The following is a 54,922-nucleotide window of genomic DNA, read 5'->3' as shown; positions in this document are numbered from 1 at the left end:
CTGGTCGTGCCGCTCGTCGCGGCGACGCTCACGCGCTGGCTGTCGGCCGGCGTGATTTCAGGGCTCGGCCTGCTGGTCGCGGCAGCCGGGCTCGTGTGGCTCGGGATCGCGTTGCGCGGCGGCGCGGGGTCGGCGGCGATCGCGCCGATGCTCGCGATCGGTGTCGGCGCCGGCATGCCGTGGGGGCTGATGGACGGGCTGTCGGTGAGCGTCGTGCCGAAGGAGCGCGCGGGGATGGCGACGGGCATTTTCAGCACGACGCGCGTGGCCGGCGAGGGGATCGCGCTGGCGATCGTCGGCGCGGTACTGGCCGCGCTCGCGCACGCGGGGCTCGCGCACGCGGCAGGGGCGGCTGGTGCTGCCGATGCGCCGGATGCGACGCTGCGGGCCGCCGCGCGGCTCGCGACCGGCGATCTCGCGGGCGCGGCGGCCGCGTTGCCGGGCGTCGGTCGGGCGGCGTTGATCGCGAGCTACACGCACGCGTTCGACCGGCTGCTGATGGGGCTGGCCGTCGTCACCGTGCTGTGCGCGGTGGTGGTGTTCGGGTTTCTCGGCCGGCGGCCGGCCGCCGATGAAACGGGCGACGATGCGGACGGCCGCGCGCTCGCCGATGCGTCGGCGCGCAGCCGGATCGAGCCGGCCCGCGCGGAGACGCACGGGCGGTGAGTGTTGCATCGCGACGCGTCGACGCGTCGGTACTTCGGCACATCGGCATTTCGGTCGATGCAGCCGCCGTGCCCGCATGGTCGGCTGGCCAGCGCGTCACCCGTCGCGCATCACGCCAGCACGAGCGGCGGCAGCGCCGCATCCGCGCGCGCCTGCGCGCGTTCCACATCGATCACCAGATAGCGCAACGCGTCCGGCCACAGGTGCGCGCGCGCTTGCGCATCCTCGTCGAGCGTCGCGCGGCCCTGCACGAGCCAGGTCGTCTGGCGCACGAAATCGACGAACAGCAGCGCGATGGCCGGATTCACGAGCAGGTTGCCGATCGTGTTGAGCAGGTTGTTGCCCGCGAAATCGGGCAGCACCAGCGTGCGGCGATCCGGGATATCGACGAGCGGCGTGAACGAGCCGTCGGCACGCGGCTGGCGGCCACGGTACGAACAGTCGCCGTTACCGGCCGCGTCGGCGGTCGCGACGATCAGGAAAGCCTGCTCGCGGATGAATGCGATGGCGTCGTCGGTCAGGGGGCCGAGATCGTTCATGGTGTCGGTCGGCGCGTGCGCCGTGGCGTGGGGATCGGTGATCCGCACGCAAGCGACATGCCACACGCGGCGGCGCGCCTCCACGGGCAGCGCCCCTGCGCGCACTGTGGAAATTCCGAACAGCGATCCCGTCGCTGCGCAATCGCGGTGTTCAGAATCGGTACACCCGCCGTGTTGCGTGCGTGAACACCGCACGGTGCGAACACGGGCCGGCCGCGATCGACATGCCCCCGGTCCGTTTGGCACGCATGTTGCGTAAACGGGACCAGCGCATTCCAACCGGCGCTGTACTCACACAAGCACGATGAACAGGAGACATGTATGAACCCGTTTGACCTGAAGCAACTGGGCCTCGACGTCGAATACCCGTACCGTCAGCAATACGACAACTACATCGGCGGCAAGTGGGTGGCGCCCGTGAAGGGCGAGTATTTCGAGAACGTGTCGCCGATCAACGGCCAGCCGTTTTGCCGCATCCCGCGGTCCGGCGCCGACGACATCGAGCTGGCGCTCGACGCCGCGCATGCCGCGCGCCGCAAGTGGGGCAAGACGTCCGTCGCCGAGCGCGCGAACCTGCTGCTCGCCGCCGCCGACCGGATGGAAAAGAACCTGAAGCTGCTGGCCGTGGCCGAGACGATCGACAACGGCAAGCCGCTGCGCGAGACGATGGCGGCCGACCTGCCGCTCGCGATCGACCACTTCCGCTACTTCGCGGGCTGCATCCGCGCGCAGGAAGGCGGCATCTCCGAAATCGACGACAACACCGTCGCGTATCACTTCCACGAGCCGCTCGGCGTGGTCGGCCAGATCATCCCGTGGAACTTCCCGCTGCTGATGGCCGCGTGGAAGCTCGCGCCGGCGCTCGCGGCCGGCTGCTGCGTGGTGATGAAGCCGGCCGAGCAGACGCCCGCGTCGGTGCTCGTGCTGATGGAGCTGATCGGCGACCTGTTCCCGGCCGGCACGATCAACATCGTGAACGGCTTCGGCAAGGAAGCGGGCGAAGCGCTCGCGACCAGCAAGCGGATCGCGAAGATCGCGTTCACGGGCTCGACCCCGGTCGGCAAGCACATCCTGCGCGCGGCGGCCGACAGCCTGATCCCGTCGACGGTCGAGCTGGGCGGCAAGAGCCCGAACATCTTCTTCGCCGACGTGCTCGACCAGGACGACGCGTTCCTCGACAAGGCGCTCGAAGGGCTCGCGATGTTCGCGCTGAACCAGGGCGAGGTGTGCACGTGCCCGTCGCGGATCCTGATCCAGGAATCGATCTACGAACGCTTCATCGAGAAGGCCGTCGCGCGCGTCGAGCGCATCAAGTCCGGCCACCCGCTCGACTTGCAGACGATGATCGGCGCGCAGGCGTCGCAGCAGCAGCTCGACAAGATCCTGTCATACATCGACATCGGCCGCGGCGAAGGCGCGCAATGCCTGACGGGCGGCGAGCGCGCGGCGCCGGCCGCCGACCTCGGCACGGGCTACTACGTGAAGCCGACGATGCTGCTCGGCAACAACAAGATGCGCGTGTTCCAGGAGGAGATCTTCGGGCCGGTCGCGTCGGTGATGACGTTCAAGGACGAGCAGGAAGCGATCGAACTCGCGAACGATACGTTCTACGGGCTCGGCGCCGGCGTGTGGACGCGCAACGGCACGCGTGCGTACCGGATGGGCCGCGAGGTCGAGGCCGGCCGCGTGTGGACCAACTGCTACCACCTGTACCCCGCGCATGCGGCGTTCGGCGGCTACAAGCAGTCGGGGATCGGCCGCGAGACGCACAAGATGGCGCTGTCGAACTATCAGCAGACGAAGTGCCTGCTGGTCAGCTACCAGGCCGAGGCGCTCGGGTTCTTCTGATCGCCGAAGCCGGCGCGACGTGTCGGGGGCCGGTTGGGCCCCGTACGTCGCCCGGTTCGATTTCCCTGTTCGACAGTCGGCGCGGGCTGCGTTGTTGGCGGCCGGCGCCGGCCACGCTGCCGACCGCCGCGCATGCGCGGCGGTACGGCGCGCCGATGCATACGACGACCCCCAGCATGGCAGAACCATCCCGATCCTTTCCCCGTCACCCGGTATTTCATCCGGGCGAACTCGACGCGCAACACCGCTTCGGCGTCGCCGACGAAGCGGAGCGGATGAGCGACGCCGTGACGACGCGGCTGAGCCTCGGCGTGCGGCAGTTCATCGAATCGCAGCCGTTCATGTTCGTCGGCATGGCATCCGGCGCGGGTGCGTCGATGACCTGCGACATCGTGCAGAGCCGACGCGACGCGAACGGCGATCTGCTGCCGGTGGTACGCGTGATCGATACGAAGACGCTGCGGTTCGCGTTGCCCGCCGCGCATGGCGGCGACGGCGGCCGGATCGACGCGGCCGCCTGCGACGGCAGCGGCGTCGGATTGCTGTTCGTCGATTTCGTGCGCGGCCTGCGCTACCGGATCAACGGTCGCGCCACGCTGCGCGCCGATCTGCCGGAAGCGGACGCGGCGCCGTGGGCGGCGGGCAGCGCGATCGTCGAGCTGGCGATCGCGCACGCATACGGCAATTGCGGCACGCGGGTCGTGCGGCTGAAGCCGGCCCGGTAGCCGGCATCCGGGCGCGGGCGGCGGCGCGCATGCGCGCTCGCCGCGCGGATCGCACCGGCGGCGTGCGCGGCATGCCGCCTTCGGGTGCGCCCGCATGGCGCGCGGCGGCCGGACAGCGTGGAATGGCGGGTTGCTCGCCGGGCCGTGCGGTTCGGCACGGGACTTGCGTGGCACGCAGGGTTCCGCGCAGGTGAGGGAGGACACGATGGATCAACACGTGGTGGGTACGGAAGAACCGACCGCCGAAGACACGCGGCGCAGCGCGCAGGGCGACGATGCGTTCGCCGGGCAGGCCGTCGTCAGCGTCGCGCACGATGCGGACGAGCAGGCGCGCAACCTGATCGGCTGGCGGCAGACCTACGACCAGCTCGCGGCCGGCCGCTTCGTCGGCACGCTGACCGAGCTGCCGCTCGACACGATGAAGCTGTTTCGCGAATCGACCAGCCATCTGCTGCGCCAGGCGTGCGAAGTGCGCGGCGATGCGTACTGGTTCGGCATTCCGCTCGTGTGCGACGGCTCGGCGCGCGTCGATGCGTGCCGCATCGGCCCCGGCGCGCTCGCATTCCGGCCCGGCAACGTCGAATTCGAACTGGTGACGCCCGCGCAGTTCTCGATCTACGGCGTCGTCGTGCGCGGCGACGTGCTGCGCCGCTATGCCGAGGACGTCGAGCGCCGCGCGCTCGACGAGCGGTTGTTCACGCAGCGCGTGATGCAGGTCGGCGATGCGCGGCTCGCGCGGCTGTGCGCGCTGCTCGGCCGCCGGCTCGACGGCGCGGTGGCGATGGCCGGCCCGCTGCCCGATGCGCAGCGCGACGACCTGCAGGCCGAAGTGCTGGCCGCACTGTTCGATGCCTGCGCGCAGCCGGCCGACGACGGCAGCGGCGGCGCGCCGTCGACGCGCCGCTGGCTCGTCGACCAGGCGCGCGACTACGTGCTCGCGCACCGCACGCGCCCGGTCGGCGTGCCCGAGCTGTGCGAGCAGCTGCACGTGAGCCGGCGCACGCTGCAGTACTGTTTCCAGGACGTGCTCGGCATGGCGCCCGCGACCTACCTGCGCACGCTGCGGCTGAACGGCGCGCGGCGCGACCTGTGCGGGCGCGCGGCGGGGTCGGTGCAGGACGTCGCGGAGGCGTGGGGTTTCTGGCATCTCAGCCAGTTCGCGACCGATTACCGGCGCCTGTTCGGCAAGCGGCCGTCGGAGACGCTGCGCGATCGCGCGTGAGGGGCTTGGCGGGAAGGCGGGCTGCAGTGGTGCTGACGCGGTGGGCGTGCCGCTACGGGCTTGATCGTTCCGCCCGCCGCTGCGCAGGCTTCGCTCAGATGGCGGCCTGTGCAGCCACGTCGCGCGGTGCGGGCCACGCGAGCGCGTCCCAGTCGATTGCGCGGTAAGCGGCTTCGACCGCCGCCAGATCGTCCGGCCGCTCGCTGTGATGCAGCCCGTGCAATGCGGCCGGCACGTCAAGCGTGACGGGCACGCAATGCGGATAGTCGCGCACGCGCAGCGCCGGGCCGATCGTCGTGAAGCATGCGAGCGTCGGCACGTCGAAACCGTCGGCGAGATGCAGGGCCGCCGTGTCCGGCGCGAACAGCAGGCTCGCGCCCTTGATCCAGGCGATGAAGCGCGCGGTGTCGGCCGCGTCGCTGCTCATATCCACGTAAGCCGGATGCGCGAGCGGACCGAAGCCGACTACCGGCAATCCGTAACGCTGCGCGAGCCGATCCACGAACGCGACGCGCAGCGCGGGCGGCACGCTGCGCACCGCGGTGCTCGCACTCGGGCAGAACAGCACGTACGGCCGCTGCCATTCGGCCGGCAGTGCGGGCAACGGCAGCCGCGCGAGCCAGCGGTTGCGCTTCGCGGCGGCCGGCACGGCGGCCGGATCGGCGCCGAGCGCGTCGAGGAAAAAGTCGATCATCGGCAGCCGCGCGAACGCGGGCCAGTACAGGTGATTGCCGACGTCGATGCAGTGCGGCTCCGTGGCCAGCGCTTCGGCGGGGTACGGCAGCGCGCGCGACGGCGCGACGACGTCGGCCGCGAGCGCGTACAGCGCATCGACATAGCGCGGCGCGCGCGCCGGCCGGTACAGCGTGAAGGGCAGGCCCGGATGGGCATCCCGCAACGCGGCGAGGGCCGTCATCCCGATCACCGAATCACCGAGCGTGACGCCCATGCCGTTGATCACGTGCACGTGCCGCGCCGCGCCGTAGTCGAGCCGGAACGGTCGGGACGCGGCGTGCCGCAGGCCGAGCGCGGGCGCGGCCGCTACATGGCCTTCGGTGCGCGCGTCGCCCTGCTCGAGGTCGTACGGTGCGACGAGCGTGCCGTCGGGCGCGAGCAGCGTGCCGGGGCAGGTCAGCGCGTCGTCGTGCGACAGCGCGGCGACGGGCGGCGTGGCGTGCATGTCGCCCGACGTCATGCGCCGCGCGCGCGGCGGCCCTGCTCGCGGATCTGCTCGAGCGTCGCGGCGGGTGTGCTGGCGTCCTGCGGGATGCGGATCTCGATCACCGCGGGCAGCCCGCAGGTCAACGCGCGTTCGAGCGCGGGCGCGAAATCGGCGGTGCGCTCGACCGTCTCGCCATGCGCGCCGAACGCACGCGCATACGCGGCGAAATCCGGATTCGTGAGCCCCGTGCCGTGCACGCGGCCCGGGTAGTTACGCTCCTGATGCATGCGGATCGTGCCGAAATGACCGTTGTTGACGACGATCGCGACGATGTTCAGCCCGTATTGCATCGCGGTCGCGAGCTCGTTGCCGGCCATCATGAAGCAGCCGTCGCCCGCGAGCGCGACGACGGCGCGCTGCGGATACAGCGACTTCGCGGCGAGCGCGGCCGGCAGCCCGTAGCCCATCGCGCCGCTCGTCGGCGCAAGCTGCGAACGGTAGTGCCGGTACGCGAAGTGGCGATGCAGCCAGATCGCATAGTTGCCCGCGCCGTTGGTCAGGATCGCGTCGTGCGGCAGGCGCTCGCGCAACTGCACCATCACGTCGCCGAGTTGCACGTCGCCGGGCATCGGCAGCGGCGCATGCCATTCGCGGTATGCGCGGTGCGCGTCGGCGGCCGCGCCGGCCCACGCGGGCCGCTCCGGCGGTTCGAGCGCGGCCAGCGGCGCGGCGATCTCGGGCATGCCCGACACGATCGGCAGGTCGGCGGCGTACACGCGGCCGAGTTCGTCCGCGCCCTGATGCACGTGGATCAGCGTCTGGCGCGTTTTCGGGATGTCGAGCAGCGTGTAGCCGCCGGTCGTCGCTTCGCCGAGGCGCGGCCCGATCACGAGCAGCAGGTCGGCGTCGCGGATGCGTTTCGCGAGCGCGGGGTTGATCCCGAGCCCGACGTCGCCCGCGTAGTTCGGGTGCGCGTTGTCGATCGTGTCCTGGAAGCGGAACGCGCACGCGACCGGCAATTGCCAGCGTTCGACGAAGGTGCGCAGGTTCGCGCACGCGTCCGGCGTCCAGCCGCTGCCGCCGACGATCGCGAACGGCCGCTCCGCGCGCGCGAGCCGCTCGCGCAGCTCGTCGAGCTGCGCGGCCGACGGCGCCGCCGCGATGCGTTTCGCGGCCGGTGCGACGGGCTGCGGCGCGCACGCGTCGGACAGCACGTCCTCCGGCAACGCGAGCACGACCGGGCCGGGCCGGCCGGACGTCGCGACGTGGAACGCATGGCTCAGGTATTCGGGGATGCGGCGCGGGTCGTCGATCTGCGCAACCCATTTCGCCATCTGGCCGAACATCCGGCGGTAGTCGATTTCCTGGAAGGCTTCGCGGTCGAGGTGTTCGCGTGCGCACTGGCCGACGAACAGGATCATCGGCGTCGAATCCTGGAACGCGGTGTGCACGCCGATCGACGCATGGGTCGCGCCGGGCCCGCGCGTGACGAACGCGATGCCCGGGCGGCCGGTCAGCTTGCCGACCGCTTCGGCCATGTTCGCGGCGGCCGCCTCGTGGCGACAGACGACCGTCTGGATGCGGGCGGTGTCGTCCGCGAGCGCATCGAGCACGGCGAGGAAACTTTCGCCCGGCACGCAGAACACGCGTTCGACGTGATTGGCGAGCAACGCATCGACGAGCAGTCGCGCACCGGTGGTGGTGCGCGGCTCGAGATCCTTGGAATGCGACATGGGCTGCCGTCTCCCTGGGTAGCGGGACGTACAGCTTACGCCGGATGGCCGGGCGCTGAAAAGTGTCGGAACGTCGGGTGATCGGTGCGGGTCCCGGCTTCGGCTGGCTGATCGGCCAGCTTGTGCGCGTGGGCGCGACGGCGGAAAGTCAGGGCTACGGACACTGAGCCGGACGCTGCTTCCAGCGTGAAAGCGGGTCGACCAAATAACAATAAATCAGGAGGCCATTCAATAGTAAAATTTCAACGGGTGAGTAAAAAATGGGGCAAGAATCGCCATGACGACCGAAACGATCGATCAAAAGACGCTGACGGAGCTGGTCGAAGCCGGCGCGGTGCGTGCGGCCCGCGTGGTCGGTTGCGGCAACGGCTGGGCGCTCTCGGCCCGCTGCGGCGTGCACGAGCGTTTCCTGTCGGCCAAGCGCGGCGACGTGCGGGTGTTTCGCCGATTTGAAACGCTGGTCGGCTTTCTGCGTGACATCGGTATCAGCCGGTTCGATGTGGATGCGTCGGCCTTCGATCCGGATGCGGCCGGCCGGGCGACGCGGCCCGATCGGGCGGTGGCGTTGAAGGCGGCACACGAGGCGGCGGCCCACGATCGCTGGTTTCGGGAGCAGGTGCAGCAGGCGCTGGACGACCCGCGTGCGTCGATTCCGGACGCCGAAGTCAGCGCCGACTTCGCGTCGCGCCGTGCGGCACTGCGTGATCGGCTCGCGGGCAGGCGTGGGGATGTTTCTTGACCCTGGCGCTGCACTGGAACCCGAAGGCGCTGGAGGATCGCGCCGCGATCATGGACTACATCGCCGAGGACGACCCGCTGGCTGCGGTCGAACTCGACGAACGGCTGGAAGAAAGGGCGGTGGCGCTACCGGCCCACGCCGAGTTGTATCGGCAAGGGCGGGTGGCCGGCACACGCGAGCTGGTGATCGCGCCGAACTATGTGCTCGTGTACCGAATCCGGCCGGCCGATGGCATCGTGGAGATTCTTCGCGTACTGCATGCGCGACGGCAATGGCCGTAATGCGCGATATTCGCCGTTCTGGTGACCAACAACGAGCGGGATCTCGCGAGTTACCCGGGATTGCGACTCGAGAACTGGTTGAACGATTGATGTGTGCACGCCGGGACCCGGCGGTCATGCAAGCGTTCATTCGTCTCGCATGACCGCCTGATCCAGCATCAGCACTCGACGATATTCACCGCCAGCCCGCCGCGCGACGTTTCCTTGTACTTGGTCTTCATGTCGGCGCCCGTCTCGCGCATCGTCTTGATCACGGAGTCGAGCGACACGTAGTGCGAGCCGTCGCCGCGCAGCGCCATGCGCGCCGCGTTGACGGCCTTCACCGACGCCATCGCGTTGCGTTCGATGCACGGGATCTGCACCATCCCGCCCACCGGGTCGCAGGTCAGGCCGAGGTTGTGCTCCATCCCGATCTCGGCCGCGTTCTCGACCTGCTGCGGCGAGCCGCCGAGCACGGCCGCGAGTGCGCCCGCGGCCATCGAGCACGCGACGCCCACTTCGCCCTGGCAACCGACTTCCGCGCCGGAGATCGACGCGTTGAGCTTGTACAGGATGCCGATCGCGGCGGCCGTCAGCAGGAAATCGATCACGCCCTGTTCGTTCGCGCCGGGCGTGAAGCGCGTGTAGTAGTGCAGCACCGCCGGGATGATGCCGGCCGCGCCGTTGGTCGGCGCGGTGACGACGCGGCCGCCGGCCGCGTTTTCCTCGTTGACCGCGATCGCGTACAGGTTGATCCAGTCGATCATCGACAGCGGGTCCTGCAGCGCGCGCTCAGGGCTGCCCGTCAGCGTGCGGTACAGCTGCGGCGCGCGGCGCTTGACCTGGAACGGGCCGGGCAGGTTGCCGTCGGCGTCCGGGTTGCCGATCCCGCAGCCGCGCGACACGCACGACTGCATCACGGCCCAGATCTTCAGCAGCCCGTCGCGCGTTTCTTCCTCGGTGTGCCACGCGCGCTCGTTTTCCCACATCAGTTGCGCGATCGACTTGCCGGTCGACGCGGTCAGCGCGAGCAGCTCCGCGCCGGTGCGGAACGGGTGCGTCATCTGCTCGGCCGCGCTCAGCACCTTGGTGTTCGGTGCGCCGGCCGTCACGACGAAGCCGCCGCCGACCGACAGATAAGTGCGCTCGACCAGCACCGCGCCGTTCGCGTCGCTCGCGCGCAGCTTCATCCCGTTCGGATGTTCGGGTAGCGCTTGGCGGTAGAACGCGATGTTGTCCTTCAGCACGAACGGCACCGGATGCGTGCCGAGCAGCGCGAGTTGCTTCGTCTTGCGGACGTCTTCGAGTCGCGCGTCGATCGTGTCGGGATCGACGGTGTCGGGCGCGTCGCCGAGCAGGCCGAGCATCACGCCGCGGTCGGTGCCGTGGCCCTTGCCGGTGGCGCCGAGCGAGCCGTACAGCTCGACCTTCACGTGGGCCGTCGCGTCGAGCAGCCCGTCGCGCTCGAGGCCCTGGACGAACATCAGCGCCGCGCGCATCGGTCCGACCGTGTGCGAACTGGACGGACCGATGCCGATCTTGAAGAGGTCAAACACGCTGACTGCCATTTCGATACCTGCCTTGCGATAAGAATGATGCTAGCGCGCCTGCAATGGCAGGCACGCGGCGAGCCATGCGGGCGGCGTTGGGGAAAGCTGCTGCGCGACGCGGGCATAGCGCCCGTCGAGCCGCGCGGCCAGATGAAAGAGTTCGGTGGCGTTTTTCGGGTCCCACTGCCCCGTGTAACCCGGCAAGCCGGCCTCGCGGCGCTTCGCGTCGAACGGCACCGGTGAATTCACGAATTCCTCGTGCGTCTTTTCGCCGAGCGCATACGGCACGAGCCAGTCGAGCGCGGCCGCGAGCGTCGCGCCATTCGCGCCGCGCTCGCGCAGCCAGTTGCGGTTGAAGCGGCGCGCGGCGAGCGCGGCCGTTACCAGCGGCTGCAGATCGTAGACCGCGTAATGCAGCGCGTCGCGTTCCTCGAAATCCCAGGTCTTGCCGTCGGGGCCGATGTTGTCGGCGAGATGCTCGACGAACAGCCGCTGCGCGGCGTTCATCATCTTGCGGTCGCCGAGCGTGAATGCGGACAGCGCGATCAGCTTGATCCGGTGGCTCTGCCAGTTGTTGCGCCAGGTGCCGGTGAGCGGGCGCTTCTGCGCGTCGACCTGCGCGACATAGCCGGCGCCGAGCTTCGCGATGAACGCGGCCGTCGCGTTGCGCGTTTTCACCGGCAACGCGCTCGCGGTCATGTCGTACGCAATGATCAGGCTCTCGAAGCGCGTCTCGTCGATCGGGTTGAAGCTCGGCTGGTAGGTCGAGACCCACGCGGACAGGAAGCGGTCGACGAGTTGCAGGTAGCGCGGCGCGTTCGTCACGCGCCACGCGAGCGCCGCGTCGCGCATCAGGTCCATGTCCTTGAGCGCGGCCGCGCTCTGGTCGTAGATGCCTTCGTGCGGCAGCGTGCCCTCGGTGTGCACGCGCGCCATCGCTTTCGGCTGCTCGCCGATGCGCGCGTCGACGCTGCGGATCAGCGCCTGCACGCCCGGCTCGGCCTGCGTCGTCTCGCTCGTCTGCAGCGCCGGCGCCGCGCAGAAATTCATCGCCGCGCGCGCACTGCCGGCGGCGCCGAGGCCGGCGGCGGCCAGCGACAGCGACGCGACGAGCATCGGCACGTAGCGGCCTGCGCGGATGCGCGGCCGCCGCTCGGTTGCACCATGGCCCGGAAACATCGGACGCACCATGCGGAACTCCTTCATTGGCTGGATCGCGTGTGATGTTAGCCGGATTGGCGGATGAACGTGAACCGGTCGGCCCGGCGAACGCAAAAACCGCACGCAACCCCGGGTTGCGTGCGGTGCGGTCACCATTGGTCGGCTCCGGGCCTGGCGCGCGTTATGCGTAGTCCGACATCGGCACGCACGAGCAGAACAGGTTGCGGTCGCCGTACGCGTTGTCCGCACGGCCGACCGGCGGCCAGTACTTGTTCGTGCCGAGCGATGCGACCGGGTACGCGGCCTGCTCGCGCGAGTACGCGTGCGGCCATTCGTTCGCGGTGACGACGGCCGCCGTGTGCGGTGCGTGACGCAGCGGGTTGTCCTCGCGATCGGCGCGGCCTTCCTCGACCGCGCGGATTTCCTCGCGGATCGCGATCATCGCGGCGATGAAGCGGTCGAGCTCTTCCTGCGATTCCGATTCGGTCGGCTCGACCATCAGCGTGCCCGGCACCGGGAAGCTCATCGTCGGCGCGTGGAAGCCGTAGTCCATCAGGCGCTTCGCGACGTCGTCGACGCTGATGCCGCTCGTTTCCTTGATCGGACGCAGGTCGAGAATGCACTCGTGCGCGACGAGCCCGCCCGGGCCCGAATACAGCACCGGGTAATGCGGCGCGAGGCGCTTCGCGATGTAGTTCGCATTGAGGATCGCGGTTTCCGTCGCGGCGGTCAGGTTCTTCGCGCCCATCATCGCGATGTACATCCACGAGATCGGCAGGATCGACGCCGAGCCGTACGGCGCGGCCGACACCGCGCCGATGCCGTCTTCCGTGCGTGCGTAGCCGGTCGAGCGCTGGTTCGGCAGGAACTTCGCGAGGTGCGCGCCGACCGCGACCGGGCCGACGCCCGGGCCGCCGCCGCCGTGCGGGATGCAGAAGGTCTTGTGCAGGTTCAGGTGCGACACGTCGCCGCCGAACTGGCCCGGCGCGGTCAGGCCGACCATCGCATTCATGTTCGCGCCGTCGACGTACACCTGGCCGCCGTGCGCATGGACGATTTCGCAGATCTCGCGGACGTTCTGCTCGAACACGCCGTGCGTCGACGGGTACGTGATCATGATCGCCGCGAGGTCCTTCGAGTGCTGTTCGGCCTTCGCCTTCAGGTCGGCGATGTCGACGTTGCCCTGCGCGTCGCAGGCGACGACCACGACCTTCATGCCGGCCATGTGCGCGGACGCCGGGTTCGTGCCGTGCGCGGACGCCGGGATCAGGCACACGTCGCGATGGCCTTCGCCGCGCGATGCGTGGTACGCGTGGATGATCAAGAGACCCGCGTACTCGCCCTGCGAGCCCGCGTTCGGCTGCAGCGACACGGCCGCGTAGCCGGTGGCCGCGACGAGCATCTGCTCGAGCTGGTCGATCATCTCGCGGTAGCCGACGGTCTGCTCGGCCGGGGCGAACGGGTGGATCCGGCCGAACTCGGGCCACGTGACGGGCAGCATTTCCGACGTCGCGTTCAGCTTCATCGTGCACGAGCCGAGCGGGATCATCGAGCGGTCGAGCGCGAGATCCTTGTCCGACAGGCTGCGCAGGTAGCGCAGCATTTCGGTTTCGGAATGGTGGCGGTTGAACACGTGGTGCGTCAGGTACGCGCTCGTGCGCTCGAGGCCGGCCGGCAGCGCGGCGACGCCGGCGAGGCCCGCGTCCAGCGCATCGACGGCCGGCGCGGTGCCGCCCGCGGCCTGCGCGAACACGTCGAGCAGGTCGGCGAGATCGTCGCGTGTCGTCGTTTCGTCGACCGATACGCCGACTTGCGTGGCGCTCACGCGGCGCAGGTTGATGCGCTTCGCCTTCGCGAATTCGTGGACCTGCGCGGTGCGCGCGCCGGTGTCGATCGTCAGCGTGTCGAAGAACGTGTCGTTGACGGTCGCGAAGCCGAGCTGTTTCACGCCGGCGGCGAACAGCGCCGCGATGCGGTTCACGCGCAGCGCGATCGTCTTCAGGCCGTGCGGGCCGTGGTAGACCGCGTACATGCTGGCCATGATCGCGAGCAGCGCCTGTGCGGTACACACGTTCGACGTCGCCTTTTCGCGGCGGATGTGCTGTTCGCGCGTCTGCAGCGCGAGGCGCAGCGCGGGCTTGCCCTGCGCGTCGACCGTCACGCCGACGAGGCGGCCCGGCATCTGGCGCTTGAATTCGTCGCGCACGGCCATGTAAGCGGCGTGCGGGCCGCCGAAGCCCATCGGCACGCCGAAGCGCTGCGTGTTGCCGACCGCGACGTCCGCGCCCCATTCGCCGGGCGGCGTCAGCACGGTGAGCGCGAGCAGGTCGGCCGCGACGACCACGTGGCCGCCGGCCGCGTGGATCGCCTCGGTGAGCGCGCGGTAGTCGCGCACGTCGCCGTTCACGCCCGGGTATTGCAGCAGCACGCCGAACGCGTTCGCCTGCGCGGCGTCGGCCGCTGGGCCCGTCTTGACTTCGATGCCGATCGGCAGCGCGCGCGTGCGGATCACTTCGAGCGTTTGCGGCAGCACGTCGTCGGCCACGTAGAACACGTTCGACTTCGGCTTGCCGGTACGCTGCAGCAGCGTCATCGCTTCGGCCGCGGCCGTCGCTTCATCCAGCAGCGACGCGTTCGAGATCGCGAGGCCCGTGAGGTCGGCCACCATCTGCTGGAAGTTCAGGAGTGCCTCGAGGCGGCCCTGGGAAATTTCGGGCTGGTACGGCGTGTAGGCCGTGTACCACGCCGGGTTTTCGAGCACGTTGCGCAGGATCACGGCCGGCGTGTGCGTGTCGTGATAACCCTGGCCGATATAGGAGCGGAACACCTGGTTCTTGTCCGCGAGCGCACGCAGCGCGGCGAGGGCTTCGGCCTCGCTCTTCGGCTGCGCGAACGGGCCGAGCGGCAGCGTTTCGGCGCGGCGGATCGAGGCCGGGATCACGGCGTCGATCAGGGCGGCGCGCGACGCGAAGCCGAGCGTGTCGAGCATGGCCTGCTGGCTGGCGGCGTCGGGGCCGATGTGGCGTTCGGCGAACGCGTCGTGCGTTTCGAGCGCGGCGAGCGAGAGGGGCGTGCGGTTCATCAGGCGGTCCGGGTGTTCGAGCTTCATGGCGTGACTCTGGTCCCGCGCGCGCCGAGGCCGGCGCCGCGCGGTTCGGGTAGGGAAATTAGTCGATCAGCTTGCTGTAGGCGTCGGCGTCGATCAGCTTGTCGGTCGACGCGCCGGCCGCGAGCTTGATCTTGAAGAGCCACACGCCGTACGCATCGCCGTTCACTTCTTCCGGCGCATCGGTGGCTGCTTCGTTGATGGCGACGATCTCGCCGGACACCGGCGAGTAGATGTCGGAGGCCGCCTTCACCGATTCGACGACGCCGACGGCGTCGCCCGCGTTCACCGACTTGCCGACTTCGGGCAGCTCGAGGAAGACGATGTCGCCGAGCGTGCTCTGCGCGTGATCGGTGATGCCGACCGTCAGCGTGCCGTCCGCCTCGGTGCGGATCCACTCGTGTTCGTCGGTGTATTTCAGCTCGGCCGGGACGTTGCTCATCGGATGCTCCTGGATAAAAGGGTGTGTTCGTTCTGCTGGCGCGCCGCCATGGCACGCCGGATAGGGTTGCGCCGGGCGCCATCTCCCGGCTTGCCGGGAGGCGGCCCCGCGGCCGCTTCTCGGTCGTTACGCAGCGAGGACCTTGCCGTTGCGCACGAACGGCAGTTTTACCACGCGCGCGGGAAGATTCTTGTCTCGAATTTGCACCTGGACGGTGTCGCCGATCTGGACGGCCGCCGGCACCCGCGCGAACGCGATCGATTCCTGCATCGACGGCGAGAACGTGCCGCTCGTGATCTCGCCTTCGCCGTGCGGCGTGACGACCTTCTGGTGCGCGCGCAGCACGCCGCCCGCCTTGCCGTTTTCCTTCTGCAGGATCAGGCCGACGAACGCGGCGCGCGTGCCGTTGGCTTCGAGTGCGGCGCGGCCGACGAAGTCGCGCGGCGCGGCGAGGTCGACGGTCCATGCGAGGCCCGCGTCGAGCGGGGAGACGGTGTCGTCCATGTCCTGGCCGTACAGGTTCATGCCGGCCTCGAGGCGCAGCGTGTCGCGCGCGCCGAGCCCGCACGGACGCACGCCGTGTTGCTGCAGCGCATTCCACAGCACTTCGACGTGCACGGCCGGGACGATCACTTCGAAGCCGTCTTCGCCGGTATAGCCGGTGCGGGCGATGGTGAGATCGCCGAACGGCGTGCCGGCGACCTGCGCGGCGTTGAACGGCTTGAGCTCGCTGGTGGCGGCGCGGGCGGAAGGCACCGTCGCCCAGACCTTTTCGCGGGCGTTCGGACCCTGGACGGCGACGATCGCGAAATCGCGGCGCGGCGCGATCGTCAGGCCGTAGCCGCCTTGCTCGTTCAGCTGGTTGAACCACGCGATGTCTTTGTCGGCGGTGCCGGCGTTGACGACCACGCGGAAGAATTCTTCGGTGAAGTAGTAGACGATCAGATCGTCGATGACGCCGCCTTGCGGGTTGAGCAGGCACGAGTAGAGTGCCTTGCCGGGCGTCTTGAGCTTGCCGACGTTGTTCGCGATCGCATGCTCGAAGAACGCGCGCACGCGGCTGCCGGTGAAATCGACGACGCACATGTGCGACACGTCGAACATGCCGGCGTCGGTGCGCACGGCAGCGTGTTCTTCGATCTGCGAGCCGTAGTTGACGGGCATGTCCCAGCCGCCGAAGTCGACCATGCGGGCATTGAGCGCGCGGTGCGCGGCGTTGAGCGGGGTGTGATTCAGTGCAGTCATCGAGGCCTCAGGCAAGGCGCTTGCGCGCGGATCAGAACGGCCATGTGCCGACCGCCGCGGCCGATGGCCTCACGCGATCCGGTACATGCCCCTCTGTCCTCGATACCTGAGAGATTGCGCTGCGGGCCAAGCCCGGCGAACGCGCGCCCCTTCGGTGGGCAGCCTGCCCGCGCAGCCAATGCGCTGCGGGCTACTGCCGCTCTCCAGAGTGCGGGAAACGTATTGCTCGCGCGGTGCGCGGATGCGGTTTCCCGACGCGGTCGGTCCTTTTGCCTGAGAGTTTGCGGGTGTGCCCCTTCGGCGGCGCAACCGGTGTCGGAACAACCCGGTCACACGCTCTCCCGACGCGTGCGGGCGACTGTACGCGAGCAGGTGGGCATTGTCAATTTGAGCAAAAGAATGTCGCTTCGCGACAAGCGGCGGCGGCCGGCGCCGCCGCTTCATCCGCGCCGGCAGGTGCCGGCGCGTTACTCGCCGATCGCGCGCGCGGCCGTGTCGAGTTCCTGGTTCAGCACGCGCTGCTCGTCGCCGGACAGGCCGCCGTTGTGCTGGGCCGACATGTCGTTCGCTTCCTGGCGGATCACGTCGAGGCGATGGTGCAGCTGCGCGCCGTAGGGCGGCGGGTAGTAGCCGCCGTTCACGCGCGCGTCGATCCGGCGATGCAGGTTGTCGATCCGTCCCTGGACCTCCTGCATGCGGTCGTTCGCGACGACCTGCGGATTCGGTCGCGGCGGGGGCGCCTGCCGGGCCGGCCGCTGCGGCTGCACGATACACGCCGCGAGCGAGGAAACCAGGACGCAGCATGCCGCTGCGCGAATCAACCGTTGCATCACATTCTCCTGACGGATGGGTGTCGGATCGACTTTTTGAGAAACGCGTCAGACCGAACGACCGCTGACTTTCGTTCCCGCACCATTTGTAACGGAATGTTCGGCGCCGAGCGGGCGGGGCGGCGCAGGGAGGAAGAGGCAGCGCTGCCGCGGGCGTGTGGCGCGGGAGGGCGGCCGGGTCGGCACCGACCCGGCCGGCGGCGTCAGACCGGGCGGCGCACGAACGGCACCCGGCGGCCGTCGTGTTCGCTCTGCGCGGCGAGCTCGATGATCGTCATCACGTCGACCGCGTCCTGCGCGGTGACGGGGAACGGCGCGCCGTCGCGGATCGACGCGGCGAGCGCGCGGTAGAACTCCGCGTACTGGCCGTCGAGCGTCGGCACCGGCCGCTCGACCTCGACGTCGCCGTCGAGCACGCGCAGCAGGCCGGGCGGGTTGCCGCCGCCGAATTCGACGTCGTCCGCGGTGAGGCCGGCCTTGAGCTGGTCTTCCTGCGTGTCGAGCCCGAACTTCTGGTAGCTGCCGCGCGTGCCGTGCAGCGTGAAGCGCGCGGGTTCGATCGCCGACAGCGCGCTCGCATGCAGCGCGACGTCCTTGTCCGGATAGCCGAGCAGCAGGTGCACGAAATCGGGCGCCGTACCGTGGTCGCGGCGCGTCTTGACGGTGGCGCTCACCGTTTCCGGCGTGCCGAACAGCGCGAGCGCCTGGTCGATCAGGTGCGGGCCGAGGTCGAGCAGCAGGCCGCCGCCGCGGGCCGGCTCCTCGCGCCAGCGCGTGCGCGGCGTCGGCCGGAAGCGGTCGAAGTGCGACGCGAAGTACGTGAGGCGGCCGAGCTCGCACGATTCGACGATGCGGCGCACGGTGAGGAAATCGCCGTCCCAGCGGCGGTTGTGGAACGGCGCGAACAGCCGGCTGCGCGCGTTCGCGAGCCGCGCGAGCGCGAGCGCCTCGTCGGCGGTGAGCGTGACGGGCTTGTCGACCACTACGTGGCGGCCGGCTTCGAGCACCTGGCGCGCGAGCGCGAAATGGGTGTCGTTCGGCGTGGCGATCACCACGCATTCGATATCGTCGAGGCCGAGCAGCGTGTCGAGGTCGGAAACGATGCGCGCGCCCGGATACGCGGCCTGCGCGCGCTCCCCCTGGCCCGTCGCGATCGCGGCGACTTCAGTGCGGCCGCTCGTGGCGATCACGGGCGCGTGAAACGTCGCGCCGGCGAAACCGAAACCCATCAAACCAATCCTGAGCAATGACGACATGGCAATTCCTGGCTGCGAAGGAAACTAAAGGATGGCGCGCCGGAGCGGCGCGAAGACGACCGGCTATTTTGGCATGGCGCTGCCGCTTGCACAGACGCGTCGGGCGAAATGCACGGAGCGATGCGACACTTGCGCAAGGAATGCCGGCATTTTGCGCAGGAGCGGGGGCGCGCGGTGCGACTGTCGAACTCGCGGCACCCGGCTCTTGGCTCTTGGCGCCCGGCACCCGGCACCCGGCACCCGGCGCACCGCCCGGTGAGCCGGGGCGGCCAGCCGGCCTCGGCATGTGCCGCATCATCCGTCCATCCGCTGCCGCACCGCAGCCGCAACCTGCGCGGCCCACACCGCGCAGGCGGCTGCGCCGGGGTGGAAGCCGTCGGCGGCCATCAGGTGCCGCTCGAGCGGCAGGTCGACCCGCAGGAACGTGCAGTGCGGCTGCGCGCCCGCCCAGCCGGCGAGCGCCGTGTTGAGCCGTTTCGCGCGCCGCCCCAGATACCACGCGAGCGGCTGCGGCAGCGCCGGGAAGCGCTCCATCGGCGGCACCGCCGACAGGATCGCGTGCCCGACCTGGAAACGCGCGGCGAGCAGCCGCACCAGCTCGGTCTGCTGCGCGAGCCAGCGTGCGGGCGGCACGCCGCCCGTCACGTCGTTGACGCCGAGCGACGTCACGGCCACGTCGAACGGCTCGGCCGGCTCGGCGGCGAGCCAGTCGACGAGCTCGCGCGTCGTCAGGCCGGTGCGCGCGAGCAGTTTCCAGCGCACGCGGTGCGTGGCCGCCAGCGCGCTCGCCAGTTGCCCGGCGAGCGCGTCGTGCTGCGTCGCGACGCCGACCCCCGCGGCGGCCGAATCGCCGACCACCAGCACGCGCAGCGGCGGGCCGTTGCCGACTGAGCCGTCGCGCGGCCCGGCCGCTTCGGGCAGCCGCGGCGTGACGCGGCGCACGTAGCGCCCTTGCGCGAACAGCAGCGGGCCGAGGGCGGCGGTGGCGAACGGGTATCCCATGAGGTCGATCCGGCGGTGGTTGAAACGCATTGAAGCGGCCGGCGCGGGTGGCGCCAGCGGAGTGCGTATTGTGTCCGATCACGGCGCGGACCGGGCCCGATTGGCCGAACGGACGGCCACGACAACGCCGAACGGACGGGGGGCGGCCGCCCGGCAAGCCTGCGCGCCCCGTCCGGCGGCGCGCCCGAAATACCCGCCGCCGACGTGTTAACATGCGCGTCCTGCCTGCGTGTCCGCCTGCTTCGCCAGCCTGCCGCGCACGGCATCCTCCCGGCGTTCCGCCGTCAACCCGCAACACCATCCGCCATCATGTCAGCAGGCCTCAATCCCGCTCAGAACGAAGCGGTGCGCTACCTCGACGGTCCCTGTCTCGTGCTCGCCGGCGCGGGCAGCGGCAAGACTCGCGTGATCACGCAGAAGATCGCGCACCTGATCGAAGCGAAAGGTTTCGAGCCGCGCCACATCGCTGCCGTCACGTTCACGAACAAGGCGGCGGCCGAAATGCGCGAGCGCGTGTCGAAGCTGCTGGAAGGCAAGACGCTGACCACGCCGGGCAAGGAAGGCCGCAAGGTGCCCGTCAACCAGCTCACCGTCTGCACGTTCCATTCGCTGGGTGTGCAGATCCTGCGCCAGGAGGCCGAGCACGTCGGCCTGAAGCCGCAGTTCTCGATCATGGATTCGGACGACTGCTTCGGGATGATCCAGGAGCAGCTCGGCACGACCGACAAAGGGCTGATCCGCAAGATCCAGAGCATCATCTCGCTGTGGAAGAACGGCCTGATCATGCCTGACGAGGCGATGGCGATCGCGGCGAACGAGGACGAACACCAGGCCGCGCTGGTCTACCGCAACTACGTGGCGACGCTGCACGCGTACCAGGCGGTCGACTTCGACGACCTGATCCGCCTGCCGGCCGAGCTGTTCGCGAAGAACGAGCAGGTGCGCGACCGCTGGCAGAACAAGCTGCGCTACCTGCTGATCGACGAATACCAGGACACCAACGCGTGCCAGTACGAGCTGCTGAAGCAGCTCGCGGGCCCGCGCGCCGCATTCACGGCGGTCGGCGACGACGACCAGGCGATCTACGGCTGGCGCGGCGCGACGCTCGAGAACCTCGCGCAGCTCGGCAAGGATTTCCCGAAGCTGCACGTGATCAAGCTCGAGCAGAACTACCGGTCGACGGTGCGGATCCTGACCGCCGCGAACAACGTGATCGCGAACAACCCGAAGCTGTTCGAGAAGAAGCTGTGGTCCGAGCACGGGATGGGCGATTCGATCACCGTCACGGCGTGCAACGACGAGGAACACGAGGCCGAATCGGTCGTGTTCCGGCTGTCCGCGCACAAGTTCGAGCGGCGCGCGCAGTTCCGCGACTACGCGATCCTGTACCGCGGCAACTTCCAGGCGCGCATCTTCGAGCAGGTGCTGCGGCGCGAGCGGATTCCGTACGTGCTGTCGGGCGGCCAGTCGTTCTTCGACAAGGCCGAGATCAAGGATCTGTGCGCGTACCTGCGGCTGATCGCGAACGCCGACGACGATCCCGCGTTCATCCGCGCGGTCACCACGCCGCGCCGCGGCATCGGCAACACGACGCTGGAAGCGCTCGGCTCGTTCGCGGGGCAGGCGAAGGTGTCGCTGTTCGAGGCCGTGTACATGGGCGGGATCGAGGCGCGGCTGTCGGCGCGCCAGGTCGAACCGCTGCGGATGTTCTGCGACTTCATCCAGCGCCTGACCGAGCGCGCGGACAAGGAGCCCGCGACCGTCGTGCTCGACGACATGATGGAGGCGATCCACTACGAGGCGTACCTGTACGACGCGTTCGACGAGCGGCAGGCGCAGTCGAAGTGGCAGAACGTGCTCGAATTCCTCGAATGGCTGAAGCGCAAGGGCACGAAGCCCGAGACGGAGGCCGTCGACGGCGAGGCCGACGGTTTCCACAATGCGGACGGGCTCGCCGACACGGGCAAGAACCTGCTCGGCCTGATCCAGACCGTCGCGCTGATGTCGATGCTCGAGGGCAAGGACGAGGACCCGGACGCCGTGCGGCTGTCGACCGTCCATGCGTCGAAGGGGCTCGAGTATCCGCACGTGTTCCTGGTCGGCGTCGAGGAAGGCATCATGCCGCACCGCGGCGGCAGCGAGGACGACGGCCCGATCGACAACGAGCGGATCGAGGAGGAGCGCCGGCTGATGTACGTCGCGATCACCCGTGCGCAGCGCAGCCTGCACCTGAACTGGTGCAAGAAGCGCAAGCGGGCGCGCGAGACGGTCGTGTGCGAACCGTCGCGCTTCATCCCGGAGATGGGGCTCGACGAAGCGCCGCCGCCGACGCCGGAAGAGGCGCCGATGTCGCCGAAGGACCGGCTCGCGAGCCTGAAGGCATTGCTGCAGAAGTGACGCGGCGCCGCGCGCACGATGGCGCGGCGAACCGGCAACCCAAAAAAGGAAACCCCCGCGATGCGCGTGCGTCGCGGGGGTTTTTGACGGATGGCCGGGCGACGTCGTTACTTCGCCGCGTTGACCATGTAGTCGACGGCCGCCTTCACGTCGGCATCCGACGCGTTCGACCCGCCCTTCGGCGGCATCGCGCCCTTGCCGTGCAGCGCGTAGTTGTAGACCGTATCCATCGAGTCCTTCAGGCGCGGCGCCCAGTCTTCCTTGCTGCCGAACTTCGGCGCACCGAGCACGCCGGCCGCGTGGCAGGCCTGGCAGGTCGACGCGTACAGCGCCTTGCCGGCCGTTGCCGCATCGGCGCCGGCCGGGGCGGCCGCGGGCTTTTCGCCGGCCTTCGGGATCGCGGCGATCGCGGCCATGGCGGCCGCGGCCTGCGCGTTCGACGCATCGGCGCCCGACGCGGGCGCGCCGCTCGCGGGCTGCGCCGCGTTGGCGGCCGGCGCTGCCGGTTCGGGGAAGTTCGCGCCGTCGTTGTTCGCCATGTAGACGATCGCGCGGGCGATTTCATAGTCGCTGACGTCGTCGGGGCTCGTGCCGCCGCGCGCCGGCATCGCGCCCTTGCCCGCGAGGGCCGTCTTCAGCAGCGTGTCGAAGCCTTGCGAGATGCGCGGCGCCCAGTCGTCCTTGTTGCCGAACTTCGGCGCGCCGGCGGCGCCGGTGCCGTGGCAGGTCACGCAGACGGCCTTGTAGACTTCCTCGCCGGTCTTGTACGTGCGGGGCGCGTTGGCGTCCTTCACGTCGACCTTCGCGATCGGGGCGATCCGTGCGGCGACCTGCTCGTCGGATAGCGCGTCCGTGCCGGCGCCGGAACGGAACGCATGGTTCGCATAATTGGCGAACAGGACGATCAGGATGATCGGAATCGCGAACGACGCGATGATGACGGCAATCAACTGCCCGGGGGTTTTGACGGGAGATTCGTGGGGTGCTTCGCTCATGCTTGCCTCGTCTCCATGAATAGGAATTGTGAGCGCGGTGCAACGGCAAAATGGCAGTCCAATGAAGCACGGACGATTATAGACGGAACGTTTACATCACGGCGAGCGGCGCGATGGCGCGTGTTTACCCGCACGCAGCACGGCCCGGCGGCGATTCGGCAGGCAAGGTGGACGCGTCATGGGAAACCGGGTATCCTTGCCGTCTTGCCAATCGTGGGCGGCCTGTATATGGGGTCGCTTCACTGTCACACGCGCCCGTAGCTCAATGGATAGAGTACTGCCCTCCGAAGGCAGGGGTTGCTGGTTCGATCCCAGCCGGGCGCGCCAAGCCTGATCAGGCTCTCAGCGGTTTCCTCCCATCGTCGTGCAGTACCGTTGCAGCTAAATTGCAGCCGGAATCGGCGCGGGCTCGGCCGTCAGCGGCGCGACCCATTGCGCCAGATGCGCGGCCGACAGATGCGCGTACCGCTGCACCATTTCCATCGTCTCCCAGCCGCCCAGCTCCTTCAGCACCTGCAGCGGCGTGCCGCGTTGCACGTGCCAGCTCGCCCAGGTGTGGCGCAGGTCGTGCCAGCGGAAATCGTGCAGGCCGGCGCGCCGCAGCGCCTTGGCCCAGGCGGCCGTGGCCGTCTGGTAGACCGGCTTGCCGCGATAGACGAACACGCTGTCCGCGCATGCCGGCGCCCGCGGGTTCGCGCGCTGGCGCTGCAGCACGGCGATCGCGGTATCCGACAGCGGCACCGTGATCGCCTTCCTGGCCTTGGCCTGGTCGGGGTGAATCCACGCGACGCGCCGCGCGAGGTCGACCTGCGACCACTGCAGCCCGGTCACGTTGGCGCGCCGCAAGCCGGTTTCGAGGCTGAAGCGCGCCATGTCCGCGAGGTGCGCGGGCAGCTCGGCGAGCAGCCGCTCCGCCTCGGCCGGCGTCAGCCAGCGGATGCGTTTCGAGACGACCTTCGCGCGCTTCGTGACCGGCGCGCGCGCCAGCCATTCCCATTCGACGGCCGCGTTCAACACGGCCTTCAGCACGCCGATCACGCGGCGCACCGTGGCGTCGCTGACGGGCCGGTCGGTCGCGACGACGCCGTGCCGCGTGCGCACCGTGCGCGGTTCCCGACGCTTGGCGAGCGCGATCGCGTCGATGCGGCTCCGGTCGATGTCGGCGAGCGCGACGCCGGACAGGTGCCGGTCGAGCCAGCGCAGATGGATCTTCGAAGTCTCCAGGCTCGCGAGACCCGCTCGTTCGCCGACATAGCGGACGACCGCGTCGTTCCACGAATGGCGCGGCTGGGTGCCGAGCCGCGCCTGGTTCCACAGGTCGACCTTCAGCCGGTCGTGGAATTCCTGGGCCTGCGCTTTGTCGCGGGTGCCAGTGCTTCCCTGTACCGGCGTTCCGCCGCCAGGGGGGTACAGCTTGTATTGCCAGTTCGGGCTGGTTTTTCGTTTGTAGAGCGACATGGGTGGGTTTCCTCGTGCTGATCGGCCTGCGCGGCTCGCGGGAGCCAGTCCCCGGCGAGGTAGCGCTGCAGGGCCATGATGGAAAAGATCCAGCGCTTGCCGACCTTGCGGCCGGGCAGCATGCCGGCGCGGGCCTTCAGGCGCACCGTTTCGGGGTGCGCGCCGAGCAGGGCCGCTGCGCCGGACAGGTCGACGGTCGCGGGGGGCGCGTCGTCGGCAGGCCGCGCGCCGGGCGGGCACGCAGCGCAACTGATGGCATGGTGGATCGCGTGTGAAGGGCGCATAACACGTTGATATTCAAGAGTTTTGTTTGCCATGGGTTGCCATCATTCAGACGTGGCGGCCGCGTGGAACCCATGGCGTGAAGTCGCGCTACCGCGCGCGACCGATGGCGGCGCGCGCCTGACTCGTGGTGCGCGACGGCGGCCGGCTGCTGCGGCTTCCCGGTACGCTTTCTTCTTTTCTTTCAATGCTTTGAAGAGAGAAGAAGAGAGGCGCATGGCGGCCTGCGGGCAAGCCGGACCCGTGGCAAAAGCGGCCCGACTCGTGGCGATCCTCGTGCAACGCGCGGCGGCACTTTCCTCAACAATCAAGGACTTGCGCATCTCGACCGGCGAAATCCACGACTCCCGCGTGTCGCCCGCCCGCTCCCCGCGACGTCCGGAACGCTCCAGCCGGTTGGCCCGATCGCGGCTCATGCGCGGCCTCCGTGCAGCGCGTCGGTCGCCAGGTCCTCGCGCACCGATACGTGCAGGCCGAAGGTGGCCAGGCGCTCGAGCGACACCGGCGTCAGGTACGGCACGCGGCGCATGTAGATGCGGCGCTCGACCTCCTTCTCGCCGACCACGACGCCGGCATGCTTCAACTGGGCCTTGAACACGCGGTCGGACTTCACGGGCAGGCCGTTCCACTTGTCGCGCAGCGCGCTCGTGTGGGCGAGGTGATCCATCACGTGCCCGGTGCGCAGCAGCAGGCAGAACTCGCCGTCGACGGTGTCGAACGTGTACGGATGCTTGTAGTTGCCGCCGTCGATTTCCGACAGCACCGTTTCCATGATCCAGACCCACGGTTCGCGGTCGGCGCTCGTTTCGGCGACGTGGCCGTTCATCTCGGCGAGCAGATCGCGCGGGAACTCGCCTTCGCCCGGATCCATTCCGGCGAATTCGCACAGGTAGCGCCACGCCAGCCCGAGCGCCGCGTAATTGGCGGCCATGCGCCGCGCGCCGTCGTCCTCGCCGCTTGCGCGGCAGCCGGCGAGCGCCTGGTCGCGCAGCGTCGCGTACTGATCCAGCGCCGTGCGCCGGTCGAGCCCGGTCAGGAATTCGAGCCATTGCCGGACCGGGAAGCGCGGCAGGTCGTCGGGCAGCAGCGGCCCGCGCTTGCCGGTCAGCGTCGTGCGCACCAGCTTGCCGAGCAGGCTGCGCACCGGCACGTCCTCGCCGGCGAGCATCACGGGCGCGCACAGCAGGTATTCGGTCATGTCGGTGCCGCGCCGCGTCACCGTGTATTGATAGTTCTCCTGCAGCAGCCCGACCGCCTTGTCGATCACGTCCTGCCGGCGTGCCGACAGTTCTTCCCAGCCGACCGGATGGCTCGTGTGACTGATGCTGGTCAGCAGCCGGAATTCGGTCTGCAGCGACTGCCCGGAGAACATCGTGAACGCGAGCGAGCGCTCGAGCCGCTTGATCAGCGTCGACTTGCCCGCGCCCTTGTTCGCCTGGATCGTCAGGTGCGGCCAGAAGCCGAGCAGCGCCTTCAGGTGGCCGCCGAGCGCCCAGACGAGCGGGATCGTCGCGGCGTTCTGCCGGAACGTCGTCTGGTAGGCCGCGATCACGCGGCGCGCGTCGCTCACCGGGCCGCCCGGGAACGTCAGGTTGTGATACGGACACTGCTTGTCCGCTTCGGTGAAATAGCAGTCGGGGCCTTCGTTGACGATCAGCCGGCCGTCGCGCCAGGCGAGCCCGACGAAGTTCGCCGCGCGGCGCGCGCCCAGGTCGGCGCCGCGCTCGAGGATGTTGACCATCCGCTTGAACGGCGCGGGCGCCCAGATCGGACCGAACTTGCCCCACTGATCGACGTTGTGCAGCTGATCGTCGAGCATCACGCGGCGGATCAGTTGTGCGCCGTGCCGCGGCGCCTGCACCGATACCGCGAAGTAGACGGTGGGCGCCTGGTCGGCGTCGCCCGTCATCGTCGAGGTCGCGCTCGCGACGGCCACGCGGCTGATGCCGGCGATGCGAAAGCCGCACAGGTCGGTCATCACCGGCGTGTCGACGCCCGATTCCTCGTTGCGGTCCATCCGGGTGATGTAGCTGGTGAAATCCGGCCGCACGCGAAACCGCCAGTATTGCGCGAAGTCGTGCGGCGGCAGGAACAGGCGCGGCCGGCCGCGCCGCGATGCGTCGCCCGGCAGGCCGGCGACCAGCCACGGCTCGAGCTGGTCGAGCGCACGCGCCAGATCGGCCGGGCCGCGCAGCTGCAGGTAGTCGTTCACGTCGTTGATCGGCTTGCGCGCGGTGTCGCCGTCCGCCAGATCCGCGAACCAGTCCGACTGGTCGACCAGCACGGCGCTGATGTCGAGCGCCGTCAGCCGTTCGTAGAGCGCCCACGCGGCCTCCGGGCCGGGCCGCTGGCCGGCGCGCGGATGGCCGTCGGCGAACGGTTCGTCGTTGTCCAGGCAGATCGTGACCTGCTTGCCGCGCAGGAACGCGAAGTCGATGCGCTCGACGTTCGCGAGGCCGCGCAGCGCGAGCGCGGCCGTGCCGGGCAGCGCGCAGGTGTCGATCGACAGCGCGTTGATCGCGCTCTCGACGATCACCACGCGTTTCGCGCGCTCGAGCCGGCGTGCGTCGGCGGTCCACGCATAACCGGCCTTGTCGCCCTGGGTCTGCGTCTTGACCCCGCCGTTGAGCGCGGGATCGACGTAGCGCATGTCGACCGCGACGACGCGCGCATCGCCCGGCGCGCGCACGACGAATGCGGCCGCGGGGCCGCCGTGGCCGACTTCGCCGGCGGCGACCTTCGGGCTCGTCCACGTATTGAAGCCGAGCGTGCGCGCGGCGAGCGCCGCGTCGATCGCGGCGGCGGCGATGCCGCGGCCGCCGAGGTAGTCGCGCACGCGCTCGCGCTCGGCCACGCAGCGATCGGCGATGTATTCGACGGTCGACTTCTCGCGGCGCTCGAGCGGCGCCGGCCGCTCGGACGGGAGACCGTATGCGTCGTGGAGATAGCGGACGGCGTCGGCGACGGTGCCGCCGCGCGCATGGATCACGAGATCGATGCAGGATCCCCCGGCATCGGCGCTGTGGTCGCGCCAGCCGGTGCCGTACTTCGGGTGGTTCGCATAGATCGACAATGACGGGCTGCGGTCCGCGTGCTGCGGCGAGTGATAGAGCGCACGGTCGCCGCCACGGCCGCGCTTCAGGCCGAGACGGCTCGCAAGATCGTGCAGGTCGATGTGTCGTTTCAGTTCGTCGATCGAAGCCATCTTCGTTATTGCTGTGGTTCAGGTTGGGCGTGCCGTGCGGGACCGCCGGCGCAGGCCGGCGGCGCGACGAGCGCGTGCAGCGCGGCGGCGGATTGCGGGAAGCCGAGCGCAAGGCGATCGGCGAGCGCCGACACGAAGGGGCCGAGCGCGGGCTGGCGTGCGGCGCTGCCGGATGCGGGGTCGCCGCGCAGCGTGTCGGCGGCGGCCGCGATGGCGGCGCGCAGCGCGACGTCGTGCGGTGCGGGTTCGGCGTAGCGGTTCATGTGAGCACCTCGGGGCCATGGCTCGCGCGGTTCGAGATCATGAGGAATCCTTTCAATGGCAAAAACGATCCCTCGCGCCGCTCGGGCACGATGCGAGGGAAACGGGAGAGGGTGACGGGTTAGGGCGTCAGACGGGCAGCTCGAGCTGCGCGGCGAGGCGTTCGCGCACGTGCAGCGAGAGCGGCAGCTGCAACGACAGGTTCGGGATCGCGGACGGCGACAGCGTGCGCGCGAATTCCATGTTGACGACGTACGTGTGGCCGCACTCGGGATTCGAGCACTGGAACGTGATCTCGCGGAAGGTCAGCGACATTTCACGGCTGCTGCGCGCGGTGGCGCGGGTGCGGCAGTGCGGGCAGCGGTTCAGGATGCGCATGAGGGCTCACTCCGGACGAAAGACTGCCGATGGCCGGGCCAGTCGCGGGTCGCGCCGGTGGCCAGCGTGCAGCCCTGGCCGATCGGCGAATGGTTGCGGGCGCACACACGGCTCACAATGGATGCTGCGGGCCCGGACGGTCGGGTGCGTTCGAAAGCGGCGGACATGAAGACGCTCCGGCTCACGGGCGCGCGCTGCGCGAGCGCGGCGCGGCGATCGCGCGCAGGTGGCTGGCGCCGAGGCGGATCAGTTCGCGCGCCATGCTCGAGATCGAGCGGTTGCGTTGCGCGGCAAGCTGCTCGAGCTCGCCGCGCTCGACAGGCGTGAGCCCCACGTAAACGGGCTTGTCCGACATCGTGCCGCGCGGCGAACGGCGTGGGCCTTTGGGAGTAGTCATGGTCGGTATACTTTGCGGAGATAGTCTTGCGTTACGGTGAGGCTAGTCTAATGAGCAAAAAACGGCGCGTCAATTGTTAATGGGTAATTTATGACACAAATCGGGAGTCGCTTGCGGGACGAGCGCTTGCGGATCGGGCTCAGCCAGGACGAGTTTGCGACCGTGGGCGGCGTCGCGAGACGCTCGCAGTCGGCGTACGAGTCGGACGAGCGCGCTCCCGACGCGGCCTATCTGCTGGCCGTTCGCGAGATCGGCGTCGATATCGGCTACGTGCTGACCGGCGAGCGGTTCGCCGCGGGCGAAGCGGCGCCGGAGGCCGGCGCCCGCGACGCGGACGAAGCCGAGGTGCTCGCGATGTACCGGCAGCTCAACGACACCGGCAAGGCGTCGCTGCATGCCTTCCTCGCGAGCTGCATCAGCACCGGCGCGATGGTGCAGACCACGACGCCGCGGCGCGCGAAGCGTGTGCCGGAGAAACGTCGCGCGGCGCTCGATCAGCGCACGGCGGAGAACGTCGATCGCGCGATGGCCGAGATCGAACGGCTGAAGGCCGAACGCGCGGCGAAGCAGCCGAAGAAGTAACGCATCCGCGGGGTGGCGCCCCGCCCCATCACCCGGCGCGCATGCATGCGACACACCCCGCGCGGCCGTCCCTCTGCCCGGTTCGAACCGTTGCGTGTGCGACGGCGGGGCAGCGCAGTTCCCGTTTTCCGATGTTGCCCGGGTGCGCTCGGCGCACCGCACAAGGGCATCGGATAAAATCGGATGAAACACTGTATATCCATACAGTATTGGTTTAGCATTCTGAAAGCCGGTGAGCTGGCGGCGGGGCGTTCCGAGGCGCCCCGTCGTGTCAGGCGGCCCCCGGTTGATGACTGAGTTTGCGGAGACCGGAAAAATGGACACCAACAGGAAGCACGACAACGGGACGATCGGCGCGTCGGCGCACGCCGACCATCGCGCGGACGCGCGTGGAGCGACGATGGGCCCGCCGCGATATCGTTCGGACCTGACCGACGACGAGCGGGCCGATGCGCACGCAGCGATCGACAACGCGATGCTGTCGGTCGGGCAGGTGCTCGAGGCCGCGCTGCAGGCGATGGCCAATCTGCGCGATGCGCGCGCCACGTTGCAGCAATGTGGCGACGCGCGCGACCTGCGCATGACGCTCGGCGGGCGTCAGCAATCGAGCTGAACCGCCTCCCACACTGATCCCCCGCAGGCCGGCATTCGCTCCGGCCGCTGCAACGAATCCGGGCCACGCCCCCTCGCGCGTGGACTCACTCCCCTCCCGCGACATCCTGCCTTCGCCACCGCGATCGACGCCCTGCGATTGCGCGTCGCGGCGTGGTCGCGCATCGGTCGCCGGCGCAGCCTGCCGGTCAGCGCTGGCCGGTGCGACGCGTCTTCTTCGGCGCGTCGCGCACCTCGAGCTCGAGCGCGGTCGTGAAGCCGCCGTCGCCGATCGTATGCGTCGCTTTCTTCACGAGCCACGGCGTGTCGTCGATGTCGGGCTTGAACCCGGTCACGGTGACGGGCATCTCGGGAAACAGCTCGGGCCGACCGAGCGCGAGCGTGTAGTTCAGCGTCGACTCGCCGCGCTGCGTGCGCGCATATTCGGCTTGCGCGGCCGCGCGCGCCTCGGCCTCGGTCGCGTAGTCCTCGGGCAGCACCTTGACGTTCTTGCCTTTGGCGTCGCCGACGACCACCGGGAGCCGGCGCGCGCTGCCGTTCGAGTGATAGTGCGCGCGCACCGACGTGTAGCTGTCGCGCTGCGCGACGTGATAGCGATGCTGGTCGCCGCTCGCGCGCGTGATGGCGAGCACGTCGAGCGGCTTGCCGCTGACCGTCTTGCCGCTGCCGATCGGCGTGAACAGCAGGTGCTTGTCCTTCACGGTCATCACCGCGTCGTAACGTTTCGCGAGGCGTGTCAGGAACGACATGTCGGACTCTTGCGTCTGGTCGACGTGGTCGATCCGCGTCGCGGCGAGCGTCGCGTCGACGGCGGCCGTGAGCCCGTAGCGCGCGGCGATGGTGCGCACGATCGCGCCGATCGTCTGGCGGTGCCAGCTTTTCTCCCGGCGCTCGTGCATGTCGTTCGTCATCGATGCGGAGCGGGCGCGGATCGTGATGACGTCCGGTGCGCCGCTGTGCTCGACTTCGTCGACCGTGAACGCCCCCTTGTCGACCAGCGGCTCGCCGACCCAGCCGATCGACAGCTTGATGCTCGCGCCGCGCTTCGGAATCGCGAAGGTGCCTTGCGCGTCGTCGAGCACCAGGTCGAGCATGTCGGCCTCGTCCGCACGCGATTCCGACAGCGACAGGCTGATGAGGTTGGGCGCGATCAGGCGCGACAGGTCGCGGCCGTCGAGCGTGATGCGGTAGTCGGCCTGCGGCTGCACGCGGCCCGCGCGGGCCGGCGTGCGTTCCTGCGTGCTCATTGCTCTGCCGCTCCGCTGTCGTCGTCCTGCTGCACTTCGGCGAGCACGCCGTCGTCGACGCGCTTCAGCGTCAGCGTGAACGCGATCTTGCGCGCCATGCCTTCCTTCGTGTGATACGTGGCCGTTTCGTTGAGGCTGTCGACGACGTACGCGCCGTACACGTTGCCGTTGCCGTCGACGAGCACGTACGCGTCGCCGGCATCGCCCATGCGGGCGAGCGCCTCGATCGACGCGATCTCGCCGATGCCGTTCTCGGGCGCGACGATGCCGGTGAGGGTGATCGTGTCGTCGCCGGCGCCGGTGAACTGGCTCGCGTCGCGCACGCCGACGCGCGAGCTGGTGCGATGCTTCCAGTTGCGCTGACGCTGGAGTTCCTGGTACGGCGTGGTCGCCAGGCTGAAAACGAACTGATCGAGCGACATCATCATGGGCGGGTTTCCTCCAGCGGAATCAATCGGACAGGCGCGACGCGGTGCGCGACGCCTTCGCGCGTTCGGCGCGTTCGAGCTCGGCGCGCACCATGCGGGCGATTTCGGCCGCATCGGCACCGGGCGGCGGCGCGATGTTGATGGTGACGGGGCCGGCCGCGGGCGCGGCGCTTGCCACGGCGGCCGGCGCCGTGAGCGGCGGGCGATAGTCGAGCGACAGGTTGTAGCGTTCGAGCGGCGCGGCGGCGGCGATCGCCGGGCTCGCCGCGAACGCGGGCGGGCCGACCAGCGCGGCGGCCGACGTGAGCGCGGCGGCGGTGCGCGTCATGCGGGTCGGGGTGCCGGTGGTGGCGCCGCCCGGCCCGTTGTCGGGCGTGGGCGACGCCTGCATGCCGAGCTTTTCCTTGAGCCAGCCGAGCGTCGAGCTGCCCAGGTTGCCGGCCGTATCCTTCAGCGCGCCGAGGCGATTCGTGATGCCGTCGACCAGGCCGGACACGATGCTCGCGCCGATTTCCTGGAAACGCGTGCCGATGTCGCCGAACCAGTCGCCGATGCCGCCGAGCGAGGTCTTCACCCACTCGACGGTGGCGTCCCATTTCGCGGTGATCCAGTCGCTGGCCGCGCCGAACGCGCCCTTGATCGTTTCCCACAGCGCGATGAACTTCGGCCCGAGCGTGTCCCAGTTCTGCCAGACGTAGACGGCCGCCATCGCGATCAGCCCGATCACGGCCAGCAGCGGATTCGCCATCGCCAGCCGGCCGAGCATCAGCAGCGCCTGCCCGACGAGCCTGAACGCGCCGACCATCGACGTCGCGAAGCGCAGCACGTTGACCGAGCCGAGCAGGCCGCCGAAGACGCTCGCCAGTGTGCCGGCGACGGCGAGTGCGCCGCCCAGCGCCGCGAAGGTCGTGACGAGGATCCGGGTGGCCGTGCCGTGTTCGCGCACGAACCGGACGATCTTCTCGAGCATCCTGGCCGTGACGTCCAGCGCCGCGTTGTAGACCGGCGTGATCTTCTCGCCGATCTCGAGCTTCAGGTCGCGCAGCTGCGCGAGCACGGCGAGCTCGCGTCCCGCGGTCGAATCCGCGGCCTTCGCGCGCATCCCGGTGACGCCATCGGCGGCGGCGCTCTGCCTCTCGGTGTCGTGGATCTGCTCGCGTTGTTCGTACGTCGTCGTGAGCAGCGTGCCTGCGGCCTTGTCGGGGAACAGTTTCGCCAGCGCGGCCTTTACCTCGTCGGTCTGGGTGACGCCCTTCGCGGCGAGCTTCGGCAGCAGCACCTTTTCGAGCCATTCGAGCGGCGAGGCCTGCAGCATGTCGCTGCCCGCCAGCGCCCCCGGCCCGAGCCCGCGGATCGCGCCGTTCCTCGCATGCAGGACCCGCTTCGGATCGACCAGGCCGAGCGCCGTCAACTGCCGTGCGGCGGGCGCCGTGACCTTGCCGCCGAAGAGGCTGCCGGACAGCGCGGCGAGGCCTTCGCCGGCCGCCTTGCCGCCGAGCTTCTCGATGAGCGGCTGCATCTGGTAGTAGAACGCATCCGTGCGCAACTTCCTGGCCGCGCCGCCCCCCGATTCGGCGAAACTGTTCCACTCGTCGCCGCTGACCTTGCCGCCGGTCGCCGTCTGCATCTTCTGCACGATGTTCGCTTCGGCGCCGAACGCGGCTTCGTTCTTCGTGCCGCCGCGCAGGTCGATCACCTTCAGCATGGCCATGAACTTGTCGACGTTCGCCTTCGCGTCGTCCTTGCCGAACAGCGCCTCGTTCGCCGATTTCATGTTCGCGAGCATCGGCATCACGACGCGCGCGCGCTGCTCGTCGCCGCCGAGCGCCGCCAGCGATTCGCGCATCAGCGCCAGGTTGTCGACGACCGACTGGCCGCCGACCTGCTGCGCGCGCGCGAATGTCACGGCGTCGGCCGACGCGCCTTGCGCCCGCAGGCGCAGCGTTTCGCTTTCCGCCTGTTTCGCGACGTCGAGCGGCTCGGACAGCATGCCGAACATGCTCTTGCCGGCGCCCGCGATCGTCTTGCCGCGCTCCGCCCATTGCCTGCCGACGCCGCCCAGTGCGTCGATCTTCGCGCGCCGGGCCTCGGCGCGCTTGCGGCGCGCGTCGTCGAACGCGCGCACGTCGGCCGTCATCTTCGCCTGGCGTCGCGCGCTGTTCGTGGCCAGCGCGAATTCGTGCAGGTCGAGGCGGCGCGTGTCGATGCCCGCGCCGACGAGCTGCGTGCGCAGTTCGCGGATGCGCGCGACCTGCCGGCTTTGCGCGGCCGTCAAATCCGTGGCCGTGCGTTCGAGCTTGGCGAGGTCCTCGACCATCTGGCGTGACGGCGGGCCGGACGCACGCAGCGCGACGCGCAGCTCCCCGGCACGCAGCTTCGCTGATTTGAGTTCGGTCGCGGTTTTCGCCACACCGCTGCGCAAGTCGCGAAACTCGCCGATGCGCTTCTGCGTCTTCGCCATGTCATCCAGCTCGCGGCGGGTCGCGCGCAGCGAGTCGGCCAGCCCCTTGTTGCCGGTCAGCATCATTTGCAGGGGCTTCGTCATGTTGTCGATCATGTCGACCATGACGCGCAGTTTCAGGGTGTTGTCCATCGTCGATCGTTTCGCTCATTGGGCGCCGGCACGCACTCGCGCGCGTTCGCGCCAGTCCATCAGCTCGGCCAGGCTGAAGGCGTCCATCACGGGCGGTGTCCAGCCGAACACCGTCGCGATGTCCGCCATCGGGTCTTCTACGCGGTCTGGGAGGCCAGTCGGGATTTCACGGCCTTCGGCATCAAAAAACCGGCGAAGATGCCCCCCAGTTGCACGAGGTCGGCGGGGTCGATGCCGGCGACGTCGGCTTCGGTCAGCATCGGCGAGCTGATGCGCGGCAGCACTTTCGACAGCGCGACCACGTCGAGGCTGACGAGGTCGGACAGCGACACGCCGCGCAGCTCGCCCGACTTGGGCTTGCGCAGCGTGATCGACGTGATCGTCTGGGTGCCGCGCACGAGCGGCGTGTCGAGCGTATGCGTCGCCGGATCGTCCTGCGCGGGTGTCGCGATGGCGGCCGCATCGGCCTGCAGGTCGGGCGCGGCGGCGTCGGATTGGATCGGATTCATGGTGGTCCTGTGCGTGTGATCAGTCGGAAGGAAAGGGGAAGGCGGCCCCGGCCGGCGTCACCGGCCGGATGGCCGGTTACAGACCGATCGCGTTGCGCAGCGCCGCGAACAGGTCGTTGCCGTTGACCTTCTCGATCATGTTGACGAAGTCGATTTCGATCACGTCCTGGCCGTTCACGGACAGCTTGTAGTAGCTGGCCACCGTCGTGACCTTGAACGCGGTGTCTTCCTTCGACTTCGCGGTGCCCGGGTCGATTTCGCTGTGACGGCCGCGGATGACGATCTCGATCGCGTCCACGTTGGTCGAATCCTCGGCTTGATAGCCGCCGGCGAAGCGCAGCAGCACGCCGTCGTGCTTCGTGATCGCGTACTGGCCGAGCACGGAGCGCATGAAGCCGCCGCAGGTCCATTCGAGCTGGATCCCTTCCTGCCCGAAGTCGACCTTGATCGGGCCGCTCATGCCGCCGCCCTGGTAGTCCTCCATCTTGCGCGTGAGCTTCGGCAGCGTGACTTCGACGACCTGGCCGACGAAGTTTTCGCCGTTCTGGAACAGGTTAAATCCCTTGAGTTTGCGAGGCATACCCATCGTGTTTGACTCCTGGTGAGGCCGGTCGTTACGCGCTCACGCGCGCGGCGAAATCGGCGAGATAACGGTCGGTGATGCGCTGGCGCAGCATCAGGTTTTCGAGCGGCGGAACCGGCGTGTATTCGTAGTCGAGATACGCCTTGCCGGACTTCAGCACGTCGGTCGTGTTCGGCTCCGGGTCGTACCAGGCCGAGCCGCCGATCAGGTAGCCCTGCGAGATCCACTCGCGGAACTTGGCGTTGATCGTCTCGATGATGTCGCGCGGCAGCGACGGGTTGAGCGGGCCGTCGATGATGGCCATCTGCGCTTCGGCGATCGAATCGGCGATGACCTGCGCGGTGCGCGTGTAGTTCTCGAACGCGAACAGCGGATCGTCCGAGCACGTGCGCGAACCCCAGAAGCGGAAACCGTTGCGGTTCACGAGCGTGGTCACGTCCTGTTCGTTCAGGAAGCCCGCGTCCGTCGCCGGATCCTGCAGGTCCCACGACACGTCGGCGCTGATGCCGGTGACGCCGTTCACGCCGACGTTCGACAGCGTCTTGTGCCAGCCCGTGTCGTTGTCGATCTTCGCGCGCAGGCCGGCGGCATACGCGGTGGCCGGCACGACGACGGTCGTGTTGGTCGTGTCGTCCCACGCGAGGAAGTCCGGCCAGACCACCATCAGCTCGCGCTGGCTGAACTGCTTGCGATAGGTGACGGCTTCTTCCTTCGTCTTGCAGCCGTTGGCCGACACGTACGCGAACGCACGCAGCGATTGCGCGATCGATGCGAGCGCGGCGGCGACCGGTTGCGTGTCGAGGCCCGGCGTCGCGAGGATGCGCGGCTTCACGCCGAAGCGTGCCTGCGCGCCGAGCAGCGCCTTCATGCCGGTGTACTTGCCGTCGGCGGTGACGCTGCCGATCACGTTGGTCGCCGTTTCGCCGGCGTCCTTGCCTTCGGCGACGCGCACGACGATCGTGACGGGCTTGGTTTGCCGGCCGATCGCGTCCAGCGTGCGGCGCAGCGTGCCCTTGGTGCCGGCCTTGCCGAGCGCGGCAACGACGTTGGTCAGAAGGACCGGCGTGTCGAGCGGGAAGGCGGTGGCGTCGGCGTCGGATGCCGTGCAGACGATGCCGACGACGGCCGTCGACACCGTGCGGATCGGACGGCTGCCTTCGTTGATTTCGATGACGCGTACGCCGTGGTGATAATCCTGCGGCATGGTGTGCGACTCCTATGTGGTCAAGTGAGAGAAACGGGAGGATTCCCGGGCGGATCAGGCCGCGCTATCCGCGACCGGAACTGCAGGTGTGGCCGGGTCGGCCGGCGGCGACGATGGCTCGGTCGGAGCGGGCGGCTCGATTGGCTCGATTGGCTCGGACGGCTCGGACGGCTCGGACGGCTCGGACGGCTCGGACGGCTCGGACGGCGCAGGCGGCACGGGTGTCGGCGGCGGCGGCACGTAGGGCGCCGGCGTGGCGGGCCACGCGATCGCATCCGGGAACGTGTCCGCCTGGATGACCCTGACGAGCGCCATCTGGTAGGCCGACCAGGCCTTGAAGTAGTAGACGCCCTCGTCGTCGAGCAAGCCCGCGGCGTACGCATCGGCCTTGCCGGCGTTCGCCTTGCGCGCGGTTTCCAGGCGCTGTTCGAACTCGGCCATCGCGGCGTCGCGTTTCTCGCGCTCGAGCAGCTCGGGCGGAACCGTCCATGCACCGTCGAGCCATGCATGGCGCGGCGACGGCCGCGGTTCGGTCGTCAGCCCGAGCTCGTCGGGCGTCTTGCCGGCGGTCGCGATCTCGACGGGCTCGCCGGTATCGGTGCGATAGCAGATCCGGCCGCGGAAGTCCGGCAGCAGCGTCCAGACATTGTTGCGGTAGAACGGCCAGGTCGTCGGCGTGCGCGCCGGCGGCGCGTCGAGCGTGGCCGAGGCCGGGATGAGCCAGCGCTCGGGGTTGCGCGGATCGGCGTCGGGCTGGCTGCTGCTCAGGTATTCGCCGGTCGACGGGCTGTAGTGGTGGATCAGCATGGTTCGGGGTCCTGGTTAGTAGGCGCGGATCATGGCGAGCAGGGCGACGTTGCGCGGCCGCGATTCGTTGGCGCCGTCGCCGTTGACGGTGATCGCGTGGCTGTGATTGCCGGCGGCGCCGATGCCGACGTTGTGGCCGTGATTGCCGGCGCCTTCCGTGTTGAATTCGTGGTTGTGCCCGCCGGCTCCGGACGTGAATGCCCACGGGTTGTCGTTGTCGACGCCGCCGTGCGAGCCGACTTGATTCGTCGAATGGGTGCCAAAGGGCGCGATGCCCGATTCGCTGTATGGCGCGACGTGCTGGTGATCGCCCACGCTGGCGGTCCAGCCGTGGTGACCGTGCCACCCTTGCACGTCGGTCCAGGCCGAATGCACGTGGTCCCCGCTCGCCGCCGCGGAGGCGCCGTGCGCGTGCCACGCATTGGCGAAGTTCTGCGATGCGCCGAGACCGCGATTCGGGTCCACCCCGCGGGTGTCATCCCAGCAGCGCACGAACTCGCCGCGCAATTCGGGGATGCGAAAGGTCGTCGTGCCATCGCCGGTCGAGAACGTGCCGGACCATCCGGCGGCCCAGTCCGTTTCGGTGGAGAGCGCGCCGCTGGCCTGTGCATAGGCCCAGAGTGCGGGATAGTCGGCGCGCTTCAGCAGCGCGCCGTTGAGCTTCAGGAAGCCGGCGCGAGCGGTCGTGCGTGGCTCGAAAACGACCGTGCCGATCGCGGCCGACGCAATCGCGGCGACCACCCATTCCGTCGTCGCGAGCCGCGTCGAGCGATCGCCCGCCGGGGGCGTCTGGCCCTGAACGGGCGTCTGGAACGTGGTGCCGCCCGGCGTGAACGAGACCTGCGAGACGCTGTTGCACGTGATGCCGAACATGCCGTCGCCGGTGTGGTAGAGGCCCGTGTCCGGCGCGCCGTCGTTGGTGAACGTCAGGGACGGCGCCTGCGCGCTGCCTTCCGACAGGTAGATCCGCTTGCCCGGGTCGAACCAGAGATCGCCCGACATCGTGCCGCCCTTCGTGCGATCGAGCGGCGACAGGTTGCCGGAGTGCCACACGGGATTGTCGTTGATACGAAAGGTGTGGTCGTCGAAGATGTACTGGAACGCGTCGGCCTTGCCCCACCAGCCGACCGAACGGGCATTGGCGTAGAAGTACCCGTCGACCGGGCCGAGCCGAATGTGCCCTTCGTTCGTCGTGCGGCCGATTTCGACGTCGCCACCGATGTTCGTCACGGCACCGGTGCCATTGATGCGGACGGTCCCGTCGGCGAGCGACCACGAGAACGGGCGGAGACTGGTCCACGAGCCGTCCGGATCGCCCTTTCCAGTCGACAACAGGTAGGCATCCTTGCCGTCGTTGCGAAAGAATGCACCGTAGTCGCCGAAGATTGCTCGGAAGTGCGCACCCTGGGCGTCCATTCCGCGGGCGGTTATGCCGCCGTTGAAAGTCGCGCCTCCGCCGGCCTGGATCACGTTGCGGCCGTCGTCGTTCTTGACGTCGCCAATGAGCATCCGGCCGCCATAGGTGACACGCACGGCGCGCGCCTGGTACGCGTCTGTCTCGGCGTCGTTGGCCGTTTTGTTCAGCCACAGATCGACGTATTCACGGCCCCAGGCGCCGTTGTCGAAACCGGAGCGGATCGTTGCGACCAGGCGCGATCCCGTATCCGGGTTGCCGCCGCTGAACGTGCCGTGCAGACGCACGCGGCCTTCGCGGCCGTTCTTGCCCGACGGAGGGCGAATCGACACGTGTGCGGTGTCCGGACCCGCATCGAATTCGGTGACGACCGGCCCCGTGAACTTCGCGCCGGTCAACGCCGCGTATCGCGACGCGGCCGTCTTCGGCGTGATGGCGCGCGTGTCATCGCTGCCCGCGTCGACTTCCCCCTGCGTCGCCAGCTCGACCACACCCTGCCGCTCGGTGGTCGCCGGCGGATTCAGGAACGACGCGTCGCCGAACACGAGCTGCGTCGCGTCGATCGTCGCGAACTGCATGTCGGACGACAGCAGCAGCAACGCGGCCGGCGATTTCTCCATGATCGGCGTCGCCTGGCCGTACGCGGCCAGCAGCACGCCGTTGTCGAGATAGAGGCCGAATCCGTACAGCGAATACTGGTCTGTCGAGTCGTCCTTCAGCGTCGTGTGGATCGTGTCCGGCGCGACGTTGGCGCCGCCGAAGGACTTGATCCGCTTCAGCTCGTTCGGCAGCTTGGTGAGCCCCTTGTCGGCGACGAACGGGGCGTTCGCCAGGCCGATTTCCACGACCTGGTGGGCGTTCGTGCCGCCGTTGCCGGCGGCGACGAGCGCCGCGCGGCCGGCGTCGGTGATGATGATCTGGGTTGCCATGTGCGATCAGTAGTCGGTGAAGTTGACGCGGCGATAGGCCGCCACGCGCGCGGCGGCGCCGATCGGTTGTCGGCCCCGCATCTCGAAGCCCTGCGTGAACGTGTAGTGCGCGCGGACGGGTTTGGTGCGATCGATCTCCGCGAGGATGTCGGCCACGTATTCGGCGGTCGGCGGTTCGCCCTCCTGGCCGCTGACCGTCATCACGAGGTCGAACGTGCCGGGCGCGCCCGGCGGCTGTTGCTCGAACCATTCACGCAGGACGATGTTTCCGCCGAACGCCGCGACGACCTCGCGCACCGACGCCGCGGTGCCCTTGCGGCGGGCGATCGGAATCGCCTGCCCGACGCGGGCGCGCTTCACGTATTCGGGCCAGTAGTCCTTCCACGCATCGACCCCGAGGTGCCAGGCGAGCCACGGCAGCAGGTCGGACCGGATGGTGTCCGGGTTCGTCAGCGTCGCGAGCGGCGTCGGCACGTCGTCGATACGGGCGTTCGTCGCGGCGAGCCTGCGCTCGAGCCGCGTCGCGTTCGGCGGCAGGATGTCATTCATTGCTGTACACCCCGCCGTCGATCAGCTCGATCCCGGTGCAATAGGGCGCCTGCTGCTTCGTCGCCGGCAGGCCGGCAAGCGGGCTTTCGAGGATCACCTTCTGCACGCCGGCTGCGCGGGCGGCCGCGTAGATGCCGTCGAGCGTGACTTCCATCCCGAGGCGGTGCATGGAATCGGTGTACTGCTTCATCGCCCGGTTGGCCTGCGCGAGCGCCACGGCGCGATCCGGGCCGGCGAAGAACACCAGCCGCGCGCGCACCTGGTAGCGCAGGATCTCCGCGCCGCGTACGGTGACCTTGTCGGTGAGCGGCCGTACGTCGTCGGCCTGCAGCGCGGCGGCCACCGCATCGATCAACGCCGGCGCCGCCGTGCCGTCGCCATCGCGGGCGAGTACCGTGACGAGCACCTCGCACGGGGCCGGGCTGACCGCCGACGCGTCGAGCACGCGGCCATCGGCATTGCGTGCATGCGAGACGTACGCGCCCTCGGGGCCGGCGACCGAGAAACTCTGCGGGGCGAGCTGGGTGCGGGCGCGCAGGTCGGCATCGCTTTCCATCACGGCCGCGAGGTCGTGAGCCGGATCGGCAGGCGAGATCGTCAGGCGGCGGATGCCGAACAGCGCCGCGAGGTGATCGAGGTCGGTGCCGACCGCGTACGCGAGCATCACCGCACGCGCGGCGTCGTTCACGCGCTGGCGCAGCACGATCTCGCGGTACGCGTTTTCCTGCAGCAGCTTCACGAGCGGCTCCGACTCGAGCGCGAGCGTCGCGGCGATCTCGGCTTGTTCGGCGGCCGGGTAGAGCGACACGAGCCGTGCCTTGCGTGCGGCCAGCAGCGTCTCGTAGTCGAGCGTTTCGACGATGTCGGGCGACGGCAGCTGGGAGAGGTCGATCGGCGTCACGCTCATGCCGGACTCCCGTTCGCAACCGGCACGCGGGTCGACACTGCCGTGCCGTTCTCGCCGGTCCAGCCTTCGATGTCGAGATAGAGCGAGCCGGCGGCCGCGTTCGCGTCGTCCGCGGCGAGCACGACGCGGGTCAGCGTCAGGCGCGGTTCCCAGCGCATCAGCGCCGTGGCGACGGCGGCATACAGCCGCGTGCGCACCGTGCCGTTGCCCGGCGCGTCGATCAGGTCGGGCAGCTCGGAGCCGAAGGTACGGCGCTTCACGCACGACGCGAGCGGCGTCGTCACGATTTTGCCGATCGACTGATAGAAATGGTCCAGGCCCGAAATCGAGCGGCCGGTGTTCGCATTCATGCCTTTCATTGCGGTTCGCTCACGAGTTGTCCATCGCCTTGTTCGCGATGCGTGTGATGCGGGAGGCTGATGCCCCGGGAGGTCACTTCGCGGGTAAAGGTGGCCGCGCCGTCGATCTGCATCGTGGCGCCGCCGCCGGCCCCGCCCGTGCCGGTCATGCCGGCTTCGAACGCGAACGGCCCCTTGACGGTCATCGCGCCGGTGCAGATGGTCTGCGGTGCATCGAGCGTGATGCGCTCGGCCTGCACGGTGGCGTTCCGGGTCTGCACGACGACCGACCCGGGCGCGACGACGCGCACGGTCGCGCCGGCCGGCAGCTCGACCGTGAGCGCATGCGCGGCATGGTCGTACGTGATGCGGGCGCCGTCCGGATAGACCCGTGCATGGGTATCCGGGCTCGAGGCCGGTGCCGGCGCGGCGTTCGAATAGACGCCGCGCAGCGCGACACCCTGCGCCGGGTCGCCCATCGGGCAGAGCAGCACGACCTGTTCGCCGGGCGTCGGCGGCAGCCAGTCGCGGGTCGCGCCGGCGGTGCCGGCCACCCACGGAATCCAGTTGGTCTGCAGTCCGCTGCCATCGGAATCGGCGTCGCCGACTGAGACGCGGCACAACGCAGCAGCATGGTCGACCGCGAGGATCGTGCCCTTGCGCACTGCGTTGCGTGCCTGCCGTTGAATTTCATTTGCGTCCATGCAGCCATGGTGCCGGCGGGGGGCGCGCGGCGCGAGCGATGGCCTGTGTCGTCGCGGCGGGGACAGTGCGCGCCGGATGCCGGCATCGAGTCGTGCGTCGACAATCGCAGCACCGGTTCGCATGAGGATGGAGTCGTGCGTCTGCGCGACGTCGTCACGCGGTCTGAATGCGTGGATGCCGATCGATGTCGGGACGCGGCGATGGGACGGGCGCTCGATGAATTGCGCCGCGGCGACGGGCGAACGGATGCCGCGTGAATGGCTGGACGGGCGTGCCGCAGAGACGTCGTGCGGGCCGTCGATGCAGGTTATGCAGCGAGGCTGTCGTCAGGATGCCTGTCGTCGGCGATGGCCGAGTCGACGGGAAGACGGGACCGGATGCCCGGCGAGGGCGATCGGCGGGGGGCTTCGCGGTGGCGGGCCGAGGCGAGAGGGGTGGCTGCGACGAGCAGCCGTTGCCGGGCGCGATGCCGCGGCGTGAGCGAAGGCGGGCCGATGCCCGCCCGGCTCAGCGGATCTGCGGCAGCGCGACCCAGGTCAGCGTATCGGCCGGGTCGACCCGTGTGTCGTCGACGTGCGTGATCACCGGCCGTCCGTCGGGGCCGGTCGTCACGACGACGCTTTCCGTCAGCGCCAGCCGGATCGACAGGTCGACCGCGGTCTGGTCGCGGATGCCGACCTCGAAGGTGATGCCGCTCGCGCGTGCGGCCGGGTTCGTCACGAGGTCCGGCTGGTTCGCGCGCACCCATTCGATCAGGGCGACGAACACCGGATCGGTGTCGCCGGAGAAGTGGGTCGCGAGGACGTGGGCCGTGTACCGGTATTCGAACGATGGCGTCAGCGTGCCGGTCGTCGCGATCGAGCCTTGCTCGACGAGCACAGTCAACGCGCCGGGTTCGTCGTCGATCGACGGGATGGCGGCGGCAAGCGCGCGCCGCAGGCTGTCCGGCTTAATCATGCGAATGGGCTCCGTGGTCGGGGGCGGCCGCGCCGGCCTGGCACGCCGCGATCATGTCGACGGTCGCCGCGCACGTCGCCCACGCGGCCTTGACGAGCGTGAGCGCACCGTCGAGCTCACCGTTGGTCCGCGGCGCGAGCCTCGGCAGCGTGCACGGCTTCACCGTCTGGCACGTGTTCGACATAATCGCCGGCGCCGGTGAGAGCGGGACTGGCTTGCAGGCGGACAACGTCGTCAGGCAGGCGAGTATCAGCCCAGGCGCGAAGCGCGGCGTTTTCATCGGTCAATCTCCGGTTTTCAAATCGAATGGCGTCGAGCTTCGACGCGATGGCGGTTTGCGCGTGGTCGAGCCGCGCCTGCTGTTGCGCGCGTTCGGCGGCGTCCTGCCGCAGGCGCGCAATGACGCCGTCGCGCGCGGCGAGCGCCTGTTGCGCCTCGACGCGTTGCTGTTGCGCGGTCGCGCGCTCGGCGCGCAGCCCATGCACGTACAGCGCGACGACGGCGCACGTGGCGAGCGCGACGATCCACGCGATGATTTTCGCGGCGAGTCCGTTCATGCGCGGGACGCGACGGTAGCGTCGGGCGATCCGGATGCGGCCTGCGTCGCCGCAGCCGCTTGCGACGCATAGCGGTCGAAAGCGCGTGCGAGCTTCACGTCGTACAGGTTCGCCGCATAGTCGGGCCCGTTGTACGCGCGGGCGAATGCGGCCCACTGGCGTGCGCCGAGTGCGCGGCGCAGTGTGTCGTCCGCCGCGATGTACCGCACGAACGCGTCGAGGTGCTGCGCTTCGCCGTCTTCCATGCACGCGACGAATGCGTCGATGCCCGCGTAGCCGAGGCGTTCCCAGTGATAGCCCATCACCTGGAACGCGCCCCAGCTCGCGGATTCCCACGCGGCGCCGGCATCGATCGACTCGGCCGTGGCGAGACGCACGTATTCCGCGGCGCTGCCGCGATAGCCGCCGCGCGTGCGCGACACGATGTCCGGCTGCCGCGCCGCGAATGGCGCGGGATCGATCCCGCGCGCCTGGAGCCGCTTCCAGAATACGTGGCGTTCGAACAGGATGACGGGCCGGCCGTCGGGCAGGAAGCCGGCGCCGCGCGACTCGACTTCGTTGATCGCGCGAATGCACGCGAGCGGCACGTCGAGCGTGCGCGCGGCGCGCTCGAGATCGGCGAGCCCCAGGTGTTTCGGATCGCGCAGGCCGGTGGCCAGCGCGGCATAGGTCTTCGGGCCGGCGATACCGTCGTCGACGAGGCCGGTCTTGCGTTGCAGCGCGATGACGGCGGCTTCGGTCGCCGCGTCATAGAGGTGCGTGATCTGCACCGCATAGCCGGCGCGGATCAGTCTGCGTTGCAGCAGGCCCACGTCGTCGCCGTGATCGCCGAGGCGGCGGGTTTTCATCGTCATTCGCTCCTCAGGAGGCGCGCGACGTTGCCGCGCGTGCCGCAGACGAACATCGCCAGGAAGACCGCGGTGGCCGCGTCGAAGAAGCCGACGGCGCCGGTATGCAGCAGCCACTCGATCGACGCACCGCCGGTGACGGCGACGAGCATCCACGCGAACCATGATGCGTGGCGCCGGTGCCGTGCGCCGTTGCGTCGATAGGTGAGCACGCGCACGAGCACGGCGAGGTGGGCGGCGAGCGCGATCAGCGCGAACGGGAACGCCACGTCACCCTCCTTTGCGGAACAGCGCCAGGAGATCGAGCGTCTTGATCCGCTCGATCAGCTGCAGCGTGACGGCGATCACGAGCGCGGCCGCGAAGAACGCGGCGACGCCGGTCGAGTGGATCGGCGTCGCGCCGACGATTTCCGGCGCGGCGAGATAGCCCATCACGAGCGAGATCAGCAGATAGGCCGCACGCCGCGCCACGCCGATCTCCTTCGACGTGACGACCACGAGCGCCGCGCCGGTGAATGCGCCGATCAGCGCGTTGCCGTCGATGCCGGGCGCGAGCCCGGCGACGCCGATCGCGGTGGACAGCATCGCGGCGGTAGTGAGGTTCGGTTCGGCCATGACGGCGATTCCAGGGTCAGTCAAACAGTTGCAGCAACGGGCGTGCGCTCGTCACGGTATCGAACGGCGGCAGGTAGACGGGCGTGCCGGCGGGCAACACGACGCCGAGGCTGGCGAGTCCGGTGTTGGCTTCGAGCACGGTCTCGACGGTGCCGTCGGTCCGGCCGTAGTGGCGCCAGCACAGCGTGTCCACCGTGTCGCCCTGCAAGGTGCGCGCGATCATGGCCGGGCCTGCCGATGTCGAAGGGGCCGGTGGTCGGCGGCGGTGCCGGCCGGCGTGCCGCGAACGCGTATCGAAGTCGTGCTGCTTGCCATGGCGAGGTCTCGGGCCGTGAGGCAGTGAAGATGGCTCTCATGGTCGAGCTTCGCGGGGCGGGGTTCAACGAGATGCGTGCGTGGTCCGGGCGGACACGCAGCGCGGCGCGTGTCGTGGCGTGCGGCGCGCCTTACGCTTCATGGACGGGTGCCGAGGGTCACGGGTGGGGCCGTGCGTGCCGTGCAGCCAGATTGCAGCCTGGGTGAACCGGGGCGGGCTTGGGTGATCTTGTGCAACCTTGGTTTTGCCGCGGGAGATGCCGGCGGAGCCTTGCCGGGCAAGGGTTCGGCACGCGCAGATAAAACTCCGAAGGCAGGGGTTGCTGGTTCGATCCCGGATGCGCTCGCGATTGCCGCACGGCGATTTTGCGTGGGCGTGCCGACGCATTTGCCGGTGTGCGAGAATCGCCCACAACGACCACTCCAAGCGTCGATCGCGGCGGCCGTCCGCGCATCGCGCCGACTCCCGATGGCTGCCATTCCGTCTACCTCGACCGCAGTCGCTGCCTGCCCGCTGACCGATGCGCAGCAGGCGCTGCTCGCGCGTCTGCACGCGTATTCCCCCGACGATCCCGACGCGCCGCTGCCGTACAGCCGGCGCCTCGCCGACGCCGAAGGCTGGTCGCACGACCACGCGCTGGCCGTGATCGACGAATACAAGCGCTTCGCGTTTCTCGCGCAGGTGGCCGGGCATCCGGTCACGCCGTCGGTCGCGGTCGATGCCGCGTGGCATTTCCATCTGCAATACACGCTCGAATACTGGGACGTGTTCTGCGCCGGCGTGCTGCGCGCGCGGCTGCACCACATGCCCGGCACCGGCGCGCCGGACGAGGCCGCCGTGTACGCGCAGCGCTATCGCGACACGCTCGACAGCTATCGCCGGCTGTTCGGCTGCGAGCCGCCGGCATCGATCTGGCCGCGTCCCGTCGACCGGGCAGTCGAGGGCGAGGCGGAGGTCGAGACGCAGCAGCCCGGGCGCATGGTCGCCGTGGCGCCGCGCCGTGCGTGGCGCGACCGTCTGCCGAAACTCGTGTGGCCGGCGGCCGCCGCCAGTGTCGCCGCGACCTGCGCATCGGCGCAGGATCTCGACGTGCTCGACTACACCGGGCCGCAGTTTCTCGCGTTTTACGTCCCGGCCTGCGTTGTCGCGTTGTCGTTGATCGTCGCGTTGCATGCCATCGAATTTCGCATCCGGCGCTGGGGCCGGCGCACGCGCAAGGCTTCGTCTGGGCTGAGTGCCGACGAAGTCGCCTATCTCACCGGCGGCGAAGCACGGGTCGCGCAGGTCGTGACGATGTCGCTCGCGCATGCGGGCGCGGTCGATCTGTGGAGCGTTCACCTGCAAGGCAGCTACGTGAAGATCGCGGATCTGGAACGCGCGGGCCGATACGACGACTACTGCGCGTGGCTCAACGAGCAACCGTCCGGCACCGTGCGCTACGGCGTGTTTCGTGAGCGGCTCGCGAGGTATGCGCAGGAGGTCGTCGACGGGATGCGTGCGCAGGGCTGGTTCTGGGCGCCCGGCGAGTTGCGCGCGTCCCGGACGGCCGCGCGCGCGATCGCGCTGCTCGTGTTCGGCACGGGCGCCGCGAAGCTTGCGGTCGGTTTGAGCCGCGGGCGGCCCGTGCTGCTGCTGTGCATCTGCATGGCGGTGTTCGCGATCGCGTACCGGATCGTCGCTGGAAGGCTGACCGGCTTCCGGCGCGGCGGCCCAACGGCGGCCGGGCGCGCCGCGTTGCTCGAGCGCAGGAACGCGCACGATCCGCGGGCTGCGCGCGACGTGCGGCACGTACGCAGCGCGCAGGGAGCGTCCGGGACACGCGACGCCCAAGGTGACGATCCGGATCCGTTGCTGTGGACCGCAGCGCTGTTTGGCGCAGGCGCGCTGGCCGGTACCGTATGGTCGGCGTATGCAGGCCCGGTGCTGGCCGCGTCGCGGATGCCGTCGGTCGCCGCGGCGAAAGCGGGCGGTGGCACTTCGTTCGACTCGTCCGACGGCGGTGGCGCGTCGTCGAGCTGCAGTTCGTCGAGTTCGTGCAGTTCCAGCTCGTGCAGTTCGAGCAGTTGCGGCGGGTGTTCGTCGAGCTGAGCGGACGGCCGGTGTCGTTCAGCGAGGCCCCGCCACGCACGGGGTGACGGGGCCATCGCCCGAACAACCGCATGGAATGGGCTCAGATCGTCGCATCGCGTGCGTGCATGCTTCGGTAACCTGTCAATCGACGCTCTCCGTGCCGAAACGGTCGCCCGGGCGCGACACGCGTCGCGCATGCCGGGCTGCCGCCGTGGCGGCCGGACGCGATGACTGTCCGCCGCTTTGCCCAGCCCTCCATGACGACGCCAGCTTCCGACGTTTCCGCGTGCGTTCGACACGCCGCGACCTTGTGCCAGAACGGACAGTTTGCCGACGCACTGTCGCTTGTCGCGCCGCAGCTCGACGCGCCAGCGGTGGACGTCGCGGCGCTGCACGTCGCGGCCGTCTGCGCGCTCGGCCTGAACCATCTGGCGGACGCAGAAGCCTCGTGGCGGCGCGCGATCGATGCGATGCCGGCGTTCGAGCTCCCCTACGACGGCCTTCACGCGCTGCTGATGTCGCAGGGTCGCTTGCCCGACGCCGAAGTGATCCTGCGCCGGCAGCTTGCCTGCGTCGCGCCGTTGCGCGCGTCGCACCATCACCGGCTCGGCAAGGTACTCGAAGCGCTCGGCCGGCTCGACGAAGCCGAGCAGGCGTTCGGGCAGGCCCTGTCGATCGAGCCGCGGTCGCCCGACGTGCTGACCGATTTCGGCAACCTGCTTCGCGTCCTTGCCCGGCCGGCGGAGGCGGAACTCGCGTATCGGCTCGCGATCGCGGTTCGCGCCGACCACGTACTCGCGCACGCGAATCTCGGCGCGATCCTCGTCGACATGCAGCGGTTGCCGGAAGCGGAGGCGGCCAGCCGGCAGACCATCGCATTGTGTCCCGATCATCCGGAAGCGCATTACAACCTCGGCGTCGCGCTGCAGAACCTCGATCGCCTGCCCGAAGCGGAAGCGGCCTATCGCGACGCGATCCGCTGCCGGGCCGGCCTGCCGCAGGCGCACAATAATCTCGGCTGCGTCCTGCGTGCGCAGGGCCGCCACGACGAAGCGGCCGTCGCATTCACCGACGCGCTGGCACTCGCGCCGCAGATGGCCGAGGTGCACTACAACCTCGGCACGACCTTGGCGCATGCGGGCCAACTCGACGAAGCCGAACGCGCATACCGTCGCGCGCTCGAACTGCGTGCCGATTATGACGACGCGCGCTTCGGGCTGGCGACGCTGCTGCTCAGCCGTGGACGATTCGAGGAAGGCTGGCGCCGCTACGAATCGCGCTATGAGCAGTCGACGTTCGTGCACCGCCGGACCCGCGAGGTACTACGGTGCGCGCAGTGGCAAGGCGAGCCGCTGGCCGGCAAGACGCTGCTCGTGTGGCAGGAGGACGGCCTCGGCGACATGCTGCAGTTCAGCCGTTATTTCGCGGAATTTCGCGCGCGGCAGGCGGCGCGGGTGGTGTTTGCGTGCCAGCCGGCGTTGCATCGGCTGATGGAGACAGTCGATGGCGTCGACGCGGTGCTCGATCACGAGGCGGCTACCGCGCAGGCCGCGCAATTCGATTACTGGACGAGTCTGTTGAGCGCGCCGATGCACGCGGGCACGACGCTCGACACGATCCCGCCGCCGGTGCGGTTCGTACCCGATCCGGCGCGCGTCGCGCACTGGGGCGCGCGCCTCGATGCGCTGCCGCCCGGCCCGCGCGTCGGACTCGTGTGGAAAGGCAATCCGAAGCATCACAACGACGCGCACCGTTCGCTGCCGTCACTGGCATTGCTGACGCCGCTGTGGAGCGTGCCGGGCGTGAATTTCGTGAGTCTGCAGAAAGGGCAGGGCGAGGACGAAGCGCGCCAGCCGCCGGGCGGGCTGCCGTTGCTGCACCTGGGCTCGGAACTCGACGATTTCGCCGATACGGCCGCGATCGTCGCGCAACTCGATCTCGTGGTGTGCGTCGACACGTCGACCGCGCATCTGGCCGCATCGCTCGGCAAGCCCTGCTGGGTGCTGCTGCCGAATCAGGACGTGGACTGGCGATGGATGCACGACCGTGAGGATTCGCCGTGGTATCCGGGCACGGTGCGGTTGTTCCGGCGCGGGCGCGGCGACAGCTGGATTCAACTGGCCGAGCGGCTGCGGGCGGCGTTTGCCGCGCATTTCACGGAGCAGTTCGTAAAACCCGACGCCCCGTTGCCCGCGTCCGTCAGTGCGCGTCGAATGCCCATGGCATGCGTCGGCGGAAATGTCGGCGGAGACGGCTTGCGATAGCGTGGGTCGGTCAAGCCGTTGCTCGTGGTCGATGCACCCATCGACCTGTCGCGTCAGCGCACCTTCAACTGATAGACGCCGAGCCACGAGGCCGTCACGCCGATATGTCCGCGCGATACCCGCCACGCAACGTCGAGCAGCCGATTGTAGGTGCGTGTCAGTGCGCGTTTGACGCCGCCGCCGGTGTAGAACGATCGCCACATCCGGGTGCGGTACGGATCCTTGAAGAAATAGATGTCCGTCATTTCGAGCAACCCCGCCTCGCCAAACGAGATCGGCATTCCCGTAGTGCCGAATGCATGACGGAAGCTCTGCGGCAGATAGGGGCGCACGTGAGTGAAGTCGTGATAGAACCGATCGCCGGGGGTCGGGCTGACGACGATCAGTCGGCTGTCCCGGTGCATCAAAGCGCAAAGGCGCGGCACGAGCGCGAACAGCGCGTCCGGCGTGACGTGCTCGATGAGGTGACTCAGGAACACCACATCGAACGGTGCGTGCTCGGCGGCGAAAAAAGCCTCCGGCTCGTATGCCGCGAATCCGTTGGCACGCGCGCGTTCGACGTAGTCGACGTTCGCGTCGACGCCAGTGACGGCGCAACCCAGCTTGCCGAAGCCGTCGAGAAATTTTCCGGGTCCGCAACCGTAGTCGAGTACGCGGAGCGCGCGCTGTCCTGGATGCTGGAGTTGCCGCATCAACGAAAGGATGCGGCCGTACTCGAGTGACTGGTAGTGAGCAGGGGTCTTCATTGGGCGTCTCGATTCGCGGCGAAGCGGCAGGGCACGCGTTCGGGTTGGACAATCGACGGGCGTATCGCCGCGCATGTGTGTCTGTTCTGGTTGCAGGCGGGTCGGATATCGCGATGCGTCATGTCGATTTCAGTGCTTGCCATTGATTCGGATTGCGCTTTCCCCGCCGAACATCGCGCCGTCCGGGTGGGCCGGAGGTTCGCCGATTTGGCCGATCGGGGCGATGGGCCGATTCGACGGCGCGTGGCGCGCGGTACGCGGGTGCGCAAGCGAATCGGGAGATCAGAGCAGCGTTGTCCATGCGGACGCCTTTACCGGATGAGGAATTCGACGGAGTCGACGTCGAACACCGGCACCGCGCACTTGCGTGCGACAGCGAGCCGCTCGGGAAAGTGGTTGTCGATGAAAATCGAGCGCGGCGTCACGTGATCGGCCTTGGACTCGCCGTTACGCAGGACGATGATGCGATCGAACAGTCCGGCATCGATCCGGGCGGCGGCGAGCGTGCGCGCGACGTCGTGCGCATGGCGTGTCAGCAGGACGATCTGCTTGCCCGCCGCGACCGATTGGTAGAGAAACGCGATGGTCTGCGGGACGGCGTGGCCGTTCAGTATCAGCGTGTCGTCGAGATCGACGCAGACGGTGTCGTATTCCCAGTCGAGCGCTGCCCGTGTCGCGATGTTGCGATCGACGAGCGTGACGTGCGGGTTCGGCAGTGCAACGAGATCGCGTCCGAGGTAGTCCTGGATGGCCATCAGCGGCAGGTTGATGCCGGCCGCGCGTTGAGCGGCCATCGTGCCCGCGACACGACAGGAAATCTCCAGCAGCTTCCACGCACCGTGACGGTCGCGCTTCAGTTGAAAGAACCAGGGGCCTCGCAGGGGCATCCCGTCGTTGATCTGATGCGCGATTTCGGTGATGCGCGGAGACTGCGGCAGCAGGCGCGAGCGCATCGAAATCCCGGCCTTCACGCGCTCGCGCGTGCGCGGCCCGATCCACAGGAGGCGGCGCGAACGGTCGGTGAAGCAATCGACGGTCACTTCGTCGCCGGGCAGGTACTCGACGAGCAGCGGCTGTTCGACGCGCTGCATCGCTTCGGTGGCCTCACGCGCATCGTCGACGCGCGTCACGCCTTGACCGCCCTGGCCGAGATCGGGCTTCACGATCGCCGGCCACGCGTCGACGTCGTCGACCGATGCGTACACCCGCGGTACCCAGTCGCGATCGGCGAAATGGCGGTACGTCATGCTCTTGCGGCGGGCGATGGCCGCGCTTTGTGCTGCGCCGTTGATGAGCGTGATGCCCATCCGGGAAGCGCGCGTCGACAGATATTCGTGCACCGTGTCGTGTGTCGCAAACACGACATCGATTTCATGGCGCGCGACGAACCGGGCGAAGTCGGCATCGAACGTAGCGTCGGCGATCTTCGGTAGCCCGCCGACATAACGCGGGAAGCGGAAGCGGCCGTGATCGTCGACGCTCGATGCACCGATTAGCTCGACGTGCAGCGAATAGCGTAACGCCTGGTGGATTTCCGATGCGTTTTCGGATCCGCAGGGAAATACGAGTACGTTGATCTTGTCGTTCATGGTGGTGGACGCACGTGTCGGCGCGCAACGTGTGATGACGGAATCCATGGAGTAGTTACTCGTCCAGCACGCGTGCGACGACCTCGTCCAGCTGCGCGCGATCCAGCCGCTGATCGCACGGCAGGAACAGCGCGCTGCGCGCAAGCTGCGCGTCGAAGTCCGGCACGGTGTCGTCCGATGCGACCTCGGGCCAGTAGCAGGGGGTGTAGATGCGTTGCGCGATCAGAGCGGCCCGCGTGGCCGCGGTCGTGCCGAGGAACGGGTAGCACAGGGGCACGCTGGCGTGGTCGAGCGCGACGGGCAGGCGATTGCGCTCGCCGAGCCGATCGTGCAGATACGAGAAATTCGCGCGTCGCGCGTCGCGGACGGACTCATAGTCGATCGCTGCCAGCAGGCGTTGCGTGAGGAACGACATCCTGCGCGGCGGCTGCCGGTCGAGGCTCGCTTCGGCCGCTTGATAGTCGGCGAAGCCGGCTTCCGCTCCGGCAGCCAGGCGCTTGAGCAGGTGTGTCGTGCGCTGCAGCGATGCGTGGTCGGTTTCGTCGGGCAGCGCAACGGCATGATTCGAGATCAGGTACCCGCCGTCGGGCACGCCGACGAACTTTCGCGGCGAATACAGGTTGGCGAGACAGTCGCGCGGCGCGGCAAAGAACGCCTGCGCGTTGTCGATCACGACGCGCTCGCGCGGGTAGCGCTCGAGTACCGAATCGACATGGCGGTCGCAGACACCGAAATAGTTCACGTAGAGCAGCCACTCGCCGGGACCGAGTTCGATGTCCGGGCACCCGAAGTCCTGGCCGATCGCGTAGCGTCGGCATGTGACGCCCGATGCGTGAAGCGAGTCGGTCATGCTCTCGCAGAGATACCATGGCGCCCAGACGGCCGTGGGCCGACGATACTGCAGCAACGCCAGGAATGCGGCACGGGCGGACTGGAATCGCAGCGCATTTGCGTGAAATTCCTGTCCGTGCATCGGGAGTTCGAATCCGGCATAGCCGCCGATCGCGTCGGCGTTCATGCGACGGCTCCGGCATGCAACATGGCGCGCACCTCGTCGACGTGATTGAACATCAGCACGTCGAGAATCGACAGCCCCGGCACGAATGTCGCGCCGAATTGCCGATAGGCGGGCAGCGCGGGCTCGATGAATTCGAGGCGGAGCCCGGCTTCGGCGAATGCCGTTCGATCGTACAACGCTCGCCCTCCGGGCAAGTTGACATAGGTGCGCGCGCGTTCGCTCGCGCAGATGTCCAGCACACGCGCCTGTCCCTTGAGTGCGTTGTTGCCGTAGCCCGACGATGTCGCAACGAACTCGGGGCCGATGCCGACGAACCGACAGACTTCGGCGACGCTGTGTGCGGCGAGGCAGCCGATCGAATCAGTCTCGTACGACATGACGCGTTCGAACAGCGCGCTGATGCGCGGGTAGTGAGGCGCCCGCGCGTACGCATGACGCAGCGACTCGCGCAGCCTGGGTAGCCAGCGTTCGGACGGCTGCACGCGCACGTCGTCGATCCGCTGAGACGAACCGGCACCGGCGAGCGGTACGGTCAGGTAATGGGCACGCCCGTTCAGCAAGACGCGGTTGCGGTTGATCCAGCCGTTCTTGATGAACGCGACGTCGTCGTAGAACACGAACCTGTCGACCGCCGCGGCGAGCTGGAAATAGCCGACGTAAGGGAACAGGTACGGTTGCATGATCGCGAGCCGCATCTTACGGCTGTCGGATTACGTCGACGATGCGGCGCAGATCGTGCTCGGTCAGCGCCGGATACATCGGCAGGCACAGCACCTTGCGCGCGGCCTCGGCCGCGACCGGGAGGTTCGCACGGTTCGCGGACGGCAAGCCGCGGTACATCGGGAAATCCGAAATCAGCGGATGGAAATAGCGGCGCGCCCAGATGTTGTTTTCGCGGAACGCCGTGTACAGCTCGTCGCGGCCGAGCGGATAGTCGGATTCGACGAGGATCGGAAAGTACGCATGGTTGGCGGTGTAATCGGGCGCATCGTTGACGCAGCGGATGCCGGGAATGTCCCGCAGCAACTCGCGGTAACGTGCGTCGAGCGCCTTGCGGCGGCCGAGCGCGTCGTCGATGTGCTTCAGCTGCAGCATGCCGAACGCCGCATTGACCTCGCTCATCTTGCCGTTGATGCCGGGCGCGACGACGGTCACTTCGTCGACGAAGCCGAAGTTCTTCAGGTGATCGATGCGCTGCTTCGTTTTAAGGTCGGGGCAGATGATCGCGCCGCCTTCGAACGTGTTGAACACCTTGGTGGCGTGAAAGCTCACCACCGACAGGTCGCCGTGCCGCAGGAGGCTGCCCTCGTGCGTACGGACGCCGAACGCATGCGCGGCGTCGTAGATCACGCGCAGGTTGTAGTTGTCCGCGATTTTCTGGATCGCGTCGACGTTGCACGGGCGGCCGTAGCAGTGGACGGGCAGGATCGCGCTGGTCTGCGGCGTGATCGCCGCTTCGATCTTGGCCGGATCCAGATTCAGCGAATCGGGTTCGACGTCGACGAAGACCGGCTTGATGCCGTTCCACAGCAGCGAGTGCGCGGTCGCGACGAACGAGTAAGGTGTCGTGATCACCTCGCCGGTGATGCGCAGTGCCTGCAGCGCGGTGACGAGCGCCAGCGTGCCGTTCGCGAACAGCGACAGGTGCGGGACACCGAGGTATTCGCATAGTGCGC

General features: G+C 68.9%; 56 protein-coding genes, 1 tRNA gene, 1 pseudogene and 2 riboswitches (2 of these 60 running past the window's edge). Of the genes and pseudogenes, 14 read left to right on the top strand and 44 right to left on the bottom strand.

Features of this window, described 5'->3' with window-relative positions; translation table 11 throughout:
* Positions 1-666: the 3' portion of an MFS transporter gene (locus H0X90_RS12130; RefSeq protein WP_077190297.1), read on the top strand. The gene continues 957 nt to the left of window position 1, outside the view; only the last 666 of its 1,623 coding nucleotides appear in the window; its start codon lies off the left edge, out of view; its stop codon occupies positions 664-666.
* A 110-nt stretch (positions 667-776) separates the two neighbouring features.
* Here H0X90_RS12130 and H0X90_RS12125 read toward each other — a convergent pair whose 3' ends face one another.
* Positions 777-1,205: a pyridoxamine 5'-phosphate oxidase family protein gene (locus tag H0X90_RS12125; protein WP_077190335.1), complete on the bottom strand. Its 429-nt coding sequence runs from the start codon at positions 1,203-1,205 to the stop codon at positions 777-779.
* A gap of 321 nt (positions 1,206-1,526) precedes the next feature.
* On the opposite strand from H0X90_RS12125, the gene H0X90_RS12120 reads away from it, so the two are divergent.
* The 3 genes from H0X90_RS12120 (at position 1,527) to H0X90_RS12110 (ending at position 5,000) form a co-directional block, all read left to right on the top strand.
* Entirely contained in the window at positions 1,527-3,053 is a 1,527-nt protein-coding gene (locus H0X90_RS12120) for an aldehyde dehydrogenase family protein (protein ID WP_006489874.1), read from the top strand.
* 176 nt (positions 3,054-3,229) lie between these two features.
* Positions 3,230-3,778, top strand: a complete 549-nt coding sequence (locus H0X90_RS12115; protein ID WP_077190296.1) for a hypothetical protein — start codon at positions 3,230-3,232, stop codon at positions 3,776-3,778.
* Positions 3,779-3,983: 205 nt separating this feature from the next.
* Complete coding sequence (locus tag H0X90_RS12110; protein WP_077190295.1) at positions 3,984-5,000, top strand: helix-turn-helix domain-containing protein; 1,017 nt, start codon at positions 3,984-3,986, stop codon at positions 4,998-5,000.
* A gap of 94 nt (positions 5,001-5,094) precedes the next feature.
* Here the strand turns inward: H0X90_RS12110 and H0X90_RS12105 are convergent, their stop codons facing one another.
* A complete protein-coding gene (locus H0X90_RS12105; RefSeq protein ID WP_077190294.1) occupies positions 5,095-6,195 on the bottom strand; it encodes a glycosyltransferase family 9 protein in 1,101 nt (366 codons plus the stop codon).
* Positions 6,192-7,895: a thiamine pyrophosphate-binding protein gene (locus H0X90_RS12100; protein ID WP_012492253.1), complete on the bottom strand. Its 1,704-nt coding sequence runs from the start codon at positions 7,893-7,895 to the stop codon at positions 6,192-6,194. Before H0X90_RS12100 ends, H0X90_RS12105 begins: the two co-directional genes overlap by 4 nt.
* Before the next feature lie 277 nt (positions 7,896-8,172).
* Between H0X90_RS12100 and H0X90_RS12095 the strand changes: the two genes are divergently transcribed.
* From H0X90_RS12095 to H0X90_RS36200, 3 genes and pseudogenes are all read left to right on the top strand, one after another.
* Entirely contained in the window at positions 8,173-8,634 is a 462-nt protein-coding gene (locus H0X90_RS12095) for a hypothetical protein (protein WP_062884187.1), read from the top strand.
* Positions 8,631-8,915 (top strand): type II toxin-antitoxin system mRNA interferase toxin, RelE/StbE family, encoded by a 285-nt coding sequence (locus H0X90_RS12090; RefSeq protein WP_006485672.1) that lies wholly within the window; start codon positions 8,631-8,633, stop codon positions 8,913-8,915. Before H0X90_RS12095 ends, H0X90_RS12090 begins: the two co-directional genes overlap by 4 nt.
* 3 nt (positions 8,916-8,918) lie before the next feature.
* A pseudogene (locus tag H0X90_RS36200) lies at positions 8,919-9,005 on the top strand (VapC toxin family PIN domain ribonuclease); the annotation flags it as partial.
* Between the two features lie 68 nt (positions 9,006-9,073).
* Here H0X90_RS36200 and H0X90_RS12085 read toward each other — a convergent pair.
* The 8 genes from H0X90_RS12085 to H0X90_RS12050 all read right to left on the bottom strand — a co-directional run bounded on the left by H0X90_RS12085 (position 9,074) and on the right by H0X90_RS12050 (position 19,486).
* Entirely contained in the window at positions 9,074-10,462 is a 1,389-nt protein-coding gene (locus H0X90_RS12085) for an L-serine ammonia-lyase (protein ID WP_077190293.1), read from the bottom strand.
* Between the two features lie 30 nt (positions 10,463-10,492).
* Positions 10,493-11,635, bottom strand: a complete 1,143-nt coding sequence (locus tag H0X90_RS12080; RefSeq protein ID WP_006496280.1) for an alginate lyase family protein — start codon at positions 11,633-11,635, stop codon at positions 10,493-10,495.
* Positions 11,636-11,786: 151 nt separating this feature from the next.
* Positions 11,787-14,714 carry an aminomethyl-transferring glycine dehydrogenase gene (gcvP, locus tag H0X90_RS12075; protein ID WP_006485677.1) on the bottom strand — a complete coding sequence of 976 codons (2,928 nt, stop codon included), beginning with the start codon at positions 14,712-14,714 and terminating at the stop codon, positions 11,787-11,789.
* A gap of 58 nt (positions 14,715-14,772) precedes the next feature.
* Complete coding sequence (gcvH, locus tag H0X90_RS12070; RefSeq protein ID WP_006485673.1) at positions 14,773-15,153, bottom strand: glycine cleavage system protein GcvH; 381 nt, start codon at positions 15,151-15,153, stop codon at positions 14,773-14,775.
* Between the two features lie 126 nt (positions 15,154-15,279).
* Positions 15,280-16,398 (bottom strand): glycine cleavage system aminomethyltransferase GcvT, encoded by a 1,119-nt coding sequence (gcvT, locus tag H0X90_RS12065; protein ID WP_006485675.1) that lies wholly within the window; start codon positions 16,396-16,398, stop codon positions 15,280-15,282.
* A gap of 83 nt (positions 16,399-16,481) precedes the next feature.
* Positions 16,482-16,615: riboswitch (glycine riboswitch) on the bottom strand.
* A 33-nt stretch (positions 16,616-16,648) separates the two neighbouring features.
* Positions 16,649-16,752, bottom strand: a riboswitch (glycine riboswitch).
* Between the two features lie 113 nt (positions 16,753-16,865).
* Complete coding sequence (locus tag H0X90_RS12060; protein ID WP_006485676.1) at positions 16,866-17,228, bottom strand: hypothetical protein; 363 nt, start codon at positions 17,226-17,228, stop codon at positions 16,866-16,868.
* A gap of 203 nt (positions 17,229-17,431) precedes the next feature.
* Positions 17,432-18,484, bottom strand: a complete 1,053-nt coding sequence (locus H0X90_RS12055; RefSeq protein WP_077190292.1) for an oxidoreductase — start codon at positions 18,482-18,484, stop codon at positions 17,432-17,434.
* Between the two features lie 294 nt (positions 18,485-18,778).
* A complete protein-coding gene (locus tag H0X90_RS12050; RefSeq protein WP_077190334.1) occupies positions 18,779-19,486 on the bottom strand; it encodes an SGNH/GDSL hydrolase family protein in 708 nt (235 codons plus the stop codon).
* Positions 19,487-19,795: 309 nt separating this feature from the next.
* On the opposite strand from H0X90_RS12050, the gene H0X90_RS12045 reads away from it, so the two are divergent.
* Complete coding sequence (locus H0X90_RS12045; RefSeq protein WP_034195655.1) at positions 19,796-21,883, top strand: UvrD-helicase domain-containing protein; 2,088 nt, start codon at positions 19,796-19,798, stop codon at positions 21,881-21,883.
* A 107-nt stretch (positions 21,884-21,990) separates the two neighbouring features.
* Here H0X90_RS12045 and H0X90_RS12040 read toward each other — a convergent pair whose 3' ends face one another.
* Entirely contained in the window at positions 21,991-22,878 is an 888-nt protein-coding gene (locus H0X90_RS12040; protein ID WP_006496275.1) for a cytochrome c5 family protein, read from the bottom strand.
* A gap of 251 nt (positions 22,879-23,129) precedes the next feature.
* Between H0X90_RS12040 and H0X90_RS12035 the strand changes: the two genes are divergently transcribed.
* Positions 23,130-23,205, top strand: a tRNA-Arg gene (locus tag H0X90_RS12035).
* Positions 23,206-23,259: 54 nt separating this feature from the next.
* Here H0X90_RS12035 and H0X90_RS12030 read toward each other — a convergent pair.
* Entirely contained in the window at positions 23,260-24,291 is a 1,032-nt protein-coding gene (locus tag H0X90_RS12030) for a site-specific integrase (RefSeq protein WP_323661109.1), read from the bottom strand.
* On the bottom strand, positions 24,204-24,458 hold the full coding sequence (locus H0X90_RS36195; protein WP_324295523.1) for a DNA-binding protein: 255 nt from the start codon (positions 24,456-24,458) through the stop codon (positions 24,204-24,206). Before H0X90_RS36195 ends, H0X90_RS12030 begins: the two co-directional genes overlap by 88 nt.
* Here H0X90_RS36195 and H0X90_RS12025 point away from each other — a divergent pair.
* Complete coding sequence (locus H0X90_RS12025) at positions 24,339-24,611, top strand: hypothetical protein (RefSeq protein ID WP_034178513.1); 273 nt, start codon at positions 24,339-24,341, stop codon at positions 24,609-24,611. The genes H0X90_RS36195 and H0X90_RS12025 overlap by 120 nt on opposite strands.
* A gap of 51 nt (positions 24,612-24,662) precedes the next feature.
* On the opposite strand, the gene H0X90_RS12020 is transcribed toward H0X90_RS12025, so the two are convergent.
* From H0X90_RS12020 to H0X90_RS12000, 5 genes are all read right to left on the bottom strand, one after another.
* Positions 24,663-25,034, bottom strand: coding sequence for a hypothetical protein (locus tag H0X90_RS12020; RefSeq protein WP_006496273.1), 372 nt, complete (start codon positions 25,032-25,034; stop codon positions 24,663-24,665).
* Positions 25,031-27,823: a toprim domain-containing protein gene (locus H0X90_RS12015; protein ID WP_034201137.1), complete on the bottom strand. Its 2,793-nt coding sequence runs from the start codon at positions 27,821-27,823 to the stop codon at positions 25,031-25,033. Before H0X90_RS12015 ends, H0X90_RS12020 begins: the two co-directional genes overlap by 4 nt.
* A gap of 5 nt (positions 27,824-27,828) precedes the next feature.
* On the bottom strand, positions 27,829-28,086 hold the full coding sequence (locus H0X90_RS12010; RefSeq protein ID WP_006496271.1) for a hypothetical protein: 258 nt from the start codon (positions 28,084-28,086) through the stop codon (positions 27,829-27,831).
* A 127-nt stretch (positions 28,087-28,213) separates the two neighbouring features.
* Entirely contained in the window at positions 28,214-28,462 is a 249-nt protein-coding gene (locus H0X90_RS12005; protein ID WP_077190291.1) for an ogr/Delta-like zinc finger family protein, read from the bottom strand.
* Positions 28,463-28,643: 181 nt separating this feature from the next.
* A complete protein-coding gene (locus tag H0X90_RS12000; protein ID WP_006485450.1) occupies positions 28,644-28,859 on the bottom strand; it encodes a hypothetical protein in 216 nt (71 codons plus the stop codon).
* A gap of 162 nt (positions 28,860-29,021) precedes the next feature.
* Between H0X90_RS12000 and H0X90_RS11995 the strand changes: the two genes are divergently transcribed.
* Together H0X90_RS11995 and H0X90_RS11990 are read left to right on the top strand one after the other, a co-directional pair.
* Positions 29,022-29,441, top strand: a complete 420-nt coding sequence (locus tag H0X90_RS11995) for a transcriptional regulator (RefSeq protein ID WP_077336345.1) — start codon at positions 29,022-29,024, stop codon at positions 29,439-29,441.
* Between the two features lie 316 nt (positions 29,442-29,757).
* Positions 29,758-30,054: a hypothetical protein gene (locus H0X90_RS11990; protein WP_006485449.1), complete on the top strand. Its 297-nt coding sequence runs from the start codon at positions 29,758-29,760 to the stop codon at positions 30,052-30,054.
* Between the two features lie 187 nt (positions 30,055-30,241).
* Here the strand turns inward: H0X90_RS11990 and H0X90_RS11985 are convergent, their stop codons facing one another.
* The 20 genes from H0X90_RS11985 to H0X90_RS11895 form a co-directional block, all read right to left on the bottom strand.
* Entirely contained in the window at positions 30,242-31,300 is a 1,059-nt protein-coding gene (locus tag H0X90_RS11985; RefSeq protein WP_077190289.1) for a phage late control D family protein, read from the bottom strand.
* Complete coding sequence (locus H0X90_RS11980) at positions 31,297-31,728, bottom strand: phage tail protein (protein WP_077190287.1); 432 nt, start codon at positions 31,726-31,728, stop codon at positions 31,297-31,299. The genes H0X90_RS11985 and H0X90_RS11980 overlap by 4 nt, the downstream gene beginning before the upstream one ends.
* A gap of 22 nt (positions 31,729-31,750) precedes the next feature.
* On the bottom strand, positions 31,751-34,321 hold the full coding sequence (locus tag H0X90_RS11975) for a hypothetical protein (protein WP_077190286.1): 2,571 nt from the start codon (positions 34,319-34,321) through the stop codon (positions 31,751-31,753).
* Between the two features lie 15 nt (positions 34,322-34,336).
* On the bottom strand, positions 34,337-34,450 hold the full coding sequence (locus H0X90_RS11970; RefSeq protein ID WP_006484104.1) for a GpE family phage tail protein: 114 nt from the start codon (positions 34,448-34,450) through the stop codon (positions 34,337-34,339).
* A gap of 8 nt (positions 34,451-34,458) precedes the next feature.
* On the bottom strand, positions 34,459-34,830 hold the full coding sequence (locus H0X90_RS11965; RefSeq protein ID WP_034201131.1) for a phage tail assembly protein: 372 nt from the start codon (positions 34,828-34,830) through the stop codon (positions 34,459-34,461).
* Between the two features lie 76 nt (positions 34,831-34,906).
* Positions 34,907-35,416, bottom strand: a complete 510-nt coding sequence (locus H0X90_RS11960) for a phage major tail tube protein (RefSeq protein ID WP_006484101.1) — start codon at positions 35,414-35,416, stop codon at positions 34,907-34,909.
* A gap of 28 nt (positions 35,417-35,444) precedes the next feature.
* Positions 35,445-36,617, bottom strand: a complete 1,173-nt coding sequence (locus H0X90_RS11955; protein WP_060213076.1) for a phage tail sheath protein — start codon at positions 36,615-36,617, stop codon at positions 35,445-35,447.
* A 54-nt stretch (positions 36,618-36,671) separates the two neighbouring features.
* Entirely contained in the window at positions 36,672-37,424 is a 753-nt protein-coding gene (locus tag H0X90_RS11950) for a tail fiber assembly protein (protein ID WP_077190284.1), read from the bottom strand.
* A 15-nt stretch (positions 37,425-37,439) separates the two neighbouring features.
* Positions 37,440-39,767, bottom strand: coding sequence for a phage tail protein (locus H0X90_RS11945; RefSeq protein ID WP_077190283.1), 2,328 nt, complete (start codon positions 39,765-39,767; stop codon positions 37,440-37,442).
* Positions 39,768-39,773: 6 nt separating this feature from the next.
* Complete coding sequence (locus tag H0X90_RS11940) at positions 39,774-40,316, bottom strand: phage tail protein I (protein ID WP_006484097.1); 543 nt, start codon at positions 40,314-40,316, stop codon at positions 39,774-39,776.
* A complete protein-coding gene (locus H0X90_RS11935) occupies positions 40,309-41,223 on the bottom strand; it encodes a baseplate J/gp47 family protein (RefSeq protein ID WP_006484106.1) in 915 nt (304 codons plus the stop codon). Before H0X90_RS11935 ends, H0X90_RS11940 begins: the two co-directional genes overlap by 8 nt.
* Positions 41,220-41,582, bottom strand: a complete 363-nt coding sequence (locus H0X90_RS11930) for a GPW/gp25 family protein (RefSeq protein ID WP_034201129.1) — start codon at positions 41,580-41,582, stop codon at positions 41,220-41,222. The genes H0X90_RS11935 and H0X90_RS11930 overlap by 4 nt, the downstream gene beginning before the upstream one ends.
* Positions 41,579-42,265, bottom strand: a complete 687-nt coding sequence (locus H0X90_RS11925) for a phage baseplate assembly protein V (protein ID WP_006496264.1) — start codon at positions 42,263-42,265, stop codon at positions 41,579-41,581. Before H0X90_RS11925 ends, H0X90_RS11930 begins: the two co-directional genes overlap by 4 nt.
* Before the next feature lie 508 nt (positions 42,266-42,773).
* Positions 42,774-43,223 carry a phage tail protein gene (locus H0X90_RS11920; protein ID WP_077190281.1) on the bottom strand — a complete coding sequence of 150 codons (450 nt, stop codon included), beginning with the start codon at positions 43,221-43,223 and terminating at the stop codon, positions 42,774-42,776.
* On the bottom strand, positions 43,216-43,452 hold the full coding sequence (lysC, locus tag H0X90_RS35745) for an Rz1-like lysis system protein LysC (RefSeq protein ID WP_226245313.1): 237 nt from the start codon (positions 43,450-43,452) through the stop codon (positions 43,216-43,218). Before lysC ends, H0X90_RS11920 begins: the two co-directional genes overlap by 8 nt.
* Positions 43,340-43,780, bottom strand: a complete 441-nt coding sequence (gene lysB, locus H0X90_RS11915) for an Rz-like lysis system protein LysB (protein WP_034201128.1) — start codon at positions 43,778-43,780, stop codon at positions 43,340-43,342. Before lysB ends, lysC begins: the two co-directional genes overlap by 113 nt.
* A complete protein-coding gene (locus tag H0X90_RS11910; RefSeq protein ID WP_171984167.1) occupies positions 43,777-44,628 on the bottom strand; it encodes an N-acetylmuramidase family protein in 852 nt (283 codons plus the stop codon). Before H0X90_RS11910 ends, lysB begins: the two co-directional genes overlap by 4 nt.
* A 2-nt stretch (positions 44,629-44,630) precedes the next feature.
* Positions 44,631-44,897 (bottom strand): phage holin family protein, encoded by a 267-nt coding sequence (locus tag H0X90_RS11905; RefSeq protein ID WP_006484102.1) that lies wholly within the window; start codon positions 44,895-44,897, stop codon positions 44,631-44,633.
* 1 nt (position 44,898) lies between these two features.
* Positions 44,899-45,243 (bottom strand): putative holin, encoded by a 345-nt coding sequence (locus H0X90_RS11900; protein WP_006484093.1) that lies wholly within the window; start codon positions 45,241-45,243, stop codon positions 44,899-44,901.
* Between the two features lie 16 nt (positions 45,244-45,259).
* Positions 45,260-45,466, bottom strand: a complete 207-nt coding sequence (locus H0X90_RS11895) for a tail protein X (protein WP_006484103.1) — start codon at positions 45,464-45,466, stop codon at positions 45,260-45,262.
* A gap of 561 nt (positions 45,467-46,027) precedes the next feature.
* Here H0X90_RS11895 and H0X90_RS11890 point away from each other — a divergent pair.
* Both H0X90_RS11890 and H0X90_RS11885 read left to right on the top strand, forming a co-directional pair.
* Positions 46,028-47,647, top strand: coding sequence for a TIGR04222 domain-containing membrane protein (locus tag H0X90_RS11890; protein ID WP_077190278.1), 1,620 nt, complete (start codon positions 46,028-46,030; stop codon positions 47,645-47,647).
* Positions 47,648-47,886: 239 nt separating this feature from the next.
* The gene (locus H0X90_RS11885; protein WP_227739788.1) at positions 47,887-49,893 is read left to right on the top strand and encodes a tetratricopeptide repeat protein; all 2,007 of its coding nucleotides are present in this window, start codon (positions 47,887-47,889) and stop codon (positions 49,891-49,893) included.
* A gap of 53 nt (positions 49,894-49,946) precedes the next feature.
* Here the strand turns inward: H0X90_RS11885 and H0X90_RS11880 are convergent, their stop codons facing one another.
* The 5 genes from H0X90_RS11880 to H0X90_RS11860 all read right to left on the bottom strand — a co-directional run.
* Positions 49,947-50,639: a bifunctional 2-polyprenyl-6-hydroxyphenol methylase/3-demethylubiquinol 3-O-methyltransferase UbiG gene (locus H0X90_RS11880; protein ID WP_034201126.1), complete on the bottom strand. Its 693-nt coding sequence runs from the start codon at positions 50,637-50,639 to the stop codon at positions 49,947-49,949.
* 311 nt (positions 50,640-50,950) lie between these two features.
* Complete coding sequence (locus H0X90_RS11875) at positions 50,951-52,228, bottom strand: ATP-grasp domain-containing protein (protein ID WP_077190276.1); 1,278 nt, start codon at positions 52,226-52,228, stop codon at positions 50,951-50,953.
* A 55-nt stretch (positions 52,229-52,283) separates the two neighbouring features.
* On the bottom strand, positions 52,284-53,078 hold the full coding sequence (locus H0X90_RS11870) for a hypothetical protein (protein WP_226245311.1): 795 nt from the start codon (positions 53,076-53,078) through the stop codon (positions 52,284-52,286).
* A gap of 164 nt (positions 53,079-53,242) precedes the next feature.
* Complete coding sequence (locus tag H0X90_RS11865; protein ID WP_227745464.1) at positions 53,243-53,926, bottom strand: WbqC family protein; 684 nt, start codon at positions 53,924-53,926, stop codon at positions 53,243-53,245.
* 16 nt (positions 53,927-53,942) lie between these two features.
* Positions 53,943-54,922, bottom strand: partial view of a DegT/DnrJ/EryC1/StrS aminotransferase family protein gene (locus tag H0X90_RS11860; RefSeq protein WP_034201122.1) — the 3' portion only. 166 nt of this gene lie beyond the right edge of the window; only the last 980 of its 1,146 coding nucleotides appear in the window; its start codon lies beyond the right edge, outside the window; its stop codon occupies positions 53,943-53,945.

Origin of the sequence: Burkholderia sp. 9775_39 (genome assembly GCF_015712225.1) — a bacterium.
In the GTDB taxonomy this organism is placed as follows: Bacteria; Pseudomonadota; Gammaproteobacteria; order Burkholderiales; family Burkholderiaceae; genus Burkholderia; species Burkholderia cenocepacia.
This window is presented reverse-complemented; position numbering and strand designations above follow the sequence as displayed.

What these genes read in the sequence shown, in the direction of transcription:
- H0X90_RS12125 (WP_077190335.1), bottom strand. Translation starts at nt 1,205, where the DNA reads ATGAACGATCTCGGCCCCCTGACCGACGACGCCATCGCATTCATCCGC.
- H0X90_RS12120 (WP_006489874.1), top strand. Translation starts at nt 1,527, where the DNA reads ATGAACCCGTTTGACCTGAAGCAACTGGGCCTCGACGTCGAATACCCG.
- H0X90_RS12115 (WP_077190296.1), top strand. Translation starts at nt 3,230, where the DNA reads ATGGCAGAACCATCCCGATCCTTTCCCCGTCACCCGGTATTTCATCCG.
- H0X90_RS12110 (WP_077190295.1), top strand. Translation starts at nt 3,984, where the DNA reads ATGGATCAACACGTGGTGGGTACGGAAGAACCGACCGCCGAAGACACG.
- H0X90_RS12105 (WP_077190294.1), bottom strand. Translation starts at nt 6,195, where the DNA reads ATGACGTCGGGCGACATGCACGCCACGCCGCCCGTCGCCGCGCTGTCG.
- H0X90_RS12100 (WP_012492253.1), bottom strand. Translation starts at nt 7,895, where the DNA reads ATGTCGCATTCCAAGGATCTCGAGCCGCGCACCACCACCGGTGCGCGA.
- H0X90_RS12095 (WP_062884187.1), top strand. Translation starts at nt 8,173, where the DNA reads ATGACGACCGAAACGATCGATCAAAAGACGCTGACGGAGCTGGTCGAA.
- H0X90_RS12085 (WP_077190293.1), bottom strand. Translation starts at nt 10,462, where the DNA reads ATGGCAGTCAGCGTGTTTGACCTCTTCAAGATCGGCATCGGTCCGTCC.
- H0X90_RS12080 (WP_006496280.1), bottom strand. Translation starts at nt 11,635, where the DNA reads ATGGTGCGTCCGATGTTTCCGGGCCATGGTGCAACCGAGCGGCGGCCG.
- gcvP (WP_006485677.1), bottom strand. Translation starts at nt 14,714, where the DNA reads ATGAAGCTCGAACACCCGGACCGCCTGATGAACCGCACGCCCCTCTCG.
- gcvH (WP_006485673.1), bottom strand. Translation starts at nt 15,153, where the DNA reads ATGAGCAACGTCCCGGCCGAGCTGAAATACACCGACGAACACGAGTGG.
- gcvT (WP_006485675.1), bottom strand. Translation starts at nt 16,398, where the DNA reads ATGACTGCACTGAATCACACCCCGCTCAACGCCGCGCACCGCGCGCTC.
- H0X90_RS12060 (WP_006485676.1), bottom strand. Translation starts at nt 17,228, where the DNA reads ATGCAACGGTTGATTCGCGCAGCGGCATGCTGCGTCCTGGTTTCCTCG.
- H0X90_RS12055 (WP_077190292.1), bottom strand. Translation starts at nt 18,484, where the DNA reads ATGTCGTCATTGCTCAGGATTGGTTTGATGGGTTTCGGTTTCGCCGGC.
- H0X90_RS12050 (WP_077190334.1), bottom strand. Translation starts at nt 19,486, where the DNA reads ATGGGATACCCGTTCGCCACCGCCGCCCTCGGCCCGCTGCTGTTCGCG.
- H0X90_RS12045 (WP_034195655.1), top strand. Translation starts at nt 19,796, where the DNA reads ATGTCAGCAGGCCTCAATCCCGCTCAGAACGAAGCGGTGCGCTACCTC.
- H0X90_RS12040 (WP_006496275.1), bottom strand. Translation starts at nt 22,878, where the DNA reads ATGAGCGAAGCACCCCACGAATCTCCCGTCAAAACCCCCGGGCAGTTG.
- H0X90_RS36195 (WP_324295523.1), bottom strand. Translation starts at nt 24,458, where the DNA reads ATGCTGCCCGGCCGCAAGGTCGGCAAGCGCTGGATCTTTTCCATCATG.
- H0X90_RS12020 (WP_006496273.1), bottom strand. Translation starts at nt 25,034, where the DNA reads ATGAGCCGCGATCGGGCCAACCGGCTGGAGCGTTCCGGACGTCGCGGG.
- H0X90_RS12015 (WP_034201137.1), bottom strand. Translation starts at nt 27,823, where the DNA reads ATGGCTTCGATCGACGAACTGAAACGACACATCGACCTGCACGATCTT.
- H0X90_RS12010 (WP_006496271.1), bottom strand. Translation starts at nt 28,086, where the DNA reads ATGAACCGCTACGCCGAACCCGCACCGCACGACGTCGCGCTGCGCGCC.
- H0X90_RS12005 (WP_077190291.1), bottom strand. Translation starts at nt 28,462, where the DNA reads ATGCGCATCCTGAACCGCTGCCCGCACTGCCGCACCCGCGCCACCGCG.
- H0X90_RS12000 (WP_006485450.1), bottom strand. Translation starts at nt 28,859, where the DNA reads ATGACTACTCCCAAAGGCCCACGCCGTTCGCCGCGCGGCACGATGTCG.
- H0X90_RS11990 (WP_006485449.1), top strand. Translation starts at nt 29,758, where the DNA reads ATGGACACCAACAGGAAGCACGACAACGGGACGATCGGCGCGTCGGCG.
- H0X90_RS11985 (WP_077190289.1), bottom strand. Translation starts at nt 31,300, where the DNA reads ATGAGCACGCAGGAACGCACGCCGGCCCGCGCGGGCCGCGTGCAGCCG.
- H0X90_RS11980 (WP_077190287.1), bottom strand. Translation starts at nt 31,728, where the DNA reads ATGATGATGTCGCTCGATCAGTTCGTTTTCAGCCTGGCGACCACGCCG.
- H0X90_RS11975 (WP_077190286.1), bottom strand. Translation starts at nt 34,321, where the DNA reads ATGGACAACACCCTGAAACTGCGCGTCATGGTCGACATGATCGACAAC.
- H0X90_RS11970 (WP_006484104.1), bottom strand. Translation starts at nt 34,450, where the DNA reads ATGGCGGACATCGCGACGGTGTTCGGCTGGACACCGCCCGTGATGGAC.
- H0X90_RS11965 (WP_034201131.1), bottom strand. Translation starts at nt 34,830, where the DNA reads ATGAATCCGATCCAATCCGACGCCGCCGCGCCCGACCTGCAGGCCGAT.
- H0X90_RS11960 (WP_006484101.1), bottom strand. Translation starts at nt 35,416, where the DNA reads ATGGGTATGCCTCGCAAACTCAAGGGATTTAACCTGTTCCAGAACGGC.
- H0X90_RS11955 (WP_060213076.1), bottom strand. Translation starts at nt 36,617, where the DNA reads ATGCCGCAGGATTATCACCACGGCGTACGCGTCATCGAAATCAACGAA.
- H0X90_RS11950 (WP_077190284.1), bottom strand. Translation starts at nt 37,424, where the DNA reads ATGCTGATCCACCACTACAGCCCGTCGACCGGCGAATACCTGAGCAGC.
- H0X90_RS11945 (WP_077190283.1), bottom strand. Translation starts at nt 39,767, where the DNA reads ATGGCAACCCAGATCATCATCACCGACGCCGGCCGCGCGGCGCTCGTC.
- H0X90_RS11940 (WP_006484097.1), bottom strand. Translation starts at nt 40,316, where the DNA reads ATGAATGACATCCTGCCGCCGAACGCGACGCGGCTCGAGCGCAGGCTC.
- H0X90_RS11935 (WP_006484106.1), bottom strand. Translation starts at nt 41,223, where the DNA reads ATGAGCGTGACGCCGATCGACCTCTCCCAGCTGCCGTCGCCCGACATC.
- H0X90_RS11930 (WP_034201129.1), bottom strand. Translation starts at nt 41,582, where the DNA reads ATGAAAGGCATGAATGCGAACACCGGCCGCTCGATTTCGGGCCTGGAC.
- H0X90_RS11925 (WP_006496264.1), bottom strand. Translation starts at nt 42,265, where the DNA reads ATGGACGCAAATGAAATTCAACGGCAGGCACGCAACGCAGTGCGCAAG.
- H0X90_RS11920 (WP_077190281.1), bottom strand. Translation starts at nt 43,223, where the DNA reads ATGATTAAGCCGGACAGCCTGCGGCGCGCGCTTGCCGCCGCCATCCCG.
- lysB (WP_034201128.1), bottom strand. Translation starts at nt 43,780, where the DNA reads ATGAACGGACTCGCCGCGAAAATCATCGCGTGGATCGTCGCGCTCGCC.
- H0X90_RS11910 (WP_171984167.1), bottom strand. Translation starts at nt 44,628, where the DNA reads ATGAAAACCCGCCGCCTCGGCGATCACGGCGACGACGTGGGCCTGCTG.
- H0X90_RS11900 (WP_006484093.1), bottom strand. Translation starts at nt 45,243, where the DNA reads ATGGCCGAACCGAACCTCACTACCGCCGCGATGCTGTCCACCGCGATC.
- H0X90_RS11895 (WP_006484103.1), bottom strand. Translation starts at nt 45,466, where the DNA reads ATGATCGCGCGCACCTTGCAGGGCGACACGGTGGACACGCTGTGCTGG.
- H0X90_RS11890 (WP_077190278.1), top strand. Translation starts at nt 46,028, where the DNA reads ATGGCTGCCATTCCGTCTACCTCGACCGCAGTCGCTGCCTGCCCGCTG.
- H0X90_RS11885 (WP_227739788.1), top strand. Translation starts at nt 47,887, where the DNA reads ATGACGACGCCAGCTTCCGACGTTTCCGCGTGCGTTCGACACGCCGCG.
- H0X90_RS11880 (WP_034201126.1), bottom strand. Translation starts at nt 50,639, where the DNA reads ATGAAGACCCCTGCTCACTACCAGTCACTCGAGTACGGCCGCATCCTT.
- H0X90_RS11875 (WP_077190276.1), bottom strand. Translation starts at nt 52,228, where the DNA reads ATGAACGACAAGATCAACGTACTCGTATTTCCCTGCGGATCCGAAAAC.
- H0X90_RS11870 (WP_226245311.1), bottom strand. Translation starts at nt 53,078, where the DNA reads ATGACCGACTCGCTTCACGCATCGGGCGTCACATGCCGACGCTACGCG.
- H0X90_RS11865 (WP_227745464.1), bottom strand. Translation starts at nt 53,926, where the DNA reads ATGCAACCGTACCTGTTCCCTTACGTCGGCTATTTCCAGCTCGCCGCG.